The sequence below is a fragment of the Paenibacillus sp. CFBP13512 genome (assembly GCF_005233705.1).
Classification (GTDB): Bacteria; Bacillota; Bacilli; order Paenibacillales; family Paenibacillaceae; genus Saccharibacillus; species Saccharibacillus nuruki.
Map to the genome: position 1 here is coordinate 1 of NZ_QGAD01000010.1, position 57671 is coordinate 57671.

At 39.3% G+C, this 57671-nt stretch carries 52 protein-coding genes (1 of these 52 running past the window's edge); 39 read left to right on the forward strand and 13 right to left on the reverse strand.

Annotation, left to right across the window (positions count from 1 at the left end; all coding sequences use genetic code 11):
• The first annotated feature begins 147 nt into the window (after nt 1-147).
• From PaeCFBP13512_RS14940 to PaeCFBP13512_RS14965, 6 genes are all read left to right on the forward strand, one after another.
• A complete protein-coding gene (locus PaeCFBP13512_RS14940; RefSeq protein ID WP_137224127.1) occupies nt 148-1203 on the forward strand; it encodes an NAD(P)/FAD-dependent oxidoreductase in 1056 nt (351 codons plus the stop codon).
• 230 nt (nt 1204-1433) lie between these two features.
• The gene (locus tag PaeCFBP13512_RS14945; RefSeq protein WP_137224129.1) at nt 1434-2753 is read left to right on the forward strand and encodes a response regulator transcription factor; all 1320 of its coding nucleotides are present in this window, start codon (nt 1434-1436) and stop codon (nt 2751-2753) included.
• 109 nt (nt 2754-2862) lie between these two features.
• Nucleotides 2863-4071: a threonine synthase gene (locus PaeCFBP13512_RS14950; protein WP_137224336.1), complete on the forward strand. Its 1209-nt coding sequence runs from the start codon at nt 2863-2865 to the stop codon at nt 4069-4071.
• Between the two features lie 134 nt (nt 4072-4205).
• Nucleotides 4206-4844: a DUF1906 domain-containing protein gene (locus PaeCFBP13512_RS14955; RefSeq protein WP_069328210.1), complete on the forward strand. Its 639-nt coding sequence runs from the start codon at nt 4206-4208 to the stop codon at nt 4842-4844.
• A gap of 221 nt (nt 4845-5065) precedes the next feature.
• Nucleotides 5066-6388: an amidohydrolase gene (locus PaeCFBP13512_RS14960; RefSeq protein ID WP_137224131.1), complete on the forward strand. Its 1323-nt coding sequence runs from the start codon at nt 5066-5068 to the stop codon at nt 6386-6388.
• A 154-nt stretch (nt 6389-6542) separates the two neighbouring features.
• The gene (locus PaeCFBP13512_RS14965) at nt 6543-7151 is read left to right on the forward strand and encodes an undecaprenyl-diphosphatase (RefSeq protein ID WP_069328212.1); all 609 of its coding nucleotides are present in this window, start codon (nt 6543-6545) and stop codon (nt 7149-7151) included.
• Nucleotides 7152-7261: 110 nt separating this feature from the next.
• Here PaeCFBP13512_RS14965 and PaeCFBP13512_RS14970 read toward each other — a convergent pair whose 3' ends face one another.
• A complete protein-coding gene (locus PaeCFBP13512_RS14970; RefSeq protein WP_069328213.1) occupies nt 7262-7606 on the reverse strand; it encodes a DUF3243 domain-containing protein in 345 nt (114 codons plus the stop codon).
• A gap of 376 nt (nt 7607-7982) precedes the next feature.
• Between PaeCFBP13512_RS14970 and PaeCFBP13512_RS14975 the strand changes: the two genes are divergently transcribed.
• Both PaeCFBP13512_RS14975 and PaeCFBP13512_RS14980 read left to right on the forward strand, forming a co-directional pair.
• The gene (locus tag PaeCFBP13512_RS14975; protein WP_137224133.1) at nt 7983-8561 is read left to right on the forward strand and encodes a hypothetical protein; all 579 of its coding nucleotides are present in this window, start codon (nt 7983-7985) and stop codon (nt 8559-8561) included.
• Between the two features lie 216 nt (nt 8562-8777).
• Nucleotides 8778-9332: a hypothetical protein gene (locus tag PaeCFBP13512_RS14980; RefSeq protein WP_137224135.1), complete on the forward strand. Its 555-nt coding sequence runs from the start codon at nt 8778-8780 to the stop codon at nt 9330-9332.
• Nucleotides 9333-9446: 114 nt separating this feature from the next.
• Here PaeCFBP13512_RS14980 and mprF read toward each other — a convergent pair whose 3' ends face one another.
• On the reverse strand, nt 9447-12092 hold the full coding sequence (mprF, locus tag PaeCFBP13512_RS14985) for a bifunctional lysylphosphatidylglycerol flippase/synthetase MprF (RefSeq protein ID WP_069328216.1): 2646 nt from the start codon (nt 12090-12092) through the stop codon (nt 9447-9449).
• 341 nt (nt 12093-12433) lie between these two features.
• A complete protein-coding gene (locus tag PaeCFBP13512_RS14990; protein WP_161594280.1) occupies nt 12434-14077 on the reverse strand; it encodes a multicopper oxidase family protein in 1644 nt (547 codons plus the stop codon).
• A 379-nt stretch (nt 14078-14456) separates the two neighbouring features.
• Between PaeCFBP13512_RS14990 and PaeCFBP13512_RS14995 the strand changes: the two genes are divergently transcribed.
• Nucleotides 14457-15386, forward strand: a complete 930-nt coding sequence (locus PaeCFBP13512_RS14995) for a cellulose binding domain-containing protein (RefSeq protein ID WP_137224139.1) — start codon at nt 14457-14459, stop codon at nt 15384-15386.
• A 168-nt stretch (nt 15387-15554) separates the two neighbouring features.
• Complete coding sequence (locus PaeCFBP13512_RS15000; protein ID WP_137224141.1) at nt 15555-16421, forward strand: VOC family protein; 867 nt, start codon at nt 15555-15557, stop codon at nt 16419-16421.
• A gap of 102 nt (nt 16422-16523) precedes the next feature.
• Here PaeCFBP13512_RS15000 and PaeCFBP13512_RS15005 read toward each other — a convergent pair whose 3' ends face one another.
• The gene (locus PaeCFBP13512_RS15005; protein WP_137224143.1) at nt 16524-16949 is read right to left on the reverse strand and encodes a DUF4190 domain-containing protein; all 426 of its coding nucleotides are present in this window, start codon (nt 16947-16949) and stop codon (nt 16524-16526) included.
• 144 nt (nt 16950-17093) lie between these two features.
• Nucleotides 17094-17555, reverse strand: a complete 462-nt coding sequence (locus tag PaeCFBP13512_RS15010) for an IDEAL domain-containing protein (RefSeq protein WP_069328220.1) — start codon at nt 17553-17555, stop codon at nt 17094-17096.
• A 186-nt stretch (nt 17556-17741) separates the two neighbouring features.
• Here PaeCFBP13512_RS15010 and PaeCFBP13512_RS15015 point away from each other — a divergent pair, with 186 nt between their 5' ends.
• The 4 genes from PaeCFBP13512_RS15015 (at nt 17742) to PaeCFBP13512_RS15030 (ending at nt 21217) form a co-directional block, all read left to right on the forward strand.
• A complete protein-coding gene (locus PaeCFBP13512_RS15015; protein ID WP_069328221.1) occupies nt 17742-18242 on the forward strand; it encodes a mismatch-specific DNA-glycosylase in 501 nt (166 codons plus the stop codon).
• Nucleotides 18243-18361: 119 nt separating this feature from the next.
• Nucleotides 18362-18949: a TetR/AcrR family transcriptional regulator gene (locus PaeCFBP13512_RS15020; protein ID WP_069328222.1), complete on the forward strand. Its 588-nt coding sequence runs from the start codon at nt 18362-18364 to the stop codon at nt 18947-18949.
• 47 nt (nt 18950-18996) lie between these two features.
• Nucleotides 18997-20448, forward strand: coding sequence for a DHA2 family efflux MFS transporter permease subunit (locus tag PaeCFBP13512_RS15025; protein WP_137224339.1), 1452 nt, complete (start codon nt 18997-18999; stop codon nt 20446-20448).
• A gap of 151 nt (nt 20449-20599) precedes the next feature.
• The gene (locus PaeCFBP13512_RS15030) at nt 20600-21217 is read left to right on the forward strand and encodes a flavin reductase family protein (protein WP_137224147.1); all 618 of its coding nucleotides are present in this window, start codon (nt 20600-20602) and stop codon (nt 21215-21217) included.
• 62 nt (nt 21218-21279) lie between these two features.
• On the opposite strand, the gene PaeCFBP13512_RS15035 is transcribed toward PaeCFBP13512_RS15030, so the two are convergent.
• Nucleotides 21280-23058 (reverse strand): ABC transporter substrate-binding protein, encoded by a 1779-nt coding sequence (locus tag PaeCFBP13512_RS15035; protein WP_137224149.1) that lies wholly within the window; start codon nt 23056-23058, stop codon nt 21280-21282.
• A gap of 125 nt (nt 23059-23183) precedes the next feature.
• Between PaeCFBP13512_RS15035 and PaeCFBP13512_RS15040 the strand changes: the two genes are divergently transcribed.
• The 5 genes from PaeCFBP13512_RS15040 (at nt 23184) to PaeCFBP13512_RS15060 (ending at nt 27531) form a co-directional block, all read left to right on the forward strand.
• Complete coding sequence (locus PaeCFBP13512_RS15040; RefSeq protein WP_137224151.1) at nt 23184-24506, forward strand: MDR family MFS transporter; 1323 nt, start codon at nt 23184-23186, stop codon at nt 24504-24506.
• A gap of 69 nt (nt 24507-24575) precedes the next feature.
• Nucleotides 24576-25394 (forward strand): uroporphyrinogen-III synthase, encoded by an 819-nt coding sequence (locus PaeCFBP13512_RS15045; RefSeq protein ID WP_137224153.1) that lies wholly within the window; start codon nt 24576-24578, stop codon nt 25392-25394.
• Between the two features lie 126 nt (nt 25395-25520).
• Entirely contained in the window at nt 25521-26330 is an 810-nt protein-coding gene (gene thiD / locus PaeCFBP13512_RS15050; protein WP_069328227.1) for a bifunctional hydroxymethylpyrimidine kinase/phosphomethylpyrimidine kinase, read from the forward strand.
• A gap of 26 nt (nt 26331-26356) precedes the next feature.
• Entirely contained in the window at nt 26357-26968 is a 612-nt protein-coding gene (locus tag PaeCFBP13512_RS15055) for a hypothetical protein (protein ID WP_069328228.1), read from the forward strand.
• Nucleotides 26969-27252: 284 nt separating this feature from the next.
• Complete coding sequence (locus PaeCFBP13512_RS15060; protein ID WP_069328229.1) at nt 27253-27531, forward strand: HPr family phosphocarrier protein; 279 nt, start codon at nt 27253-27255, stop codon at nt 27529-27531.
• 138 nt (nt 27532-27669) lie between these two features.
• On the opposite strand, the gene PaeCFBP13512_RS15065 is transcribed toward PaeCFBP13512_RS15060, so the two are convergent.
• Nucleotides 27670-28542, reverse strand: a complete 873-nt coding sequence (locus PaeCFBP13512_RS15065) for an AraC family transcriptional regulator (protein ID WP_137224155.1) — start codon at nt 28540-28542, stop codon at nt 27670-27672.
• Nucleotides 28543-28754: 212 nt separating this feature from the next.
• On the opposite strand from PaeCFBP13512_RS15065, the gene PaeCFBP13512_RS15070 reads away from it, so the two are divergent.
• The 3 genes from PaeCFBP13512_RS15070 (at nt 28755) to PaeCFBP13512_RS15080 (ending at nt 31816) form a co-directional block, all read left to right on the forward strand.
• The gene (locus PaeCFBP13512_RS15070) at nt 28755-30008 is read left to right on the forward strand and encodes an ABC transporter substrate-binding protein (protein ID WP_241669397.1); all 1254 of its coding nucleotides are present in this window, start codon (nt 28755-28757) and stop codon (nt 30006-30008) included.
• 85 nt (nt 30009-30093) lie between these two features.
• Nucleotides 30094-30966: a carbohydrate ABC transporter permease gene (locus tag PaeCFBP13512_RS15075; RefSeq protein WP_069328231.1), complete on the forward strand. Its 873-nt coding sequence runs from the start codon at nt 30094-30096 to the stop codon at nt 30964-30966.
• 40 nt (nt 30967-31006) lie between these two features.
• Entirely contained in the window at nt 31007-31816 is an 810-nt protein-coding gene (locus tag PaeCFBP13512_RS15080) for a carbohydrate ABC transporter permease (protein WP_069328232.1), read from the forward strand.
• A 140-nt stretch (nt 31817-31956) separates the two neighbouring features.
• Here PaeCFBP13512_RS15080 and PaeCFBP13512_RS15085 read toward each other — a convergent pair whose 3' ends face one another.
• Nucleotides 31957-32637: a response regulator transcription factor gene (locus PaeCFBP13512_RS15085; protein ID WP_069328233.1), complete on the reverse strand. Its 681-nt coding sequence runs from the start codon at nt 32635-32637 to the stop codon at nt 31957-31959.
• A 22-nt stretch (nt 32638-32659) separates the two neighbouring features.
• A complete protein-coding gene (locus PaeCFBP13512_RS15090; protein WP_137224157.1) occupies nt 32660-33838 on the reverse strand; it encodes a sensor histidine kinase in 1179 nt (392 codons plus the stop codon).
• A 413-nt stretch (nt 33839-34251) separates the two neighbouring features.
• Here PaeCFBP13512_RS15090 and PaeCFBP13512_RS15095 point away from each other — a divergent pair, with 413 nt between their 5' ends.
• From PaeCFBP13512_RS15095 to PaeCFBP13512_RS15165, 15 genes are all read left to right on the forward strand, one after another.
• A complete protein-coding gene (locus PaeCFBP13512_RS15095) occupies nt 34252-34566 on the forward strand; it encodes a glutaredoxin family protein (RefSeq protein WP_069328235.1) in 315 nt (104 codons plus the stop codon).
• A gap of 100 nt (nt 34567-34666) precedes the next feature.
• A complete protein-coding gene (locus PaeCFBP13512_RS15100) occupies nt 34667-35998 on the forward strand; it encodes an LLM class flavin-dependent oxidoreductase (RefSeq protein ID WP_069328236.1) in 1332 nt (443 codons plus the stop codon).
• Nucleotides 35999-36218: 220 nt separating this feature from the next.
• Nucleotides 36219-37142, forward strand: a complete 924-nt coding sequence (locus PaeCFBP13512_RS15105; RefSeq protein WP_069328237.1) for a LysR family transcriptional regulator — start codon at nt 36219-36221, stop codon at nt 37140-37142.
• A 629-nt stretch (nt 37143-37771) separates the two neighbouring features.
• Nucleotides 37772-38662 carry a transporter substrate-binding domain-containing protein gene (locus tag PaeCFBP13512_RS15110; RefSeq protein ID WP_441343333.1) on the forward strand — a complete coding sequence of 297 codons (891 nt, stop codon included), beginning with the start codon at nt 37772-37774 and terminating at the stop codon, nt 38660-38662.
• Between the two features lie 35 nt (nt 38663-38697).
• A complete protein-coding gene (locus PaeCFBP13512_RS15115) occupies nt 38698-39468 on the forward strand; it encodes an amino acid ABC transporter permease (RefSeq protein WP_137224159.1) in 771 nt (256 codons plus the stop codon).
• Nucleotides 39465-40175 (forward strand): amino acid ABC transporter permease, encoded by a 711-nt coding sequence (locus tag PaeCFBP13512_RS15120; protein ID WP_069328240.1) that lies wholly within the window; start codon nt 39465-39467, stop codon nt 40173-40175. Before PaeCFBP13512_RS15115 ends, PaeCFBP13512_RS15120 begins: the two co-directional genes overlap by 4 nt.
• A gap of 1 nt (nt 40176) precedes the next feature.
• Nucleotides 40177-40929, forward strand: coding sequence for an amino acid ABC transporter ATP-binding protein (locus PaeCFBP13512_RS15125; RefSeq protein ID WP_137224161.1), 753 nt, complete (start codon nt 40177-40179; stop codon nt 40927-40929).
• 82 nt (nt 40930-41011) lie between these two features.
• Entirely contained in the window at nt 41012-42046 is a 1035-nt protein-coding gene (locus tag PaeCFBP13512_RS15130; protein ID WP_137224164.1) for an LLM class flavin-dependent oxidoreductase, read from the forward strand.
• 6 nt (nt 42047-42052) lie between these two features.
• Nucleotides 42053-43216, forward strand: a complete 1164-nt coding sequence (locus tag PaeCFBP13512_RS15135; RefSeq protein WP_137224166.1) for an amidohydrolase — start codon at nt 42053-42055, stop codon at nt 43214-43216.
• Nucleotides 43217-43407: 191 nt separating this feature from the next.
• Nucleotides 43408-44358, forward strand: coding sequence for an ArsR/SmtB family transcription factor (locus PaeCFBP13512_RS15140; protein ID WP_137224168.1), 951 nt, complete (start codon nt 43408-43410; stop codon nt 44356-44358).
• A gap of 244 nt (nt 44359-44602) precedes the next feature.
• Complete coding sequence (locus PaeCFBP13512_RS15145; RefSeq protein ID WP_137224170.1) at nt 44603-46312, forward strand: ABC transporter substrate-binding protein; 1710 nt, start codon at nt 44603-44605, stop codon at nt 46310-46312.
• A 22-nt stretch (nt 46313-46334) separates the two neighbouring features.
• Entirely contained in the window at nt 46335-47288 is a 954-nt protein-coding gene (locus PaeCFBP13512_RS15150; protein ID WP_137224172.1) for an ABC transporter permease, read from the forward strand.
• Between the two features lie 18 nt (nt 47289-47306).
• Nucleotides 47307-48233, forward strand: coding sequence for an oligopeptide ABC transporter permease (gene opp4C / locus PaeCFBP13512_RS15155; protein WP_137224174.1), 927 nt, complete (start codon nt 47307-47309; stop codon nt 48231-48233).
• Nucleotides 48234-48243: 10 nt separating this feature from the next.
• Nucleotides 48244-49236, forward strand: coding sequence for an ABC transporter ATP-binding protein (locus PaeCFBP13512_RS15160; protein ID WP_137224176.1), 993 nt, complete (start codon nt 48244-48246; stop codon nt 49234-49236).
• Complete coding sequence (locus PaeCFBP13512_RS15165) at nt 49229-50194, forward strand: ABC transporter ATP-binding protein (RefSeq protein ID WP_137224178.1); 966 nt, start codon at nt 49229-49231, stop codon at nt 50192-50194. The genes PaeCFBP13512_RS15160 and PaeCFBP13512_RS15165 overlap by 8 nt, the downstream gene beginning before the upstream one ends.
• A 66-nt stretch (nt 50195-50260) precedes the next feature.
• Here the strand turns inward: PaeCFBP13512_RS15165 and trhO are convergent, their stop codons facing one another.
• Nucleotides 50261-51154 carry an oxygen-dependent tRNA uridine(34) hydroxylase TrhO gene (gene trhO / locus PaeCFBP13512_RS15170; RefSeq protein WP_175425189.1) on the reverse strand — a complete coding sequence of 298 codons (894 nt, stop codon included), beginning with the start codon at nt 51152-51154 and terminating at the stop codon, nt 50261-50263.
• Nucleotides 51155-51246: 92 nt separating this feature from the next.
• On the opposite strand from trhO, the gene PaeCFBP13512_RS15175 reads away from it, so the two are divergent.
• A complete protein-coding gene (locus tag PaeCFBP13512_RS15175; protein WP_137224180.1) occupies nt 51247-51438 on the forward strand; it encodes a hypothetical protein in 192 nt (63 codons plus the stop codon).
• Between the two features lie 228 nt (nt 51439-51666).
• On the opposite strand, the gene rsgA is transcribed toward PaeCFBP13512_RS15175, so the two are convergent.
• Nucleotides 51667-52734, reverse strand: a complete 1068-nt coding sequence (rsgA, locus tag PaeCFBP13512_RS15180; protein WP_137224182.1) for a ribosome small subunit-dependent GTPase A — start codon at nt 52732-52734, stop codon at nt 51667-51669.
• 422 nt (nt 52735-53156) lie between these two features.
• On the opposite strand from rsgA, the gene PaeCFBP13512_RS15185 reads away from it, so the two are divergent.
• Nucleotides 53157-55526 carry an AraC family transcriptional regulator gene (locus tag PaeCFBP13512_RS15185; RefSeq protein WP_137224184.1) on the forward strand — a complete coding sequence of 790 codons (2370 nt, stop codon included), beginning with the start codon at nt 53157-53159 and terminating at the stop codon, nt 55524-55526.
• Nucleotides 55527-55643: 117 nt separating this feature from the next.
• Here the strand turns inward: PaeCFBP13512_RS15185 and PaeCFBP13512_RS15190 are convergent, their stop codons facing one another.
• Together PaeCFBP13512_RS15190 and PaeCFBP13512_RS15195 are read right to left on the reverse strand one after the other, a co-directional pair.
• Nucleotides 55644-57272 carry an ABC transporter substrate-binding protein gene (locus PaeCFBP13512_RS15190; RefSeq protein ID WP_241669398.1) on the reverse strand — a complete coding sequence of 543 codons (1629 nt, stop codon included), beginning with the start codon at nt 57270-57272 and terminating at the stop codon, nt 55644-55646.
• Nucleotides 57273-57317: 45 nt separating this feature from the next.
• Nucleotides 57318-57671, reverse strand: partial view of a carbohydrate ABC transporter permease gene (locus tag PaeCFBP13512_RS15195; RefSeq protein WP_069328253.1) — the 3' end only. 558 nt of this gene lie beyond the right edge of the window; the window shows 354 of its 912 coding nt (coding positions 559-912); its start codon lies beyond the right edge, outside the window; the stop codon is at nt 57318-57320.

The window sequence follows — 57671 nt, forward strand, 5'->3', positions numbered from 1 at the left end:
AAAAAAAGAGAATATAAAATATAAGTATAATAAAATGTAACTTATTTTGGAGAACATGTTGAAACGCTTGGTATTCTAATCTATAATGATAATCATTATCAATTAAAAAAGATAATGAATACATGATTGGATTGGGGAGTGACCATATTGAACCAAGAACTAGAATTGTATGATGTTACGATTATTGGCGGCGGACCCGCAGGATTATATAGTGCTTTTTATAGTGGTATGAGAGATATGAAGACCAAAATTATCGAATACAATCCGCAATTAGGCGGAAAAATTTTGATTTATCCTGAGAAAATGATTTGGGATGTAGGTGGATTGCCGCCACTAAGTGGAGCCCAATTAATCGAAAACTTGATCCAACAAGCAATGACGTTTGAACCTACTGTAGTGTTAAATCAGAAAATAGCAGATATTGAACGCTTAGAAGATGGCAATTGGTTACTGACTGCGGGAACAGGAGAACAACATTATAGTCAAACGATTATTTTGGCGATGGGACATGGTATTCCAACGATGCGTAAGTTAGAAATTGAAGGTGCAGATCGTTATGAAGTGACCAATCTTCATTATACCGTGCAAGAACTTAATATATTTGCGGGTAAACATGTAGTCATTTCAGGTGGTGGAGATTCTGCTGTTGATTGGGCAAATGCGTTACAACCCATTGCTGAAAGTCTAACGGTGGTACATCGTCGTCATGAATTTGGTGGACATGAGAAAAGTGTAGCGATGATGAAAGAAACGTGTAAAGAAGTATTAACACCATACGGCTTAACGGCTGTACAAAGTCACAATGGAACACAGATTGATGAGATTACAATCACACATATGGATACAGGAGAAGTTCGTCAATTGCCTGTGGATGCCGTAATCGTTAATCATGGAATGATCGGTGATCTGAGTCCGCTACTTCGTTGGGGGATCGAAGTGAATGAAAATGGCCGCCCCATTATTGATGAGAAACGCCAGACGACACAGCCGGGCATTTTCACAGCAGGCGACTTAATTGAATATACGAATAAACTATACTTAATCGCAGGCACATTTGTAGAAGGTGCTGCTGCTGTTAATAGTGCCAAAAAATACTTAGAACCTGAAGCCTACCAACAAGCTTATGTATCTTCACATAACAAAAAATTTGCAGAAAAAAATAAAATGCTCGAATCTAAAGTATCGGTTCATGCAAGTGTATAGTTGAAAAATGGTCTAGTTAAGCGAAGAAAAGGGAATAAAAACTCACTATTTGTCCAAAGACTGAAGCGAAAGCTTTAGTCTTTTTTGCAGTTAATTGTCCAAGCATATGATGATCCGAAGATAAATCTGATTCCTATAAATCTTATTTTAATTTTAAGTTGTTAAAGCGCTTAAACTTCTGGTATATTATGGATATGAATATAGATCTTATATCTGAGGAGGATACATACTTGTATAACATTCTGATGATAGATGATGACTGGTTAACGACTGAAAAGTTAAGTCAACTGTTATGGCATGCCGGGTTAAATATGTCTCATATTTTCTCAGCACATACATTTGCGCAAGGATTGGATTATATTCGTGAATATGAGATTGATCTGTTAATCACAGATATTGAAGTGGCAGGCTTAAATGGAATTGATTATATGCAACAGATTAAAATGATCAAACCGTCGATTGAGATAATAGTTGTCTCTGCAAATAATACATTTGAAAACGCACAGACAGCTATTCGCTTAGGCGTTAAAAATTATCTAATCAAACCGCTTCATCAAGAACAATTTTTGGATTCGGTACGCGAAGTATTACTGCATTTAAATATTACTAGACCTGCTATTGAAAAAGTGAGTGTACCGCAGTGTAATCATTTTCAAATGAAACGACATACGATGCAAAACCATTTAAAATTAAATCAATTACTTGCTCCACAGCCTCATCTACCGTCAGATGATTCGTTATATCAATCGTTAGGCTTATATGGTCCTTATTATGCAATGCTCAAAATTCGTTATCAGCCACTGACTTCAAGGCAGATAGATCTTACATTAGAAGATCAACATTTGCTCAATTATGCAGTAATGAATATAGCGGTAGAAATCGTGCATGATCAGTGGAATAGTATTACTTTTGAAACGGACGATTGTGAGATCAATATTATTATTCAATGGGATGAAGCTTCTTACAATCAAGGTTGGAATGATAAGATTCGTCAGTTGAATCAATTGGGACAGCTACTCCATACTCATATCGATCAGTATCTTCATATTCCGAATGTGATTGGGATCAGTCAGATTTTGAGAGGATATTCATTTATTAAGCAGCTCAACGTACAAGCGAACCGAGCAGTACTATGGCATACCAAGTATCCAGATCACTATGTCTTCTATTATGGAAATATACACTGGAAAAGCGATGAACTTGAAGAACACGAATCCAAAAATCCATACAATCTAATCGTATCTCAAGTGAAAGAATATATCGAAAAGTATTACGGGCAAAAAGGATTAACCATTCATGATGTAGCTAAAAAGAATCATGTGAGTCCTAACTATTTGAGCTATTTATTCAAAAAAGATACCGGGTTTAATCTATGGGAATATGTGATTAAGTTACGTATGGAAGAAAGTCGCAATTTACTGCTTCAAACCGATCTACGCCGTTATGAAGTCGCAGAAAAAGTAGGATATGAATCTCCAGAACATTTTAGTAAAATCTTCAAAAAGTATTACGGAATCAGTCCAAGTGAGTTCAAACAACTTCAAGCCTAACAAATAATCATAACCAAGTTAACAAGTAAGGATAATTGGCAAAGGCATGTAGACCTGTTATGATTTGTAGTATTGATTAGCAAAATATAACAGGAAGCAGGAATCCATGATGACCTACAGCTATGTTTCTCATTTGGAATGTCCGGTATGTGAAAAAACCTATGATGTCAGTACGATACAACAATTGTGCATATGTGGTTCACCGTTATTGGTGCGTTATGATCTTGATCTCGTTCGTAATGAAGTGAAGCGATCATCTATTCGAGAGCGTAATCATGATCTCTGGCGTTATCATGAATTGTTACCTGTACAGCACGAAGATCATGTGATCACATTAGGGGAAGGAATGACTCCTTTATTACCTATGCCTGAATTGGGTCAATCGTATGGATTGAATCATTTATATATGAAAGATGAAAGTCTGATTCCGACAGGAAGCTTCAAAGCTAGAGGAGCCGCTGTCGGTATCTCCAAAGCTAAGGAATTAGGCGTACAGCACTTTGCGATGCCAACCAATGGTAATGCAGGAGCTGCATGGGCGCTGTATGCTGCTCGGGCAGGCATCAAAGCGACGATAGTCATGCCTCAAGATGCACCATCTATTACTCGAACAGAAGTGGCTTTGTCAGGTGCAGAGTTGTATTTAGTGAATGGATTGATTAGTGATGCGGGTAAAATGGTCGCTGAAAAAGTAACGCATGATCATATTTACGATGCTTCTACACTCAAAGAACCTTATCGGATCGAAGGCAAAAAAACGATGGGATTTGAAATTGCAGAGCAATTGGGCTGGGCGATGCCCGATGTTATTTTGTATCCAACCGGTGGCGGTGTAGGATTGATCGGTATTTACAAAGCGTTGCAAGAGCTGAAAGAGATCGGTTGGTTAGCAGGTAAGTTGCCACGCTTAGTCGCTGTTCAAGCCGAAGGGTGTGCTCCTATTGTAAAAGCGTGGGAAGAGAAGAAAGAGCGCTCTGAATTCTGGGAGCAATCGACCACCGTTGCTTTTGGTATTAATGTTCCCAAAGCACTTGGAGATTTTCTAGTATTGCGCGCCTTATATGAGACAGACGGTATGGCGATAGCCATCTCTGATCAAGAGCTATTGGAAGAGCAAAAACATATTGCTGAACGTGAAGGTACATTTGTCTGTCCAGAAGGAGCAGCCACTTTTGCAGCAGCGAAGCGATTGGCTGCTGAAGGTTGGATAGGAAGCGATGAATCGGTGGTTGTTTTAAATACAGGTGCAGGTATTAAATATCCGGATACAGCACAGATTGAAGTTCCTTTATTAGAAATTGGCGAATCTATTATATAAGTCATGAAAGGTAATGGGCAACACTGAATACTATAATAAATGTACTTCTCTAACTGGAAAAATGTTACAATCTCTGTATATACAATTACTTTTGTTTTTGGTAGACCATCCAATCGAAAAGGGGATACATCACAATGAATCCAGGCGAAGGACATCCAACAGACAAAGGCATAGATACCGAATCGTTATGTGAAGAAAGAGCTTTAGAGTTAAAGCAAGCCGGTTATCATTTTGTTGGTAGATATTATAATCATAATAATCCTCACAAAAATCTAACACGGACAGAAGCTCAAGCGATAACGCAAGCAGGACTTTATATTGTAGCAGTCTGGGAAAATGGATATCCCACGTCTGTCTCTTATTTCTCACAAGAAGTAGGAGAAAGTGATGCTACATTAGCTTATAATTATGCCAAACATACTATTGGACAACCTAAAGATTCAACGATTTATTTTGCAGTCGATTTTGATTCGTCGCCCAACGATTTAAGTGAATTTATTCATCATTATTTTCAGAAAGTGATTGATACCTTTAAGACATTAGGTAATGAGTATAAAATTGGCGTGTATGGTTCAGGACTCACTTGTGAATACATCCTCAAAAATTTTCCCGAGATATCCTATACATGGTTAGCTGAATCATCAGGATGGAGCAATTCTAGAACATTTGAACAATGGAATATTAAGCAAGTAGGCAGTGGCACAGAAATCGGCTTTTCGGTCGATTTTAATGAAACACAGGGTGATGGTGGAGGATTTAGATTAGAAGCTTAAGCTCCACTTCTGGTATAAACATAATGAGTATAAGGATCATATGATCTCTAATGAAGTCGACTATATTCAATCCTCAATCCGCTAAATTAAATTATGAAATCTTGTTCTTATCTTAGTCATAGATAGAGCAAGATTTTTTGTTGTGCTTGACCTTAACGTTACGTCAATGTGTATGGTGAAAAAGTAAATCATTACTTCACTATACAGGAGGCAGTACACCTATGCGTATCCATATCCGTAACACAACTATTTTGACTATGAATCAGGAGGAAGCCCCTTTTATCGGTGATATTGTTATTCATAATGATCAGATTGAACATGTGATTCGTATAGATCAACAATCTATAGAGTCCATAATTCCACCACTTACAGGTGATGATGTTCAAGTTATTGATGGTACAGGGAAAGTCACGATGCCAGGCTTGATTAATGCTCATCAACATACACCGATGAATTTGTTAAAAGGATTTTCAGATGATCTTAAATTAATGGATTGGTTGGAAAAGAAAATGTTTCCGGCAGAAGCTCGAATGACACCAGAAGATATCTATTGGGGGAGTCAATTATCAATGGCGGAAATGATTCGTTCAGGGACAACGACTTTTGCCGATATGTATATGCATATGAATCAGATTGCTCAAGCTGTGGATGAAGTGGGCATGAGAGCATCATTAACCCGCGGATTGGTTTTTCATGATGATGATCAAGGTGTACGTATTCGCGAAGCGATAGAACTGGTCGAAAGCTGGCATGGACAAGCGGAGGGACGGATTACAACGATGTTTGGCCCTCATGCGCCTTACACCTGTCCACCTGAACCTTTGCAAGAAGTAATGCATTTGGCAAAGCAATATGACTTGCCGATTCATATTCATCTGGCAGAGACAAAAGAAGAGGTGATAACGATGCGTGAACGTTATCAGCAGACACCTACGCAATATCTGTATGAGTTAGGGTTATTTGAACAATTACATGTGATGTTGGCACACAGTGTTCATTTAACCAAACGAGATATTCAATATCTTAAAGGAATGCGTGGAGGTGTTATTCATAATCCAGTCAGCAATTTGAAATTAGGATGTGGGATCGCTCCGATTACTGAAATGAAGCAACAAGGCATAACCGTAGGATTAGGAACAGATGGAGCAGGAAGTGCCACTACGCTCGATATGTTTCAAGAGATCAAAGCAGCAACATGGCTCCAAAAGTTAGATTATGGTGACCCGACAGTACTACCTGCCTATCAGTCTTTACAGATGGCTACAATTGAAAGTGCCAAGTTACTAGCTATAGATCATGAGACAGGATCATTAGAAGTCGGGAAAAAAGCAGATATGATTCTTATTGATCTGAATCGACCCCATTTGCAACCCGTGCATAATATTGTTTCGCTACTGGCGTATAGCGTAAATGGAGCAGATGTAGATACTACGATTGTAAATGGTAAGATCCTTATGCAAAATCGTCAATTATTAACGTTAGATGAGCAAGAAGTGATGCGTCAGGGCAATAGACGAACCAAACGAATTGTAGAAGGTATCTAATTTCTAATTGATTTTGAAAGTAAGAACAATCTGATCTAAGCCACTTTATCTAGTCTATAGATAAAGTGGCTTTTTACATTAATTTTACACTAAGTTGATAAAAGAAGGTGATTGCTTTAAAATATTAGGCTGGGATGTAAAGGAGGAACAGCAATTGAATTTTTCACAAGTAGACTATGAAGCTTTTCGCTGGATTAATGATGGAGCAGAAGTATTTTCATTTATCAATCCATTGATGTTGTTTTTATCAAAGTATGCGGTAGTGTTTTTTGTGATTGGAGCATTGATTTATTGGTTTACACGTGCCCATGCTAATCGCCGAATGATCACTCAAGCATTATTATCTGCAATGATCGGATTTACGATGAGTTGGATATTAGGCAAATTATTTTATCGCGATCGACCCTTTGTCAGTCATGAAGTGTTTCAATTGGTGCATCATGAAGCAAATGCTTCTTTTCCTAGTAATCATGCTTTAGGTGCATTTGTGATTGCGATGACGATCTGGTTATTCCGTCGCCGTGATGGTTGGATCTGGTTGGTTCTGGCTTCAGGAATTGCGATTGCTAGAGTATGGACAGGTGTGCATTATCCTACAGATGTTCTTGCTGGAGCTTTACTAGGAGTGTTGATTGCGGTTGTAGTACATAGAGTATTTACACGAATATCACTCGCCAAAAGCTTAATGGAATTAGGAATTTATCATTATGAACAAGTTGAAAGCAAAGTGTGGCGCAAACCAGGCTATCGCAATCGTTTATAAAAGAATAAAGACAAAAAAATCTGCTTGAGATCACGGTGTCTAGTTTCAGACATTTCTGATCAGAAGCAGATTTTTTGATCTATAATTTAATCTATAAATGACAAATTGTTTTATTTATCGGCTTGAACCATACGCACCAACAAATGAGCTAGCTTGTGACGTTGGTCTTCGTCGCCTACTTTCCACAATTCATATAGCAATTTCTCTTCACGATTACGTGGTTCTTCATGAGCGGCTAGATAATCAGCTACTTTTTGTGCGATTTTGGCTAATTTTTCTTCGCCTAATCCGATAGATTCGCCCAATTGAATACGTTTGCCCAAATAAGATTTGAACGATTCAAAGTTGCTTAAAATATCATCTTTCTGATCATCACTCAAACGATTTAGTGTAGTTTCCACCTGTCCTGTTGCAATTTCGCCGTCTTTTTTCACGATATGTGATTCTTCTGACATTATGAATTCCTCCTCGTTGTTTGTGGTGTACTACGATATATATAACCTGATTCGATTTTTCTAATCTGCTTACGATAAACTTCTTTTGAATCATTACTCTCAGGTATTAGGACAAGGTATTAATTTTGTTAATCACTTTTAACTTTATTGCAACTTTTGAATAGAAATAGTGAAGTATACTGAATATAGAAACAAGCCAATCCGACAAGTACACACAAGATCGAACATGTGTATCCACGTATAATTGGAAAAAAGTTACATGATTCTGTGAGTACTAATTACGGGTAATAAAGGCTACACCCGGTTAACGAGTTACCAACACATAATTGTTGGCGGTCTATTGAGCTGACCGACCATTTTAAGGAGAGATGAAGCGATGTTTAAAACAATGATGGGTATTTTTGGTGCAGGAGCTGCTTCATTGATCCTCTTGACTTCTGGAAGCATGACTCAGACTTCAGGAACGGTCACAGCTGAAGCGGCCACAGTTACACAGAGTGTATATGCAGATACGTATACACCAAAAGCGAATGTACCTGCTGACGGTACATACACAGTCTTTATCAACAAGATTGAACGTGATACCAATGCAAGTCATTATGAGCTTACTGTAGATCCAATCAACTGGTATACAGGAGAAGCAGCTAATGTTGAATTTAATAAAGAAAATCCGAATAGTGGGATAGACGGAGCACCGGATGGTTATTATATTACAAATGAGGATACAAAAACATATCATTACGCTGTAGCAGCCAATCCTAAAGTATTGATGCAAATTTACGATCATACAGGTCAATGGCAAGATATTGATACCAATTGGGATGAGCCTGTAAGTATTCAGAAGCTGAATGCCATTTTCCAAAAACCTGATCTACTTGATCCTACTTCGTTTCCTTATCATATCACGGTAAAAGATGGACAAGTGACCAAAATCGTACAGCAGTTTATTCCTTAATACGCTGTGACATCAAGATTAATCTTCAAGGGACTGTTGTACTGGCGCAATTATAGACCAGTGAAGCAGTCCCTTTTCTATACCTAGCCAAATCACATAAATTTTGCGGAGCCGTATCAATCTGGTATGATCTTTATATACGCTTTAATGCTGAATAGGTGATCGTTTGCAACTTTTGCCACAGTTATGCGTTACACTACTTGAGGAGGTGCATTTATGATGCAACGAAATATTCAATTACTACTGAAACGGACTCCATTTGCATTAATCTTGTTAGTCGGCATTCTAATGTTGGCAGCATGTGGCAATAAGGAGCAACCAGCAACAGCTCCTGCTGAAAATGGTAGCACTGGAACAACAGACACGAACACAAGTACAGAGGTAACACCACCAGCTACAGGGACTACAGATGACTCTTCATCTGAAAGTGTAGAAGACAACAATGAGGCTACTGATGACAATACAGCTGGAACGACTGAGGAAAGCGTAGAAGCAGATGATAACAACGAATCTACAGATACGACAACCCATTCCACTGAAGCTGAAACGAAAAGTGCTACAGGTACATTTACAGGACTTGCAGACGAACATTCTGCTGAGATTATGGTAGATGGTCAACCTATGGTATTTCAATTGAGCGATGAAGCTCAAACTGTTGCAGGAAGCTTGAAAGAAGAAGCAAAAGTTAGCTTCCAGTATACAGAAAAAGCTATTCCTGGTGACGATACAATCAAATCTATGACAATCACTAAGCTACAAGAAGCTAAATAAGAGAGTCCTATCGATACCACAGTATACAAAAAGCTCCGAACCCGCCATATGGTGAGTTCGGAGCTTTTTTTGTACAATGCATTTCAAAAGTAATTCTATAAAAAATATCTACTATTATACAGGTTCTGCTTGTTCAGGACGGCGTGATACCAGTCGAACCAGATCAAGGGTAAGGATAGGGAGCGCCATACCTGCTGGATAAGCTAAGTATCTCGCTTGCCATTCCGGTGAGAATTTTTCTTTATAACGACGTAATCCTTCAAATCCATACCAATGTCCACCATATTGGAAGACCAGACGCGCTAGTTTTTCTTCACGGTGTGCATTTTGATTTTCACCTACACTCGAAAGTGGAGACATGCCTAGATTGAAATACGAATATCCTTGTTCTTTGGCCCATTCGATCAAGCGTACAAATAATACATCCATGGTACCGTTCGGTGTATCGTTCAAATGACGCATCAGATCAATAGAGATGACTTTATTCTGATCGTAAGCAGGAGCCAGTGTTGCAAAAGCTAGAATCTGACCTTCAGCATTACGCAATAGAGCCAAAGGAGAACGCTGGATATACGGTTCATTGAACCATCCTAAAGAATACGCTTTTTCTTTACGATCGCCTAACCATTCATTAGAAATCTGACGTAGTTCTGCTAACAGATCAGCATGATAGGGAGGAGACAGTACTTCGAATGTCTGTCCTTCACGATCTGATTTGTTTTTGGCGGTTCGTAAGTTTTGATTGCTTTTCCCTGTTAACGTAAAGGTCGCTAATGGAACAAGTGCTTCTTCACCAAGCTTGAAGAAGTTATACCCATTTTCATGATAGATCGAAAGATATTCAGGAGCTGCCTGATAAAAGACCACTGTTAATGCATAATGATCGGCATAACTCTGAAATTCTTGAATGGCTGCGCCGACCAGACTTTTATTACCAATCGGATCACCAAGCACAATTAATTTATCACGCACACGGGAGTACGGAATGAGAATTTGATCATTTTGTGCCCAGTAGAAGTTTTTATCACCAAGATAGAGTAGATGTGTCAGTAAATTCCCATCTTCTTTAGCAATAAAGTCAGTAAATTTCTCAATCTGAGCTTCGTCTGGACGAACGCCGGTGTACCGATGTGGACGAAGGGTAAAGATCGATGCGATCAGAATCAAAGCACCAATAAATCCGATCACCGCGGTTACCGCATATTCATGTGGATCTAAAAACCAGTGTTGAGCACGTAACGGTAAATGACGCAAAATAGCAGGATGAATATGAGTTCCAATCACGTAATACGATAATGCTGAGATGAAAGCAAGAAATGCCCATATCCAGATACTGCGTGCAGACATACTTGTACTTTCACGGTTAAAGCGGGCACGTGACACCCATAGCACTAAAGCTACAATTAGCAAAATAATCGCTTCTTCGTAATCGAATCCTTTGGCAAATGTGAAAATAGCTCCGGTTAACAATAACGCCCCTGTTAACAAGTAAGCACGCCGGATACGAAGTGAAATCCCTCTAGAAACAATAATAAGCATAATACCGATGATAACGGATAATTGTTCTGAGAAACGCATAAGCGGTAAAGATAACAAATGTTCCATAAAACGCAAACGGTCGATCAGACCCGGTGTTGCCGCAGATAATAGTAATATTACACCACTGGCAAAGACTAATTTGCCTAATGCCCATGCACCTAGATCGCTAAGCAATCCGAACTGAGAAGGCCATCCCCAGAATTTAACCCATGTGTTACGAGAAGCATCGAGACTGGTTGTCAGCATTTCACGCATTTGCTTACTGCTCGGGCTCATTTCAAAAGCAGCCAAGACCAGACCGATTAACCATGGAACAACAAAATAGAAAATACGGAACAATAACAAAATGGTAAGTGCGCGAGATGGATCAACACCTAATGTGTGTAAGCCAAGTAGTGCAATTAGATCGAATGCTCCGATACCACCTGGAGCCATACTGATAATCCCTGCAATCGCCGCTACAATATAGACACCGAATACAGGAGCAAATGGCAAATGATTCAGGTCGTAAAAAGCGAATAGCCAGAACAATGTACCTGCACAAGCCCATTCTAGAACCGAAGAACCGATCGAAGCGGCAATTACTTTCCACGGTAATTTACCCTCGCCTTTGTGAAACCATTTAGCAAATAATGAAGAACGTTGCATCAATAAAAAGAAAGGGAAATACAATGAAACTCCCCATACTCCAAATCGAAGCCATGGATGTTGCTGGAAAATAGGTTCAACCGGAAAAACGCCGATTAATGTCAAACAGCCCAGTAAAGATAATCCAACGAGAACGATAGGGGATAAGAATAAGACTGCTGCGCCCATCGTTTTCATAGGTACGCCACTTTTCTTATACAGCAATGTACGTAACCCTACGCCTGTAAGACCTGCGAATCCAATCATATTGTTAAATGTATTGGCAATCCATGCATAGCGGTATGTTGTTTTCCAATTGACATCGAGCTTAAATTGCTTGCGTAGTAAATAATCATAAGTACTCATTGCCGATACAGCGATAAAAGAAGCAATGATTAATTGAATAACGATATGAACAGGCATCATTCGTAATTCATGAATAATTTTGGCTAAGTTAATATTCTGAATCTCATGTCTTCCATATACAAAAATAATGGCCAAAATAGCTACAGGAATCAGTATCCTAATAATTTTAGCGCGGTATAACGCTGTGAATAGTTGTAAAATTTTAAGCTTTCGAAGCGATTCTCTCATTGTCTCGTCGACTCCACCTTTTAGACAGATTGAACTTATTATTTTTTAGTACAGCATATTTATTCATATAGTATTCTTTGCCAAATGATGTATAGCTTAATATCCCTACCTATCATACTACATCGGTATGTGTAAAACACATTTTGAGATCGTTCTAGCAATCATTTGTATATTTCAACATAAATGGAATAAAAAATCCCTTCTAGTTGAAGTGTAAGGTTCATACAATGATGAACATGTTCTCACTATCTACTACAAGGGCAGAATATAACTATAATAAACAATTCTTTTATGATTTTATTTACACTAATGTAACGAATATGAGAATCAGATCAAGCTTTTCACTCTGAAATATTACCAGCTTCAGGATCAGGATGATACTTGGTTTGATAATCTTCATAGATGACATCAGTCATCATGCCCATAGAAGCATGGTGCAATTCATGGCAATGTACCATCCACATCCCCGGATTATCCGCACGAAAAGCAATGACATAAGTGTCACCAGGTCGCACATTAATGGTATCCTTCCAGATCGGTGAACCAGATAAAGCTTGTCCGTTTTTGGATAAAACTTCAAAAGAGTGTCCATGTAGATGCATCGGATGATCTTCATTTTTGGACTCATTTATCAGTGTGATTTTAACAGCATCACCGGTTTGGACTTTGAGTTGACTCACTTGTGGGTAAGCTTCTTGATTAATCGTATAGGACATTTTACCATCAATCACACCCATATCCAAATCTAACGTATATTCACGATCAAACACAGACTTCAATCCAAATTCACTTGTTGTCGGTTGACCATAAGTCGTTAGATCAAGAGGCTGTTGATGGTCTGATGGTATAGAAGTCATTTGTGCTTGATATGAAGTTATCTTCTTAGTTATTTCTGTTAGCGTACGTTTAGATCCTTTGGGTTCAATCACAATAGGAATACGAACCGATTGGGCAAATGAAGAATCTCCGACCATACCGATCCATTGTATGCCTGTCGTATCCGCTGTAAATTCGATATCATACCGTTCTCCCGGAGCAATCACCAGTAAGCCGTTACTTAGCGTCTGAGGTCGATTGATATCATGTCCATCGGTCGATGTCACACGATAAGCATCCGAATGAATATATAAAGTCTGTGTCATATTACCAGCATGAACCAAGCGTAAACGTATGCGGTCTCCTTGATGAACAACGATAGGTTCTATCGAATCTCGGCTGCGTCCATTTACCGTATAGAGATTATAAGCACCCATATTACTGTTTATAGCTAATGTATTGCTTTCACTCTCAGGAACAGTGGTATGAGGGTCTGACCACTCATCTATTACCAGTGTGTGATCAGAAGAGACGGTATCCTGTTTCTTTTTCACAATAAAGGAGCCATATAATCCTTTACCAATCTGATTCAAGCTATCTTGATGGGAATGGTACCAGTACGTTCCTGCTTGATTGGCCTTGAATGTATAGGTGAAGCTTGCCCCCGGTTGGATCGCATCTTGAGTCATGCCAGGTACACCGTCCATTTCATTAGGCAAAACAACACCATGAAAATGAAGAGCAATGGGCACTTTTAATTGATTTTTCAAATGAATCGTTACGGTATCGCCTTCGGTAACTTCTACTTGCGGGCCAGGAACCGAATTATTGAATGTCCATACAGGCAAATATTTACCCTTTTCGATTTCCAAATAAGACGTTTGAGCGACTAGATTGATTTGATTATTTTGAATAATAGAAGGTGGTGTAGTTATCTTCGCTGGACGCTCTGTTGTACTGCCTTCTGGAGCAGATGCTGTTGTACCTATATGATCCATCGACATAGAATGCTCTTCATGTTGTGCGTTTGAAGTAGATGAATTCGGTGGAGTAGTCGTTGGTTGTGCTGTAGAACTACAACCTGCGATAAGAAGAATCATAAGAAGATAAGTCAAGCTTAAAGATGTTTTGATAGTTGTGGAAGACAAATAGAGCCATAATCGATTCAATGTATATTCTCCTCTACTAATGTAAGATTGTTCTATTCTATTATGCCTTTTTTTAACTTCCATATTTCAAAAAGGAATTGTCATTTTCTTGACGATTGATCTGTGGATAGCAAATAATGGTGGGTGACAAAAATGTTACTTTTTGTTGAATAATGTGTTTAAACGCATTACTTACTGTTTAATAATCATTCACGAGGCTCTGTTGTTAGAAGCTGTTAGAAGCTTCATATTGACAATGTATGCAGTTATTTTGCCGAAAAGGAGGATCGATCATCAGTACCACATAGAAGCGAAGAGCCGAATACTTAATGCAAGACCCCATGAATGGATTGAAGAGCACATATGATCTAACCATAACAATAACGGAGGTATACGATTCATGATCAACAAATCTAAAAAAGCTTCACTTCTATTAGCGGCTACGATTTTAGGTACAACAGCAGGTAGTTTTTTGGTAGCGCCAAGCGCTCATGCAGCGATCGAAAGCAATGTCGTTAAAAATGATATTAACTGGGATATGCCTTCTGCTCCAGCAGCACCTTCTGATGTAAATGCTCGTGCAGGTTCTGAACAAGTGGTATTAACGTGGGCACCTATAGATAATGCCAAAAGTTATGACGTTAGACGTTATAATGTAATCAATAACACATATGATAGTGTAAAAGCGAATGAAACGACTGTTTTGACAACAGGTGTAACGGATGCAGTGTATATGGATACTTCCGTAACAAACGGTCAAATTTATGGTTATGTAGTTAATGCTGTGTATGGTGATGGACAGGTGAGTCAAATGTCGATGCCTGTGATCGCTACACCAATGGAATTATCCGGAAATGTGAAAGACTCGATCGTGTTGCAATACAAATCAGGAACAACAGCAGGTACGAACAGTAGCGTGATTCAACCTACATTCAACATTATGAATACAAGCGGTACACCTGTAAACTTGAGCGATATTCGTGTTCGTTACTATTTCAATGGTGGAAAAGAATTAACAGCTAAAAACTTCTCCGCAGGTAATATCAGTTTTGGTTCTCGCAATATTGAACCTAACTTTGTTAGCTTAGAGAAAACATACAAACAAGCAGACAGTTACCTTGAATTGCTATTTAATGCTGAAGCGGGAATTATCAGAGCAGGTGACGAAACAGGCCCAATGACTTTTACTATTCAAAAAAATCAAAGTGGCACTTCTCAAGACAATGATTATTCCTACAATAACAGCTCCGAATTAACAGAATGGAATAAAGTAGCTGTATACTATCAAGGTGATCTTGTATGGGGAACAGAACCTGATCTAAATAACTAATATCGTGCTGGTGCAAAAAGTGATCTTTTAAAGATCACTTTTTTTGCTTTACCATATAATAAAATTTCAACTACATACGTGATTGATATTAACTTATACTTGCATAGTTACTTTCTAAATGGTAATATACTTATATAAAATAACTAAAGAAAAGAAAGGGACTTTCCTATGAATACTTCCGTGATTAGTCCAGCACTTCAAATCGGACTTGTTAAGCTTCGTATCAGTCAATTAGAACGTTCATTAACGTATTATACCGAGGTTATTGGACTTAAAATATTACGCCAAGATCATAAAACAGCAGATTTAACTGCCGATGGACATACAGTACTGCTTCAACTAGAAGAAATTGAAAATGCTAAAATTTTACCACGCCAATCGGTGGCGGGTCTGTACCATTTTGCTATTCTGGTTCCTGATCGTACAAGCTTGGGATTGGTTCTTCGTAATCTTGCAGTTCGTAATCAACAGATTGGGCAAGGAGATCACTTAGTAAGCGAAGCTTTATATTTGTATGATCCAGATAACAATGGGATTGAAATTTACGCCGATCGTCCTCGTTCTACATGGCAAAAAGATGAGCGCGGGCAATATATTATGGCAACAGATCCTGTCGATGTTGATGGATTATTAGCATTAGCTGAAGGTAAAGAATGGACAGGGCTTCCAGCAGGCACTATTATTGGGCATGTTCATTTCCATGTACCTACATTAGCAGCGGCTCGTCAATTTTATGTAGATATCTTAGGATTTGAAATTGTCCTTACCGATGATCGTAGTGTGCTGTTTATCTCAGCGGGTGGATACCATCATCATCTTGGTCTGAATGTATGGGCAGGTGTAGGTGCTCCTGTAGCTCCAGCGGATGCAGTAGGCATAAGCTATTATACTTTGAAAATGCCAGATCAAGCTTCAATTCAAGAAGTCGCTCATCGTGCCCGAGCAGCCGGTATTCCTGTTGAAGAAAAAGAAGGACAATTGTGGTTAACCGATCCTTCTCATATTCAAGTTCGTTTTTATAGTGATGCTTCTTAAATCAACTATGTATTCAATTACAAGATGTGAAATTAAGATTATCAATACAAAAAAACCGATGCGTTGATGCACCGGTTTTTTTGATGATGTCTTTTTGTCTTTTTAATAAAAAGAGTCAGTATTCATATCTGTTTCTACACCGTCTTCATAATAAGTGTCTTCACTATATGAGCCTTCGCTTGTTCCATAAGCAAGTGCAGCAATAAAAGCAAACACGATAAAAGCGATCATAATTAAATGAATTAATGTACCTAGTCCACCACAGATTAAGCCTGCAATTGCCATACCTTGACCTGCTTGTCTACGTGTTTTTAATTCCTTCAGTGCGAGAATACCAAATATAATTCCCAATATTCCGATCACAATACCTAATCCCGGTAGCATGAGCAGCGAAGCTAATGAAGAAATACCTAGAACAAGAGCAGCGATCGCTTTACCATTATTGGTCATCGGGTATTGGGGTGGATAAGGAGCAAATGGGGGAGGATTCTGATTGCCAGGTGGATAATTCGGTTGATGTGGGTCCATAAAAGTACCTCCTTAAAATATGTATAATTGATCCGCTTTTTTTACTTCTTATCATACCATTGAATCCACATATAAAAAACAGGAGACTTTTCTGGCGGGAAAAGTTTCCTGTGGGGTAAACCATACTATAGGGTTAGCAAACGTTTAGATCGAAGTATGACTTGAAAGCGGACGAGTTAGGTTCAAATACATCGCAGTCAGCTCATCAAACCATGTTTTGTCTTTGCTGATCAAAGCGATATCGATTAGATTTTTCAATTGTTCTGGTTCTAATGTAACAGCATCTTGAAAAGAAATTTCTGCTGAAGCGGTAACTACACCTAGAGAATCTTGTTGTAAATATACACGGATCGTACTGTCCATATATTCTTGTCTCAAAAAGTAAATAATTTCGCTCATCAGAATCGGACGAGAGTGAGTAGGGTAGGTACACTCCATAACTTTAACCCAATAATGCTTGTTAGTGAGTTGAACTAAACCGTTCTCGTCAATCAATCTATGGTCTGCTTCAATATGGTAACTAAGATCGAATGTTTGTATAGGGAAATTTTTGCTTAATTGTTTATGAAGGACAGCATAAATTTCTTGTTCGTTTAATTTAATCATGCTAATCATTCCTTTGCTATTATATATTTTTATAAAACGTTTTGGATTGTAAGGGTCAGGTCAACTTTTCAGGTGATGATTTGCAGATTATCAAGCTGTTAAAATATATATCGGTCAATAGACTCATATTTTGTATATATTTTGTCGAAAAAAAGGAAAAAATGTTATAGGAAATGAGGACTATATATGTCAGAAGTTGAAGATCATTTAAAAAAGGGGCTATCTATTCTATTTATCGGTTTTAATCCAAGTCTGAGATCTGGAGAAGTAGGGCATCATTATGCTAATCCACGCAACCGATTTTGGAAAATTCTTTATGAAGCTGGTCTTACAGATCGCTTGTATACACCTGGTGAAGATAGTGAGCTTTTGGAATTAGGTTATGGATTTACTAATATTGTTTCTCGTCCTACACGAGGGGCAGAAGATATTCTGCCAGAAGAATATGCGACCGGTCGACAAGAATTACGAGAGAAACTTACAAAATACCAACCAGAGATTGCTTGTTTTGTCGGTAAAGGAGTCTATCTTCAATATAGTCAACGTGCCAAAGCATCATGGGGGTTCCAAAAAGAACCTATAATAGAAGGAATACGAGAATTTGTAGCTCCTTCTTCTAGTAGTCTGGTGCGAATGCCTGTTGACGATATTATTGATATTTATCGACATCTTTCTGATGAACGATAAGGGTAAATTAGAATACAATCAAAATAAAAGATTGAACAAAATAAAATTTGACAATATGATCAAAAACCGTTTTAATTATGTAGACCGATCGTTATAATGAATTTGAAGGATGTGAATGTATGGGTGAAAAGTCTAACTCACGCGATCTGATTGTAGAGACAGCAGCGAGACTTTTCTTTTCACAAGGGTATCATGCCACAGGGCTGAGCCAGATTATCAAAGAAAGCGATACGCCTAAAGGTTCTTTGTATCATTATTTTCCAAATGGCAAAGAAGAATTAGCTTATGTCTGTATTGAAAAGACGAATGAACATGTATTGGAAAAGTTCAAAGCTGTTTTTGAACAACATCAGACAACAGGCGATGCGATTCAAGCCTTTATTCGCGATATGGCAGACGATACTGAAAAATCCGGATTTACTGGCTTTTTACCCTTTAGTTTTTGGGCAGCAGTAGAGACTTCGTGTATTAGTAACAAATTGCGCTCCGCTTGTCAGGACGTATTTACAGATTGGCAAGAAGTGATTGCTGATCGTTTACAGCAGGAGGGTGCTTTGGAAGTTCGTGCTAAGGAAGCAGCATTACTCATGATCTCGATGATGGAAGGGGCTTTGATTATTAGTCTGACCAATCAAAGTAAACAACCTATGTTGACAGCAGCAGACTATTTGTCAGCGATGATGAAGACAGCAGTATTAACAAAATAAACAATAGATAGAGACAGTTTTAGGAGGATGGGAACGTGGACGTAAGTATGAACGCAGATGCTATCAAAGATCAGCCTGAAGGAAGAAAGTACAAAGTATTACCGATTATGATTTCATTGCTATTGAGTGGATTTATCGGCTTATTTAGTGAAACAGCATTGAATGTAGCGATTAGCTCATTGATGGGACTACTTAGTGTAGATGAAGCTACGATTCAATGGTTAACAACAGGATATCTATTGGTATTAGGTATTCTCGTACCTGTATCCGGATTATTGCTACAATGGTTTAGCACAAGACAACTATTTATTACATCGTTAACTTTTTCGATTGTCGGAACGATTGTTGCGGCTTTGTCACCTAACTTTGAAATACTGTTAATTGCACGTGTATTACAAGCAGTAGGTACAGGATTATTGTTACCACTACTATTTAATACCATTTTAATTATTTTCCCGATTGAAAAGCGTGGAGCAGCCATGGGCTTGATTGGTCTAGTTATTATGTTTGCACCAGCGATTGGTCCTGCAATATCAGGTTTGATTTTAGCTAATTTAACATGGCACTGGATTTTCTGGATTTCATTGCCGTTTCTTGCAATTGCTTTGATCTTCGGAATATTGTTCTTAGAAAATGTATCTAAGATCACCAAACCTAAAATCGATATTCTTTCGATTGTGTTATCAACACTTGGATTCGGCGGAATCGTATTCGGATTCAGTAGTGCAGGTGAAGGTTCTGGAGGATGGGGAAGCCCTGTTGTAGTCGGAACATTATTATTAGGAGCTGTTTCATTGTTATTGTTTGGCTTCCGCCAGATGAAGATGAAGCAACCAATGATCAATCTTCGTGCTTTCAAATTCCCGATGTTTACAATCGGTCTGATTCTTGTATTTATCTGTATGATGATGATCTTATCTTCTATGTTGATCTTACCGTTATACTTGCAACAAGGTATGGCTTTGACGGCTCTAGGAGCAGGTCTTGTATTATTACCGGGTAGTCTACTGAATGGTTTCTTATCTCCAGTTATGGGTCGTTTATTTGATAAATTCGGTCCGAAATGGTTAGTGATCATCGGTTTGTCGGTTGCGACGATCGCTTTGTTCTCATTCACTAGAATTCATTCAACAACGCCTGTCGGTCTGATTATTGGATTGCATACCGCACTAATGGTGGGTATATCTATGATTATGATGCCAGCACAGACGAATGGTCTGAATCAGTTACCACGTGAATACTATCCAGATGGTACAGCGATTATGAATACATTACAACAGGTGGCTGGTGCGATTGGTACAGCATTGGCTGTAAGTATTCTAAGTGCAGGTCGTGCTAACTTCTTAAGTGGAGTCGATAACCCGAAAGATCCAGCGAATGTGCTGTCCGCATTTACAGTAGGGGTGCAACATGCCTTTATCTTCGCTGTTGTGATTGCCGTTATCGGTCTGATATGCGCATTATTTATCAAACGTGTCAATGTAAAACACGGTATGTAATGATGTGATTAAGCCATCTGAACTCCTCAATCTGGGGATTCAGATGGCTTTTTTAGTCCTATTATCGCAATAGCTTTGGTAGGAATATCATGATTTAGTTTAAAAGATAAAGTACACCTATACTATATAGAAGAAAAAAAGGAGAATCATTATGATTACGATCGATCCAGCATCTATAACCAATATAGATAATTATAAATTAATCACCGGTTCTGTTATTCCAAGACCGATTGCGTTTGTGACCAGTCAATCGAGTACAGGAGTGCTTAATCTAGCTCCTTTTAGCTATTTTAATATAGTCGCTTCTGATCCACCTATTCTTTCCATTTCTGTAGCACGTAAAGGCGGTGAAATGAAAGATACTGCTCGCAATGTAATCGAGAATAAAGAGCTGGTCGTTCATATTGTGCATGAAGAATTAACCGAGCAAATGAATCATACAGCAGCTTCATTGCCCAGTGAACAGAGTGAACTTGAATTAACAACGCTTCATACTGTCCCTAGCGATAAAATCAAAGTACCTGGTCTTGCAGAAGCTTTGATTCGATTTGAGTGTGTGTTAGAGCAACATGTACCGATTAGCAATGATAGTGGTGAGATCGTACAAGATTTATTGTTGGTACGCATTATTTGTTATCATTTTGATGAAAAAGTAGTCGATGCAGAGCACTTCTATATCTGGGCAGATGTATTGAAACCTGTCGCTCGCCTAGCAGGGAATAACTATGCAGGATTGGCAGAGCAATTTACAATAGAACGTCCAAGTTAAATCTATAATGAAGTGATATCGAATAAAATATCTAAAAAAAGACTGAGCCTTGATAATAAGGTTCAGTCTTTTGGCGATAAAGTAGGCTTAATCCATAATTTTGAAAGATTGATCCAACCAAATGCATCAGGATATAACCCTTGAAAAGAAGGATCAAATAGCAACTTTTGATTAGAATGATAAACAGGTATAAATAAAAATGAAGTGTGTAAAAATTGCTCAATCTTCTCAACATGCTGACTATAATCAGGTAACGGTGTAGCAACAAAAGGAACAAGTAATTGATCTAACTCTTTTAACTGAGCAGGATTCAATAATTGACGTACATACGTTGATCGGTTACTAAAAAAGTTAAGCAATCCCCAGACGATATTTTCCTCTAACATTTCCTGTCCCATAAATAAATCGGCTTCTTGCATCACTGCTTTGGAAGCAAATGAATCACGCGGGCATAACGTGAGGATCAGACCTATAGAACGTGCACGATCTTGTAACCATTTGCAGACTGCATGATTTTCTGCCCGATTCAGATAATTGAGTTTCAAAGGTTGTCCTTGATAGTCCGTTTGTTGCAGATATTGACGTGCTTGCTCTAATGAATACGTTGGAGCATGGGTTTGTTTGCTTTTCCACGGAAATAAGCTATACGCAGGCTTTAACCAATACTTAGAACATTGCTCTGTCAACAGTGGACGATCTAATAACATATGAATCACTTGTCTAAAAGTGGAGTCATGTTGAATCCCTTCTTTGCAAAAATTGAACATAATAAAATTACATCCAATCACTTTGTAATTCACCTGCGCAGGATCAGTATAATCTGTAGCCTTATTCTGACGAAATAGCTGATAACGTCGATCTGCTTGATAATCAGCCGTTACAAAATAAATATCCACACGATCCAACAGCGATCTTCCTTCAAAATAAGCATCAAAAGCATCAAGTACAATATGATTCTCACTAGAAGCGGTTAAGCGAAAAGCCCCTGTTCCGACCAATTGTCGACCTCGATCAGCCATATCATGATCATGCGGAAGAATGGACATACATAATGAACTAATATAATTCAGGAAAAAGGGATCAGACCGGTGTAGATAAAAGCTGATTGTATAATCATTGTGAATTACAACAGAGTGAACATGGGTGAATTGCCAAAAAGCAGGCGAATCCAAATCACGTAGGCGTTCCCATGTATATTTTACATCCTCTGCGGTCAATATGCGTCCATGATGAAATCGAACTCCTTTACGCAAATAAAATGTCCAACATTGATCGGTATCATCGCTTTCCCAATAATGAGCCAGTTGAGGTATAAAAGTCTGTGATTCAGCTTGATATGTAATTAATAAGCTACAAATTTGACCGATCAAATGAGATTCAAACGCTGTAAACACAAATGCTGGATCCAATGACTCCAGAATACGACTCTGGTTAATCCGCAGTACATCCAGTGTCTGAGAACCATGATGCTCAATATGAAGTCCAAACTGCTGTTCAAGCCGATATTGAAGACGCTGAACATAAGTATGGGGTAACTGTGGATGTTGTAACCATTGTGCGGCTTCTTGCAATTTACCTTGGGTGAGTAGTTGCTCAAAATAGACACTTAATACATGTTCAAGTGAGTGGAGTATCGTTAGCGTAGAATGATGTCCACGTCCACGACCGCTCTGCCAGTGAATATATCCTTCTTCTTGAAGTTTGCGTATGATCCACTTTACATTGCGGGTTGTACAGTGCAGAAGAGATGCTAAATGATCAATTGTTAAAGTATGTGTACTATGTAGGTCTGGATCATCTAATGACAATAGAATCGTTATGTAATGCTCTTGATGCTTCATATCTTTATCTCCTAAGCTGTATTGACTTGTAATATATAAAAGGGGAAACGATTGATTTAATCTTACTCTTTTTCTTCCTCTTTCTCCAGCTGATAATAAGATGACTGGAAGAGGAGGAATAAAGAATGGAATTTTTGCAATTGCACCGGACGATTCAACTGCGTATTTTGACTACATTTATTACCCGATTAACAGGAACGATGATTTTTCCATTTATGGCGATTTATTTTGCTGGCTATTTAGGTGCAGGCATTGCGGGTATTTTATTATTTTCTAGTCTGATCGTTCAACTGATTGCTAGCTTATATGGTGGGTATTTAGCTGATCGCTGGGGACGTAAAAAGGTAATGGTATGGGGAGAAGGTATTCAATGTATAGCTTTTCTAGGCATGATGCTAGCTAACTCGCCTTACTGGCAGTCGGCATGGTTTACATTTGCGATGATGATTATACATAGTCTCTGTAATGGTCTGATCATCCCTGCTTCAGATGCTATGTTAATCGATGTAAGCACACCACAGACACGTACACTAATGTATAGCATCAATTACTGGTCGATCAATCTGGCGATTACATTCGGGGCATTAATTGGTGGAGCGATGTTCAGTTCGCATCGGATGGCGTTATTTGGACTATTGGCGATCACAGGTTTGATCATCTGGTTAATTACGATCTTTTTGATTACAGAAACCTATGTACCACAGACTCATGTACAACAGAAGAATCATATACAACAGACCAAGCAATGGAATATTATTTCTAATGGAAAATTGATTATTCGCAATTATCATCAAGTCTGGAAAGACCGGCTGTTTATTCTATTTGTATTAGGTAATATGTTATTGTTATCGACTGAATTTCATTTGACTCAATATATAGGAGTTCGTCTGCAAAATGAATTTGTTCCACAAACGATAATGATCTGGGGCAATGGACAGCTAGAACTAAATGGTATCAAGATTCTAAGTATGATCCAGATCGAAAATACAGTCGGTATTGTACTCCTTTCATTATTTCTTGCTGGAGTGATCCGTCGTTCTAAACGTCAAATTTCTTGGATGAATGTAGCGGTTCTTATCTATATTACCGGATTTGCAGTGATGGCATTTAGCAATACACTATGGATACTGGCTGGAGCGATGCTGTTAGCGACTGTAGGAGAATTGATTCATGTACCTATTCGTCAATCTCTGCTAGCTCAAATTATTAATGATCAATCTCGTAGTTCTTATATGGCTGTTCATGGAATGGGGACCCAAGGAGCTAGAGCCATAGCGGCTCTTGGGATTACTTTGGGCGTATGGATACCTTCCTATGGTATGTCGGTCCTTATTGCTATGGTTGGATTAATAGGATTCCTGCTTATTTCTTATGTCATCAGTCGGGTACAAGCTTCGGCAAAAGCAACTTCGACACAAGGGGTTACCAAAAACCAAGTAACATTGTAAGATATAGAAAGTTGAGAACTAGCGTGCATATTAATGTATAAGCAACAGCATGTCTTAGGGGGGATTAACATGAGTAAAGGATCAAAACCGTTAAGCGGAAAAACAATCGTTATTGCAGGTTCAAGAAAACTCGATGAAATGTCAGCATTAATTGAGAAACAAGGTGGAGCAGCGATTGTTCGCTCACTACAAGGTGTAACCACATTCAAGGAGCAAGAAATGGAGCAAGAATTGCTTCTGTTTATTGCCAATCGACCAGAATGGGTTATTTTCACAACTGGAATAGGAGCCAAAGCATTATTCGATGCCGCAGATCGTCTAGGAATCAAAGATCAATTTGTAGAAACGGTGCAACAATCTAAAATCGCTATCCGTGGCTACAAAACATATAATTTTCTCAAAACGCAAGAATTAGCTCCAGACATTCGGGATTCTGATGGAACGATGAAAGGTCTAGAAGATCAATTAGAATCGACCACATTTACAAAAGAACAAATATGGATACAATTGCATGGCGAGCCTGCTCCAGATCTTGTTCAGTTTTTGGAAGCAAAAGGAGCCTCATCTGTACATACCTTATTGCCTTATCTTAATATTGCACCGGAAGCGGACACGTTAAAGCAATTGCGTCAGGAGATCCAGCAAGGAGAGATTGATGCGATTTGCTTTACAACAGCGGTTCAAGTTCGCTATTTATTCAAAGATGCTCGTGAACATGGATATGAAGAGGAATTACGATCTGCTCTCAATCAAGGCGTGCTGGCTGTTTCTGTAGGCAAAGTGACTTCAGAAGCACTGACTCAAGCAGGGATCACCCGAATCGTAGCTCCTGAAAATGAACGAATGGGCGCTATGATTGTAGAAATGGCGAAGTATTTTGAACAATAAAAAGTCTATTCATGAATAATTTGTGTACTCTAATGAAATTTTTCAGTTTATTTCATTGAAAAAGGTTCATTCTCATGTAAGCTTATGATAAAATAAACTATTATGTAGTGAAGGAGAAATACAAAGATGACTATACCTAAAACGTTAACTATAGCCGGATCAGATACAAGCGGTGGAGCTGGTATTCAAGCCGATTTAAAAACTTTTCAGGAATTGGGCGTATATGGCATGACCGTGCTTACCACGATTGTTGCTATGGACCCTAAAACATGGGATCATCAAGTATTCCCTATTGATCTGAAAGTAGTTGAAGCGCAGTTGCGTACTGTACTGGATGGTATCGGTTTTGATGCTTTGAAAACAGGTATGTTGGGTTCGGTAGAAATTATTGAACTGGTAGCACACCATCTGAATCGTTATCCAATGGATCGTGTTGTTATTGATCCTGTAATGGTATGTAAAGGCACTGATGAGGTTCTTCAACCGGAAAATACAGAAGCGATGTTAGAATTCTTGATTCCAGGCGCAGATCTAGTGACTCCGAACTTGTTTGAAGCTTCTCAATTAGCTAAAACAGGTCCTATCACTACAGAAGATCAAATGAAGCAAGCAGCGGCAATTATTTATGAGCGTGGAGCGAAGCATGTATTGATCAAAACACGCGGTAAGATTAAAGAAGGCAAAGCATTGGATTTGTTATATGATGGTCAAACATTTGACTGGTTCGAAGTGGATGCTATTGCTACGGAATTTACACATGGTGCAGGTTGCACAACTTCCGCAGCAGTAACAGCTGGACTTGCTAAAGGATTGTCTGTCAGAGATGCTTATGCTGACGCTAAAAACTTCATTACTCAAGCAATTGCTAACGGATTCCGTCTGAATGACTTTGTAGGTCCAACCCTACATGTGGCACACCGTTTGCAATTGAAATAACAGCATCTGGAGCGGAGGATTGCTCAATGAATCGCTTATCCAAATCGTTACTCGGTGGAGCGCTAGTTTTACTTTTGATGATCATTAGCGCTTGTTCTGGAAATAGTACACAACAACCGTCATCCATGGATAATGGAACCACAGAACAATCAACACCTGCTACTCCTTCGACTGAAGGCAGTACAGACCAACCGGCAACAGGTACTGAACCAGCAACAAATACAGACGGAACGTCTTCAAGCACAGAAGGTTCTACTGAAACAGCAGACAATGGTGGCAAAGAAACGGTCCCTGCTGCCAAACCAGAACTGACTCCTGCTAACGAAGGTCAAGTCGATATTACGATTGTACAACAAGGCCCTGGACAATTTTTTGTACGTCTTAATGAATTTCCAGAAGGATATCTTGTTAGCAATTTAGACTGGACTGGACCAGGATATAGTGAAGCAGCTACATTTGATGAAGCTGTGAAGAACGGTCAAGAAGGCAATAATGGATTCTACGCAAGTAGCGATCACCGCAATTTTGGCTTCATTTATGATGGACATATTGCTGGTGAAGAAGGCAAGTTCACATTAACATTCCGCAATCAAGCCGGAGACGAATTAACGTGGTATAAAGATCTAACATTGCAATAATATCGCTTGGCAATATAAGCGATACTTCATCTATTTCAATGAAAAGTGATTTTTGTAAAGCAAAATATCTTTCTATCGCTTGGCAATATAAGCGATAAAATGTGTTACATGCTGTACTAAATACTCAAGCCTCTGCCGATATATGCGGTAGGGGTATTTTGAGGGATATTTATGAAAAAAGATGCACAAATAAGCAGTATGTATGCAAATGATGTAAATTACATGATTATCACAAAAATAAACGAGAGCACTGCAAAGATCAGTGCAAGAGAGGAAATATTATAATGAGAATCAATACATTCAAAACAGAACAAAACTTAGACCGAGGACATTTAACAGCAATCGCTAACGAAGCTTCACGTTTTGCTTCTGATATTCGTATCGCATTTGGTAACCCTGACAACCGTAGAGAAGTAGACGTAAAAAGCTTGTTGGGTATGATGTTGATGATTATCCCTGCTGGAACAGAAATCGAATTAACAACTCGTGGTAAAGACGAATTGGAAGCTTTGGAAAATGTACAAGCATTATTTGAACAAGTTTTGTTCGCTCCATCTGTATAATATCTCTTTCATGTAACTCAACAATTATAATGCATTATAAAAAAACCTTCTGTCTTTTGTAGACAGAAGGTTTTTTGCTGATGATATCGGGTAATAGATAGCAAACTCCTACCAGAAGGTATTCAGTTGCCATTTTACTTAAAAGCGATCGGTTCGATACTTTTTGGGCGTGATTCCTGCATGCTTTTTGAAAGCTTTGGAGAATGAAAATAAATCAGGATAACCGACAGAGTAAGCAATTTCAGCTAGAGAATAGTTGGTTTCAGTAAGTAATTGCCGTGCTTTACTCATTTTTAGACTACGAATATATTCAGCAGGCGGAGTCTGATGAACTAGATGAAATTGTTTGCTAAAGTGAGTCCGATGTACGCCCACATGACTTGCTACATCCGCAACCGTAATTCCGCGATCATAATGACTATGAATATAAGCGATAGCTTCTTCCATCCATGAAGTGGTAGAAGATAGAGTATCTGCTACATAATGATTAATATGAGAAGGATGATCCGAGGATAATTCGGCAAAAATACTATATAACAATTCCAATCGTCGTAATTCGCTACTAAATTGATTCGAATCTTCATTGGTAGATAGAATACGTTCGAACTTTTCTTCCAGTTGATCAAATAACTCTGCACTCACTTCACTATACCCTTGATGCATACCACTTTGTTCTATAAGTAACCTGGCTTGAGGACCTGTAAAACAAATATAATACGTTTCCAAGTCTTCATCCATATTATTAATATATTCAAAAGGTTCATTGGGAGAAATACACCATACATTGTAAGAGCCAAGAATATAGCTTTGCCCTTTATGAATAATAACTCCACCATGTCGATTAGCGATCCAAAAGCAATTGTCGATGCCTGTAAACAACCGCCTACTTTGAGCCTTTAAAAAATAACGACCTGCTTGAGCAATTCTTAATCCTCCGGATTGTGAGAATAAGGAAGGAGAAATAAGAAACCGTTCAACCACTTCACGATTTGTTTCAATAGAACGAAGCATATTGAACGTTCATCCTTTCCAAATATAATCTAACTTCTTTATTATATACTACATAATGACAAAATAATACAAGACAAAATGACATTGTTCGTTTACAATCAAATTGCTATGATCTAAATCATGGTATTCCTACTAAAATGATGGGTTTTCATAAGATTGATCATTTTCATTGATGTACCAATAGATTCTAAACAGCAGATGGAGGACGTATAATGAAAAACATGAAAATGAAATCTTCTCTTGTCTTGGCACTTACTTTACTACTTACAGTGTTTCTATCTGCCTGCGGAAATAGCTCTGACAGCTCAGCAGATGGTAAAGTAACGATTAGCTTTTTACATTGGCGTGGGGAAGATACACAAGCTTTCCAGAAAATTATTGATCAATTTGAAACTAAAAATCCAAATATCAAAGTAGATATGCAGACTTTAACTTCAGATCAATATCAATCCACAGCTCAAGCTAAATTAACAGATGGTTCAGTCGGCGATGTATTTGCCTCTTTCCCGGGTGCACAATATGCAGCTCTGTCCAAAGCAGGTCTATATACAGATTTAACCAACGAATCGTTTTTGAAAAATTATAACGCTGACCTTATTGATGTTGGCGCTAAAGATGGAAAACAATGGGCGGTTCCTTACCAACTGGTCTACAACCAACCTATTTATAATACTGAAATTTTCAAAAAATATAATTTGACGCCTCCAACCGATTGGGATGGATTCCTTAAATTATGTGCAACACTCAAACAAAATGGAATTATTCCGATTGCTTTTGCTGGAGCAGATATTGGACCAGGGCAATTTATGAATACAATGGTTATGAATAATGAACCTAGCGAAGATATTTTCACCAAAGTGGAAGCTGGACAAGCTAAGTTAACAGATGAATTCTGGGTCAAAACGCTAACTCAATTTAAAGAGTTAAATGATAATGGTTACTTCCAAGAGAACTCACTCGGTACAAAAGATGCAGCAGCAGGAGCTTTATTTATTCAAGGTAAAGCAGCTATGTTAGCTAGTGGTTCTTATCAATTAGCTCAAAATGCGAAACAAAATCCAGAGCTCAAACAAGCATTATTAGCACCTATTACTGTATCGGCAGATCAAGCCAAATATGAAGGTGTACACACCAGTACATTCATGTTAGGTGTTAATAGCCGTTCTAAACATTCAACAGAAGCGAAGAAATTCCTTGAATTTTTGAGCCAACCGGATGTAGCAAGTCAGTATGCGAATGAAACCGGACAAAATGTAACCTTAAAAGATATCAAATATGATAGTCCAGAATTGAACATTGCAGGCGATTGGGCAGATAAGAAAACATTATTCCAACCTCGTTTTACGATTTTAAATTCAGAAAATCAAAAAGCAGTGACGAATTCAATTCAAGCTGTACTGGGCGGAGCGACACCTGAACAAGCAGCACAGGATGCACAAGCGATTATTGATCAACAAATTAAATAAATGATGAACATATAATGAACGTATAAGGGAGAAATAAAACGCGCTTGTTCATATTAAAGCGCTGAAGGGCAAGGTAATAGGACTTATGATGAATCGCAAAACACTTTGGTTCTTTATGCTACCCGGACTGTTATTGTATACAGGGCTATTTATTTACCCGGCTCTATCTGGCTTATTTTATTCATTTACTAATTGGGATGGAGTCTCGACTTCGTATGATTTTGTAGGTATATCGAATTACAAAGATAGCTTCGATAGCATTGTATTCCGTAAAGCATTTTTTAATAATGTAAAGTTTATGTTGACGGTTGTTATTATTCAGACGATCGTATCGTTAATTCTTGCACTTATTTTGGCTAAAAATACGCGTACCCGTGTATTTCTACGTGCATTGTACTTTTTTCCAGCGATCTTATCTTCGGTATCTGTAGGTTTAATCTGGTCGTTTATTTATGATCCTTCTTTAGGATTATTGAATACGGCATTAACAAGTGGTGGACTGGAGCAATTTACAGCTAGCTGGACAGGAGACGCCAATATTGCGCTCTATGCGATTGCTTTTGTACAAATCTGGGCACATGCTGGACAGATGATGATCGTCTTTATTGCCGGTCTGCATGCGATTCCGGAAGAGTTGATGGAAGCAGCACGTATTGATGGAGCCACACGTTTTCAGATTTTCCGCAAAGTCACATGGCCATTACTAGCACCATCTGCAACCATTGTTGTATCTTACACAACGATTCAATCATTCAAAGCGTTTGATTTGATCTTTGTCATGACAGATGGTGGACCGAACTATGCGACAGAAATTCTGACGACGTATATTTATCATCTTGCCTTCTCTAACTATTCATTCGGTCTCGCTTCCGCAGGCTCAATGATATTCCTTGTTCTTCTAGGTTTATTGACGATGGCACAATTCAAAGCTCTTCGTAGAGGCGGTGCTAACGGATGATAGAACACCGAATAGACAAGCAGCAGGATGGTGATCTGTGATGAAATGGATCGGACGTATAATTATGGTGCTGTATGCTCTTCTTGTAGCGGCACCCCTATATTTTGTAATGACTTCTTCGTTCAAAACCAGTCAGGCGTTTTTTGCTAATCCGTTAAGCTGGCCGAATCCGTGGACGATTCAAAACTTTGTATCCATTTTTGATGCTCAACCGATGTGGCAATATTTCTGGAATAGTGCCCGTGTCACACTGAGTACAGTTGCGCTAGATCTATTTCTAGGTAGTCTGATCGCTTATGCGATTATTCGTTTGGGTGGACGTATGGGAAGATATACTTTTGTTTATTTTGTGGCTGGATTGATTATCCCTTCACAAGTAAGTATGTTGCCTTTGTATTCATTAGTACGACAACTGGGCTGGTCTGATAATCTGGGAGCATTGATTCTAGTGACCGCAGCAGGGTTATTACCTTTGACTGTATTTACATTAACCGGATTTATGGAAATGTTGAGTAAAGAAATGATGGAAGCTGGCAGTATAGACGGTGCAAGCGAATGGAAAATTTATTGGCGCTTAATCTTGCCTTTATCGGGTCCTTCACTTGCAGCAACAGCAGCGTTCTTGTTCGTTATGGTCTGGAATGATCTGTTGATACCAATGTTATTGATTAACAGTACCGACAAATTAACATTACCACTAGCTCTAATGCAGTTCCGTGGTGAATATGTTACAGATTACACATTGCTGTTAACCGGAGTGGTCATCACCGCAGTTCCTATGGTGATATTGTTTATTTTCTTACAACGATTCTTCGTTACAGGAATGACAGCAGGTTCTGTTAAAGGGTAATTTAGCATGTAGTACGCATAGGAAGTATAACTAAAAAGCCAGTTTGCCAAGAGTTCAATACTCAAGGTGAACTGGCTTTTTGGGATATATTCTACTAAACGAATACTTGGACTACTATACGGGAAGCAACCGTACATATACTATTTTACTAATTGTTGACGAATAGCAGTGACTACGGCTTGTGTACGGTCTTTGACACCTAGCTTTTGGATAATATTATGGACATGCGTTTTGATTGTACTTTCAGATACATATAAGTCTTCGGCAATTTCAAAATTACGTCGACCATATGCCATCGCTTGCAACACTTCTAACTCACGATCAGTTAATGGTTCCAGTACAGGCGCAGGGATATAGGAAGAATTAGGTGGATAAGCCGATTCATTTTCACCAAGCAATTGAATTAGAGCTCCACCCGCAGTTGTACTGTTATAGATTGCGCCACCTGCTAGAATGGAGCGAATACCTACAATCATTTCATTCATATCAATATCTTTGAGCAAATAGCCTGAAGCTCCTGCACGTATACCGTCGATTACATAATCTTGAACATCAAATGTTGTTAGTAAAATAATTTTAATCTCCGGGTGCACTGAAAGAATATGACGGGTTGCGTCTATACCTGATAACTCGGGCATTTGTATATCCATAAGAATCAGATGTGGACGATAACGCAAAGCCAAATCGATCGCTTCTTGGCCGGTAGCTGCTTCGGTGACAACTTGCATATCTGTTTGTAGATCAAGTACATAACGAATCCCCTGACGGATAAGAGCTTGATCATCTGCTAGCATAATACGTATAGGCTCTGTTGAACTCATATAGAGATTCTCCTTGATTCATTTAATTTTTGGGTAGAGATGTATTGGATAGTGGCAATGTCACTTTGATCCAAAGACCACCTTGCGGGCGAGCAGCAAATGTACAATTTCCATGAATCGTTTCACAACGACGAATCATATTTTGAATACCGAATCCATACTGTAAAGGATGTTCTCTTCGATATTTACCATCGTCTGCGATGGATAGCTGAACATGTTGAGCAGTTTCAGTAATGGTAACATCTACAGTACTTGCTTCTGCATGACGAATAATATTGGTTAACGATTCTTGCAATACACGATAAAGTACACTATCAATCACTTCGCCCCAGATGCTAAAAGTACCCTGACTATCAAAATGTAGTTCTAATCCAGCACGATGAGTAATCTGAGATGCTAATTCTTGCAGACCTTCTACACCACCTTCATGAACAGACCAATCTTTGACCACACTGCGTACTTCAGCCAGACCTTGTCTGGAGACATCTAGCAATTGATCGACTGTTGATTCAGCACGATCAGGATCTTGTTTGATCATCCATTTCAGCGCTTGCATTTGTACAATAAGAGACGTGAAATGATGCCCTAATCCATCATGAATTTCTCCGGCAATCCGTGTACGTTCAGTCAATGCTGCATACCGTATCGATTGTACGGTGCTGTCTTGTAACTCTTTATAGGTTCGTTGTAATTCCAGATGAACTTGTTCTAATTCTGTTAGTTGTTCACTGTTGATTTTTAATACTCTAATATAACGGCTAAGACTATGAATCCCAAAATAAATACTTGCTAATACGATAATTAGACTGTACGGATAACCATTATCCAAGCCAGAATTCAACATCACCAAGCCGACAATAATCAGAACCACTGTAGCGACTTTTTGTTCACGACTGGAGATAAAGCTTAGAATAACAAACCATGCCCAGAGCACGGAGTTATAATCTTGAGGTTCTTTGGATATATAAGCAGAAAGCCAGATCATTGAAAATAAAAATACGGTAAAGATGACAATATGCATAATCGTAAGTCTAAAATTAGACCAGAGCATAGCTACATAAAAACACATCGTTATAAAAAAGATCAACCAGACTAGAAAAGAATGATCCATATAATAAATAGTAAGATTATAAATAATAATCATAGAGAGTAACAATCGAAATAAAAATAAATATTTGGAGAAATCTTGTGATTTTTGCAACAGGATACTTCCTTTCAAATCTAATACGTATCTTTATTTTATCATTTCTATTGAAACGAGTTAGATTTAAATATAACACGATCTTGCTAACTGTTATTATGCCTATGCAGTATATTCAACTATATCGTAACACAACCCTTTTTTCTTCATCATCAGGATGGGTTTTGAAAAGTGAAAAATCAATCGCTAGGTGGAGGTGAAACCGTCGATATTCAACAATAGAGTAGAGTGATAGAAATTTTGGATATATGTATAGAATGTATTGATATAGTAACCAATTGACGCTATAGACAAGAGGGTGCTAGACTTTATATCATCTTAACCAACTTAATGGGTCGGAATTATAAGGTATGAAATGTGATTCAACTTCATGCTTATTTGATGTACAACCTATATTAGAGGAGGATACAGATATGTCATTAACGATTGAAACAACCGCGAATCCAGGTCAACATATTATTTTGTGGAGTAAAACAGGGTGTCATTTCTGTGGTGAGATCAAAAATTATTTGGAACTAAATCATCATCATTATATCAATCTCGATGTAGCAGACAACGATGGTCTACGGGATGTATTAGAAGCTAAATATGGTATTCGTCATGTGCCTGTGGTCGAGGTTGGTCGCAATGGAACCTATACAGCTTTTTTAGAAACAGATCTAGAAGGGCTGGCTCGCTTGTTAGCAGAAGAAGCAGAAGCAGCCCATTCTTCCGTAGAGATTGCTTAACGATCAGATTTTAATAGATATACGAAATAGATTCAAGCTAAGTATAGATAATCCATCTGGTTATGATTTTAAAATAATAGAGTAAAAGGGGCGAACAAGAATGAGTGAAAATAAGCGACAACTGAAATTTGGAGCGATTGTACACGGGATTGGTGGCAGTATGTCTACATGGCGTCATCCAGAGGTACAGAGCGATGCGAGTGTAAGCTTTGACTTTTACAAACGGCAGACGCTCAAAGCAGAAGAAGGAAAGTTCGATCTGGTCTTTATTGCAGATGGATTGTTTATCAATGAAAAGTCATTGCCTCATTTCTTGAATCGCTTTGAACCGGTAACGATATTATCTGCTTTGGCGGCAGTTACTTCCCATATTGGATTAGTAGGAACGATCTCGACCAGTTATAGCGAGCCTTTTACGGTAGCCCGTCAATTGTCTTCAATTGATCATATTAGTGGGGGACGTGCTGGCTGGAATGTAGTGACATCGCCACTGGAAGGATCAGCACGCAATTATAGTCGTGGCGATCATCCTTCTCATCCAGAACGATACAAGATTGCGGCAGAATATCTGGAAGTGACCAAAGGACTATGGGATTCATGGGAAGAAGATGCTTTTGTACGGGATAAAGAGTCTGGTGTATTTTTCGATCCTGAGAAGCTACATACTCTTAATCATCAAGGTGAATATTTTTCAGTACAAGGGCCGCTTAATATCGGACGATCTCGTCAAGGACAACCTGTTATTTTCCAAGCAGGTTCTTCGGAAGATGGCAAAAACTTAGCTGCACAATCAGCAGATGCGATCTTTACCGGTCAGGAGACACTAGCGGATGCACAAGCATTCTATGAAGATGTGAAAAAGCGTGCTATTCAATATGGGCGAAATGAAGAAGAGTTACTGATTTTGCCAGGTATCTCACCGATTATTGGCAGAACGGAAGCAGAAGCAGAGCAGAAATATCGGGAGATCGCCGATCTGGTAACGATTGATAAAGCTCTTGATTTTCTAGGACGCTTTTTTGACCATCATGACTTTTCTCAATATCCGTTAGATGAACCTTTTCCAGAGTTAAATGATATTGGTAGTAATAGCTTCCGCAGTGGAACAGACAAGATTAAAAAAGATGCACGTGAGCGTGGGCTGACTTTACGTGAAGTAGCATTACAAGCAGCGACACCGCGTGGGAACTTTATCGGTACACCGGAACAAGTGGCTAATCAGATCGAAGAATGGTTTGAACGCAAAGGATCAGATGGATTTATTATTCACTCCGATTTGCCAAGTGGTCTACATGATTTTGTAGATTTGGTTGTGCCGATTCTGCAAGCCAAAGGTATTTATCGTCAAGATTATGAATATGAGACCTTGCGTGAAAATCTAGGCGTGCCTATTCCACAGAATCGATATCAGACGAAAACGGTTAATGTCTAAATCGTATTTTGATTAATAGATGAACTGAAATAAAAAGGTCAACGATTTTCCCAAAATGATTATAAGTCCAAGAAGTGCCCGTTACTCCTGATCACAGTGGTCATAAGGGGTTGCGGGTTATTTCAAATCGCTTGCTATCCCGTTGACAAGTGTCAAAACAGGGAATATGATACATAAAACCAAGTTAGTTAATGGGAAAAGTAAGAAAGGGGATGGAATGATGAATATTGAAAATATAGAGGCATTTGTCTATATCAACCATTATGGAAGTTTTAACAAAGCAGCAGAAGTATTATTCCTTTCTCAACCGTCTGTATCCGCACGTATCCAGACATTAGAAAGAGAACTTGGCTGCAAATTATTCGAACGTCTGGGTAGACAGATTCTGCTGACAGAAGAAGGCAGAAGATTTCTACCTTATGCCCAACAAGTATTGCAAGTGATCCAAAAAGGTAAACAACGTATCCAGACAGCCAAAGCAACACCACAGGAGCTGACGATTGGTTGTACAGTAGCAGTCTCTAATTACGTCATCCCTGAACTGCTTCCCAAACTCAAACAAAAATATCCACAAACCAATTTCAAGTTGATCACCTCGACAACCGATCAACTACTGCATAAATTAATGAACAAAGAAATCGATATCGGATTTGTACGCAAAGTCATGCATCCTGCGATTCGCACCGTTTCTTTTTATGAAGATCCGATTTCATTATACGTCTATAAAGATCATCCTTTTGTGCAAAAAGGACGTGCTACTATAGCATCATTACAAGAACAACCTTTGATTTTCTTCGAATGCGGATCATTAGACTGGCTTCGAATTCACCGTGTATTTGAAACGCTCGAATTCCCACCGGATATCGCTTTTCACGTCGATCATTCAGAAACCGCCAAGAAATTAGTACTCCAAAAAGCAGGCATAGCCTTCTTACCCGGACTGAGTGTCCATGAAGAAGTGATGCGTGGCGATCTAGTACCAATCTATATTCCAGAAGTCACAGGTATCTCTCTACAAACCAGCTTAATCACACTAAAAGAACAACCATCTACATTCGCCACAACACTAGCCGAATTACTACACGAAAACGACTACTTCCGTAGCCAACAACCTGACCATTCTCTGCTTCACTCAACTATCTAACAAATAAAGTAGAAGAAGAGATAAAAGCCAAAAGCCATCTTTCTGAAAATCAATAACAAATACAGTACACCAAAAGTAATCACAAACCACACCAATCCAAGCCCATATTTCATAGCAAATCAGTAACCTATAGAAGAAATCAATACAAAGATACCACCAAAAAATCAAACATCTAAACCAGTACTCAACCGAATCATTTTCTAATAGTAAACCCAATCTTTCAAACTAACATCATCTCTAATTCTTACTGCTACCCTCCCCACAAGGGAAAAAATGCACCACCTATGTGTGGTTATTGATCACCATCATCCCACCAAGCACAAGCGAAGAGGGAAGATTCATTCTGAAAGAGCGAAGCGCTCGCCTTTAAAAGAATATCCCCACCGCAAAGCGGTAAATTCAAGGGATATTCTTTTACCAGCGACGACAAGAAGAATCTACCCTCATAGCGTCTGTAACTCTATTGAACCACTTTACCTCTACAATTTTTCCCCCTCCACCTATTGATTTGTTCAATACACCGATAGAACTTTCCTATTGTTCAAGTCATTGACGCTACGGGAGGACGATGATAGATTTATCACATGCTAAATCCGATTAAGTTGATATGAATTAGGGGGAAGAGAAATATGAGAAGAAAAACAGGAGTAACTGTACTAACATTATGGGTAGCTATATTGATGCTGGTGCTATCAGGATGCGCATCCGTTAGTGAATCCAGTGGAGGTTCCGCAGGAGGAACATCTTCTGCATCAGATAGTAATAACGCAACAGCTTCTACAGGCGGTGTGAAGAAGATCATCGTCGGTACAGGTACAGGATTCCCCAATGTCTGCTTTATTGATGAGAATGGAAAGCTGACTGGTTATGACGTTGAATTGGTACGTGAGATCGACAAGCGCTTGCCCGATGTAGAATTTGAATTTAAAACGATGGAATTCTCAAATCTGTTATTAAGCTTAGAAACGAACAAAATTGATTTTGTCACTCACCAGATGGAGACCAATCCTGAACGTGAACAAAAATATCTATTTAACAAAGTACCATATAGCATTTTCCTTAACCGTGTAACTGTGGCTAAAGACAATAATACGATTAAAGGATTGGATGATCTGGTGGGTAAAAAAGTGCTCACAGGGGCTACAAGTAATGCAGCTTACCTACTTAATGAATACAACAAGACACATAACAACGGTATAGATGTTGTTTATACGAGTGGTGCGGCAAACGATACGGTACAGCAAATTGTATCGGGACGTGTCGATGCAACGATTACGACTGATTTTGCGAATCGTTTTAATACCGATGCTGATGGAAATGTGGCACTCAAAACAGTAGGCGAACCTTTAAATCAATCCAATGTATTTTTTGTTTTCCGCAAAGATGAACAACCTCTTTCTGACGAGATTGATAAAGCGATCACTGAAATTAAAGCAGATGGAACATTAAAAAAATTAAGCGAGCAATGGTTAGGCGATGACTTCACCCAAACACTTGAAGAAGCTAAAGTTGCAAAATAAACGATGAATAGCTAGTAGAAAGGAGCAAATCATACATGAGCAGAAGATTCGATATGACGTATGTATTTGATTTTATTCCCAAGTTATTGGCTTACCTCAACATTACACTGCTCATTGTAGGCAGCTCGATTCTACTAGGTCTTATTATTGGAATGTTGGTTGCTTTACCCCGGTTATACAATGTACCGGTGCTCAAGCGTGTGTCTCAAGTCTATGTTTCTTTTTTTCGCGGCACACCGATTCTGATCCAATTATTTCTGATTTATTATGGACTACCCACGATTCTGCAATGGATCAATATTGATATTTCGAGAGTAGCTGTATTGTATTTTGTGATTTTAGCATATGCACTGAACAGCGGAGCTTTTGTCTCTGAAATGATCAGAGCTTCTGTCAGTGCAGTCGATCGAGGACAGATTGAAGCCGCCCAATCGATAGGCATGAGCGGATATCAGACATTTACACGTATTATTTTGCCTCAAGCATTAGCAATTAGTATTCCGTTATTCGGTAATCTAGTGATTGGTAATCTAAAAGACACTTCACTTGCTTTTACGTTAGGCGTTATGGAGATGACAGGCAGATCGCAGACACTAGGAACAGCCACACAACATTTTGTAGAGACGTATATCGCATTATCTTTAATCTACTTTGTGATCAGTATGATCTTGGAACAAGGATTCCTCTGGTTAGAACGTCGTCTACATCGTCATGAAGCAGGCGCAAAACAGACTTCTGCTGTAATCCGGCGCAAATGGCTGACTCGTCCTGTATCTGTACTTAGCAAAGGAGGTCGAAGTGGATGACACTTGATCCGTCATTTATGTGGACAGCATTTCTAAGTCTATTCAAAGCATTACCAACCACACTGATGATTACGTTTGTTTCTGTCATCTGTGGTCTATTCATAGGAACGGTGGTGGCATTATGTCGTATTTATCGAATACCTGGATTGTCTCAACTTTCTACCGCTTACGTGACTTTTATACGCGGTACACCGATGTTGATGCATTTGTTGATCATTTATTTTGGCTTACCGATTCTGATCGATAGTCTAGCGGCTAAGTGGGAATGGTCATTTACTTCGGCATCGATTCCATTGATTGGATTTGTGTTTATCGCTTTTTCAATAACCGCAGGAGCGTATATGTCTGAAGTGGTGAGAGCAGGCATTGTTGCTGTGGATCGAGGACAGATCGAAGCGGCTCATTCGATTGGAATGACGACACCGCAAGCTTTGCGCCGAATCGTGTTACCACAAGCATTAGCCGTCAGCCTACCGAATTTGTCTAATTCAGTGATTGGGATGTTACATGGTTCCACACTGGCGTATACAATCTCTGTGGTCGAAATTAATGCACAAGCGTTGGTGGTTGCAGCGAATAACTGGAAATACTTTGAAGCGTATATTGCAGCAGCTGTTTTATTTTGGGGATTAACTTTATTGATCGAACGAGGCAGTGGTTGGTTAGAAAAACGTCTCAACGCTTATCATCGTGGAGGTGTCATGTAATATGATTCAACTGGAGCAGATATCCAAATCATTTGGTAAACAGGAAGTGTTACAAAGTATTGATTTACAAGTTAAAAAAGGAGAAGTCGTTGTTATTTTGGGGCCGAGTGGTTCCGGTAAAACGACATTATTACGTTGCATCAATTATTTGGAAAAGCCAGATGCAGGGCAGATTACAATCGGCGACCTCAAAGTGCATACCAAGCATCCAACCAAAAAAGAAATCCATGCGTTGCGTCAGCAAACAGCAATGGTTTTTCAACAATATAATCTATTTAAGCACAAAACAGCACTTGAAAACGTTATGGAAGGATTAACGATTGTTCGTAAAATGCCAAAAGACAAAGCACGTGCAATCAGCGTACAAGTACTGGAAAAAGTAGGGCTTGGCAACAAATTAGATCATTATCCTGTACAGCTATCCGGGGGTCAGCAACAACGTGTAGGCATTGCACGTGCTTTAGCTTTGAATCCGGAAGTGATCTTGTTCGATGAGCCCACTTCAGCGCTTGATCCTGAACTGGTCGGTGAAGTACTGAGTGTTATTCGCAAAATAGCGAAAGAAGGCATCACCATGATCGTTGTGACCCATGAAATGGATTTTGCAAGAGATGTTGCTAACCATGTGGTGTTTATGGATGGTGGGTTAGTGGTTGAAGAAGGAACGCCGGAAGAGATTTTCCAGCGTCCCAAAGAAGAGCGTACCCGTCAATTCCTAAGTCGTATAACACCACAAGCCACGTATTCAATTTAGAAAAGAGCAGAATAGATTAGTTAATCAAGACCGTTGCAATCACAAAATAGTACACATAGATCGATTCAGGGAGGAACAGAATATGAGTATTCCGATAGGTATTTTGGATCAAAGTCCACGATTTGCAGGAGAGACGGCTGAAGATGCTTTTCGACATACAATAGAGTTGGCTCAGATTGCAGAAGAACTAGGGTATCAGCGGTTCTGGGTATCTGAACATCACGATTCTGCCAATGTGTCTGGTTCTTCACCTGAAGTTTTGATCTCCTATTTGCTTGCCAAAACCAAAAAGATTACGATTGGTTCAGGTGGAGTAATGTTACAGCATTACAGCCCGTATAAAGTGGCGGAAAATTTCAATGTGTTATCAACCCTTGCACCGGGTAGAGTGGAATTGGGGATAGGACGTGCACCCGGCGGGTTACCGAGATCAACACGTGCTTTACAAGGGGAGAATGGCTCAAGTGCTTTGAGCTTAACTGATAAAATTACAGAAACTCGCAATTACATCTACAATCGAATCGCTGATGATCATGCGCTAGCTGGCATACAGGTTAGCCCGAATCCTGCACAACCTGCCGATCTATTCGTGCTTGGAGCGAGTACCAATAGCGCAGAAGTAGCCGCCAAATTAGGACTACCTTATGTATTTTCTCAATTTATTAATGGGGATGAAGAAGTGGCTTTGACCGCTGTGAAGGTGTATCGTGAGCAATTTGTTCCTTCTATCGAATATCCGAAACCACATGTGATTCTAGCGTTATCTGTAATCGTGGCAGAGACGGAAGAAGAAGCATCCCAATTAGCTGGCGAAAATCTATCCGTTAAAATTCATTTGGAAAGTGGTAAAGTACTTACAGTAGGTACAGTCGAACAAGCTGAAGAATTCGGTCGACAATCTGCGGAAAAATATCGGATCGAAGTGAAAGAAGCTAAAGTGGTGAAAGGTTCACCAACGTCTGTATATCAACAATTAGCAACGATTCGACATCAATATGGTATACAAGAATTAGTAGTGCATACAGTGATTCAGAATTTTAATAAGCGTGTACGTTCATTTGAATTATTGCAACAAGCCTTTGTACATGCAGAGGTAGAAGCTTCATTGGAGGTGTAAATACGTATGCCGTTGACTGAAGGGCTTCAACAGCAACTGATCGATATTCGAAGACATATTCATCGTCATCCTGAATTATCAGGGGAAGAAGTACAGACGACAGCTGATATTCGTGAATGGTTAGAAGCGGCTGATATTCGGATTCTTAATTTTCCTGATTTGGCTACAGGTGTTATTGCAGAGATTGGTACAGGAGAATCATTAGTTGCTTTGCGTGCTGATATTGATGCATTACCTGTTCAAGAGGAGACAGGGCTTCCTTTTGCTTCAGAAATAGCTGGTAAAATGCATGCATGTGGTCATGATTTTCATACAGCTTCGTTATTAGGGGCAGCTTATCTGCTCAAAGAACAAGAGCATCATCTTCAGGGAAGAGTGCGACTGATCTTTCAACCTGCTGAAGAAAAAGCCAAAGGAGCACAGCAAGTGATTGCAAGTGGCGCCCTTGAAGGCGTACAAGCGATCTTTGGATTGCATAATAAGCCGGATTTACCTGTAGGTACAGTAGGTATTCGAGAAGGGGCATTGATGGCAGCAGCAGATGGATTTATTGTAGAAGTGACAGGGGTAGGTACACATGCAGCTGTACCAGAGGCCGGGATTGATCCTATTGTTGTCTCTGCACATATTGTGACTGCTCTGCAATCGATCGTCAGCCGTAATGTAGGTTCTCAGCAAGGAGCTGTAATCAGTGTGACTCAGTTGAATAGCGGACATGTGTGGAATGTGATTCCTGATCTAGCGGTCTTGCAAGGAACGATTCGTACCTTTGATGAACAAGTCCGTGAGCATGTATTGTCCCGATTTGAACAAGTAGTAGAAGGGGTGGGGACTGCTTTTGGTACCTCTGCCACAGTCAAATGGTTAGCGGGGCCACCGCCTGTTTTGAATGATGGACAATGGACAGGTGTAGCCAAGTTAGCCGCCGAGCAAAGTCAGCTACAAGTCGTCGAACCTGCGGTATCACCTGCAAGTGAAGACTTTTCATTTTATCAAAAAGAAGTACCCGGGGTATTTATCTTTGTCGGTACGTCAGGTCCGCAGGAATGGCATCATCCGTCGTTTGATGTAGATGAACGTGCATTAAGTGGAACAGCTACATTTTTGGCGAATACAGCGCATAATGCATTGGCTCAAGTCGAACAACAAAGTAGTCTATCCACATCTTAAACTTCATTTCAATCCGGTATAAACTTTAAGCTGTTTCTTCTGGTAAAAATAGTCATGAACATAGGCTATGATTATCAAAGCAACAGCTTTTTGTTGTGCCTTCCAACGTCATATGCAAATAAATAAGGAGAGTCGATTGCCAAAGTTGTCTTCTATACGATAAAATACGCCCAAGAAAGGTTGTGCTTCTATTGAGTGATCAGATAGCTGTTCCCAAGCCAATACCCTATACGATTGAACTTCAATTTAATCCGTTATATGAATGTCTTAATAGCTTGCATACGTATATATGTCGTCCGTCTTATAAAAAGATTGACCTTGACCCTTCTTGGGCCAAATCGATAGAAGAGCAATTACCTGCTGAATTTGCAGAGCGATTAGCGCAAACAGGGATAGATGCTGAATGGAGATTAATCGTTTTGCTCGTCTATTGTTGCCCTGAAGAGACTCCTGAACAATTTGTACAATGGATCGAACAGATGAGCATCGAACAGTTAGAACAACTGATTGCTCAACACACGTCTTTGCCGACTGTTAGTACCGCTCGTTTACGAAGTCGGATATTAATTTTGTTCCAACAATGGAATCAATATTACTTTTCACAGATTGATCCGCAGATTGTACAGGGACTACAGGAAGAGTCTCAAGATAGACAGGATATGCTTAAGCAAAGTAATGATCTTTCTATTTTTGTAGACGAAGTGACCCATGGGATTGTTTTTGAGCCTCAAGCGGAATGTAAACGTCTTATTCTTGTACCCCATTATCACTTTAAACCACTTAATATTATTTATGCGTACAATTCATTTATGATCTGTCATTATCCTGCTAGCTTGCACTTGGGCGATTCTTCTGAATTACCGCCTTATGAATATCGTGTGCTCCGAGCACTGGCTGAACAGAGTCGTTTGAAAATATTAAAATATCTGTATGCAGGGCCACGTAGTTTTATCGAAATTGTACGTTATTTGGGTCTATCCAAAGGAATTACTCATGATCACGTTACCAAGTTACGTAGTGCAGGCTTGCTTCATGCTCATATTCAAGGAGAAACGTTAACCGTATACAGTTTGCGAACACAGGCGATTCAAGATCTGCCCTATATGTTAATGAATTTTATAGAGCACAATGATAGCCAATAAATCCAAATTATAAAAATAGTTAAAAAATACCGATCGTTTCGAAAAAGAAACGGTCTTTTTGCTATGGCATACGATCATAAATTTTATCCTGTACATATAGGATCAGCTAAATTCTAAATATTAACTTTTTTCGGAAATGATTTTAAGTTCTCTCTTTACAGAACCGCTTTAGATTCCTATAATAGCTTTACCGACTAATAGCATAGTTAACAGGTCGGAATAATAAATATTAGGGGAATGTATGATGAAAAAAAGTGTAGTTTTACTATCTGGTGTGCTGATGGCTTCGTTGTTATTTACAGCATGCTCTAATGGAGGAGCTGATAATAGCAGTTCTTCCGCCGAAAAAGGAACCGCTCAAGCCCAGCAGTCACCTGCTTTAACCAGTTTGTTCAAAGCACCTGATCTTACCCAATTACCTGCTACTGCACAACAACGTACAGATACGATCATTATGGCGTTAACCGATCCAGCAGGAGCGTTTACTCCTTATTTCCATCAAAGTGGATACGATGGTAATGTATCTTCGCTCTTGTATACCCCATTGGTCACCACAGATGACAAAGGATTGCCAGCCCCGAATCTTGCTGAAAGTTGGGATTTGTCTAAAGATCAACGTACATATACATTTCATTTACATAAAGATTTGAAGTTCAGCGATGGCTCACCTTTAACCGCAGATGATGTAGCATTCACATGGACAATTCTGCATGACAAATCGTATGACAATGATTCACTTATTCCTACTCTAGGAATCGTAGGCGGAGCAGAGTACAAAGTAGGTAAAGCATCTACCGTATCAGGGATTAAAGTGATTGATCCACAGACCATTTCTGTAACGATTGCTAAGCCTAATGCAACCGCATTGTTAACACTAGGTAGCGATGTATTGTCCAAAGCCTATTATGGTAAAGACTACAAGTTCGGTGAATTGGAATATATCAAAAAGTTACACCAGACTCCGCTTGGAAATGGGCCTTATGTATTGACCAAATTTATTCCCGGACAAGAAGTACGTTTCACTGCCAATGAGAATTATTTCAAAGGTGCTCCCAAAACAAAAAACTTTATCTACAAAACATCTGAAGGGGATACATGGCAGTATGTGGAGACAGGAGAGATCGATTTTGCTTCCTTTAGTGCTACACAGGAAAATATTGATAAGTTGAAAAGCTTAGGCTTTGTCGATATCTTGCCGTACACACCGAGTACGTATAGTTTTTTACAAGCTAATCTAGAACATGAAGCATTGAAAGACAAAAAAGTACGTCAAGCGATTGCATACGGTCTGGATCGTCAAAGTATCTATGTGGATGCTAATCAAGGTGCAGGTGAAATTGCCAATATCCCTGCGGCTCCGATCTCATGGGCATACACCACAGAAGGTATTAATCCGTATGCCTATAGCGCTGAAAAAGCAAATCAATTACTCGATGAAGCAGGTTGGGTAGCTGGAGCAGATGGTATTCGTGAAAAAGACGGTCAAAAACTGACACTTCATTATCTGGGTTCCAAAAGCCCACAAACCGATATTTTTATCGCTGTAGCTACCGAAAACTTTAAAGCGATTGGTGTTGATTTCCAACCAGAAGTATTTGCAGACTTTAACTCGCTTGCTTCTAAAGTAGAAGGTGGAGATTACGATCTAGCTTCATTCTCTACCCCGATGTTGACTGATCCTTCGGATGGGTTAGTGCAATTTCTAGATGGAGAAATTAAAGGGTATGATAATCCTGAATTTGTAAAATTGTATAACGAAGCATTAGCGACAAATGATATTGAAGAACGCAAAAAAATCTACGGTGATATTTTCAGATTGTTAAATGACGATCTACCTGTTATTTTTACCAATTACAAAAAAGTAGTCTATGCCTACAACGGACGTATTCAAGACTTAACCGTCAGTCCATTTAACGGTATTGCATCGAGTGTTCCACAATGGACTTTGAAGTAAACCGTAACTAGGAGTTGAGCATATGAGTAGCTATTTAATGAAGCGTCTCGGGTATACCCTGTTTATTTTACTAGCAGCATCGCTATTAATCTTTTGCCTGTATGCACTGACTCCGGGTGATTTTATAACAGGTAATATCAAGTTAAGTCCTGAACGCAAAGCAGAACTACGTGAATTGTACGGGTTAAATAAACCGCTATTAGAACGTTATGTGATCTGGATGAATAATGCGTTTCATGGAAACTTTGGATATTCGCTAGATAAGCAGCAACCCGTGTTAACGTTGTTCAATCAATATGTATGGAATTCATTTTTGCTAGCGATTGTTTCTACATTTCTAACATGGCTTATTGCTGTAATTATCGGTGTGATTGCTGCTTATAAGCAATATTCATGGTTTGATACATTCGTCATGGTGGGTATTTTTGCAGCGATGTCGATTCCTTCCTTTTTTATTGGACTATTTCTGATCAAAATACTGGCGGTAGACTTTAAATGGTTGCCGCCTGGAGGAATGTTAACGACAGGTAGCAATGCAACAGGAGTTGCTTATCTTAAAGAAGTTATCCATCATATGACGTTACCTGTGATTGTAATGACATTATTAGGAGTAGGATCATTAACCCGTTACTTCCGCAGTAATATGATCGATGTGATTCAGCAAGATTATATTCGTACCGCCCGTGCCAAAGGCTTAAGCGAACGCAAAGTGTTATTTACGCATGCTTTACGTAATGCGCTACTACCTGCGATTACACTGGTAGGATTTGAATTACCTGCCCTATTTGGTGGTTCATTAATTATTGAACGGATTTTTAACTGGCCGGGTATCGGTCAGCTATATATGCAATCATTTACAGTACGAGATTATCCATTATTGATGGGCTTTACGATGTTTATTGCTGTACTAACCGTCATCGGTACGTTATTATCTGATATTTTGTACCATGTCGCTGATCCGCGTGTGAAAATCTAGCGGAATAAGGAGGATCATATGCCATCTATACAGGCTGAAGTGACGAATGTAGCTACAAATAGACCTCAAGCGGTCAAATCGTCTTTATGGAGACAATCGATTCGTAAATTATTAAAAAACAAATTGGCTGTAGGTGGAGTTGCAGTTGTTGTATTTATGTTTTTACTTTGTTTTGTCGGTCCTCTATTTTCACCGTATACGGACAATAAAGTGAATATGACGATGATGAACAAAGCGCCTAATATTCATCACTGGCTAGGCACAGACAAATTAGGTCGGGATGTACTTACCCGTGTGATGCAAGCCGGTCGAATTTCACTAACGGTAGGGATTGCATCAATGGTTCTGTCTGTATTTATCGGAACCCTATTAGGGGCGATAGCAGGGTATTACCGTGGCATTGTCGATCAAGTGATTATGCGTATTGCTGATCTATTGCTCACGATTCCAAGTTTACCGTTATTGTTTATTTTCGGAGCCTTATTATCAGAATGGAAAGTGCCTACAGATTACCGCATGTATATTGTCATGCTGATCTTGAGTCTGGTGGGCTGGCCTTCACTGGCACGAATGGTTAGAGGACAATTATTATCACTACGTGAGCGGGAATTTATGCAAGCGACGATTGTACTGGGCTTGCGTGATCGTCGTAAGCTGATCAATCATTTATTACCTAATCTGGTACCGTTGTTAATTGTGATTGCTACGCTAAATATCGGAGGCGCAATTTTAAGTGAATCCGTATTGAGCTTCTTCGGGCTTGGCGTTATGCCGCCGACACCAACATGGGGCAATATGATTGATGCGGCAAATAATATGATTGATTTTCAAGAACGTCCGTGGTTATGGGTTCCGCCGGGATTTTCTATTTTTGCAACAGTCATTGCTATTAATATTTTTGGAGATGGATTGCGAGATGTACTTGATCCGAAACAAAAAAGGTAGGTGAATCAACATGAGTACTCATTCTTTATTGCATATTCAGCATTTAAGCACCTATTTTGATACTGATGAAGGGACTGTCAAAGCTGTCGATGATATCAGTCTGCATGTTCGCCCGGGTGAGATTGTCTGTATTGTCGGTGAATCCGGTTGTGGTAAAAGTATTACTGCTTTATCAGTGATGGGATTGATCGAAGCACCTACCGGACGGATTGCAGACGGTATAATAGACTTTGACGGGCAAAATTTATTGAGCTTGAGTAAAAATCATCTACGAAGTATTCGTGGTAATGATATCGCTATGATTTTCCAAGAGCCGATGTCTTCACTTAATCCAGTGATTACGATCGGTGAACAAATGAGTGAGCCATTAATAATTCACAAAAAAATGAATAAAAAACAAGCTCAGAAGCGAGTATTAGAGCTTATTACTCAAGTAGGGATTTCACGTCCTGAACAGATTGCTAAGTCGTATCCGCACGAATTAAGCGGAGGGATGTTACAACGGATTATGATCGCCATAGCCATCTCTTGTGATCCCAAATTGTTGATTGCAGACGAACCGACAACCGCGCTGGATGTCACGATTCAAGCACAGATTTTGGACATGTTGCGTGAGTTCCGCAGTCAATCGGATATGTCGATACTATTGATTACGCATGATCTAGGTGTAGTCGCTGAAATGGCAGATTATGTTGTGGTTATGTATTCAGGCAAAATTGTAGAAGAAGGCGAAGTGGTCGAGCTATTTGCTAATCCTCGTCATCCGTATACGCAAGGATTGTTACGTTCTAAGCCTATTATCAACCAGCGGCAAAAAGAATTGTATTCGATTCCAGGATATGTACCCAATCCGCTTGAATTGCAGGAGTCCTGTTATTTTCACGAACGGTGTGAGCATTGTATGGATATCTGTCGTACACAAGAGCCACCATTACACGATGTAGAAAATGGTCAAAAAACCGCTTGCTGGTTATACGAAAAGGAGGCAGCGGTTCATGTCTGAAGCCTTACTAGATATCCAAAATCTTAAAAAGTATTTTCCTATCAAAGCAGGTCTACTTAGCCGTACCGTTGGACAAGTCAAAGCAGTTGATGATATCAGTATTACGATTCAACCGGGCGAAACCTTTGGTCTGGTTGGAGAATCGGGTAGTGGCAAAAGTACAGTAGGACGTACAGCGATTCGTTTAACCGACAAAACCGCAGGTGAAGTACGATTTAAAGGAACCGATATCTACAGTTTACCACCCGAGCAATTACGTCAGTTACGTCCGAAAATGCAATTGATTTTCCAAGATCCGTACAGTTCGCTGAATCCTCGTGTACGTATTGGAGAAGCCATCGGTGAAGCTGTGCTCGATCATGGACTTGCGCCTGCTTCAGAGATTCGTGATATCGTCAAAGAAGTGTTAGCTTCATGTGGACTGTCTTCATATCATATTGATCGGTTTCCACATGAATTTTCAGGAGGACAACGTCAGCGGATCGGAATAGCACGTGCACTGGTGCTTAATCCTGAATTGATTATTGCAGATGAACCGGTGTCTGCTCTAGATGTATCCATCCAAGCACAGATTATTAATCTGTTCAGTCATTTGCAGGAAAGTAAAGGGCTAACCTATCTATTTATTTCTCATGATCTTAGTGTAGTTGAGCATCTGTGTTCACGAATCGGAGTGATGTATTTAGGTTCAATGGTGGAGACAGCTTCAAGAGATGAATTGTTTCGTCACCCGTTACATCCGTATACCAAAGCATTATTATCTGCTGTACCGATCCCGATTCCCAAGTTAAAACGTGAACGGATTGTGTTGAAAGGCGATATTCCAAGCCCTGCCAATCCACCTTCAGGCTGTAAATTCCATACACGGTGTCCTTTTGCAGAACAAAGATGTGTTGAAGAAGTCCCTGTTTTTCGGAATATGGGTGGAGAGCATTGGGTAGCTTGTCATCTGGTGTAATACAATAAGATATAGCAAAAAGCCACTGATCGTATAAAGATCAATGGCTTTTTGTGATGCAATCAATTAGTTAGAAGCAGGAACTGCGACTTGCTCACGGCAAGCATCGGAACAGAAGTGTTCGTGTTCTTCTTTACAAGATTCACATACAACATGCTGTAAATTACAAGTAGGGCAGTTAATATAATCATCTGTTGGTGCTGCACAGTGATAACATTTACCGATAATAACATCTTCGTCTGTATGATTAATCGGAATCGAAATGCGCTCATCGAACACATAACATTTTCCATCGAATAATCGTCCTTGTACTTCAGGGTCTTTACTGTAGGTTACAATTCCGCCTTCTAATTGAGCTACATCATTGAAGCCTTCTTTCATTAGAAAGCCAGTCAATTTCTCACAACGTACGCCACCTGTGCAATACGTCAAAATCTTTTTGTCTTTGAACTCGCTCATGTTTTCTCTAATCCACTCAGGGAATTCACGAGAAGATTCCACATTTGGACGAATCGCTCCACGGAAGTGACCAATATCGTATTCATAATCGTTACGACCGTCTAGAACAATAACATCTTCTTGTTGAAGCTGTTCATAGAATTCTTTAGGTGAAAGGTGTGTACCTGTAAATTCACTCGCATCCCATTCTTCTTCAAAACGGAACGTTACTAACTCATCTTTGGGACGGACAAACATTTTTTTGAAAGCATGTTCTTCAGCTTCATCAATTTTGAATACCGTATCAGCAAAACGTGGATCTTCAAGCAAGTCTTTCATGTATTGCTCTGTTTGTTCAAAATCACCTGACAATGTACCGTTAATACCTTCTGGTGCGATTAGAATTCTTCCTTTGATTCCTAGGTTTTTGCAATATTTCAAATGTTCTGCGGCAAGTGCTTCATGATCATCAATTTTGACAAATTTATAAAATAATAAAATCCGGTATGGACTCGTAGACATATTCATCACCCTATATATAAAAATTTTAATTTGGCACTAACGTACAATATAATCGCAATCATAAATTTTACGCTTCTCTTAGGGGTTAGTCAATGAAAATGTATAAAAAGGGGATTTTAATTCTGTTGGGGGTGGGGAGCGTTGCGCTAATAGAATCGTTCTTGTCGTCGCTGTTGCAATGGAATCCCTTGAATATACCGCTTTGCGGTGGGGATTTCATTGCAAAGGCGAGCGCTTCGCTCTTTCAGAACGATTCTATTGGCTTCGCTCTGACGGTGGAGTGAGATGAATTAAAATTGGGGAGGGGGGGAGGTAGTAAACGAAAAGATGAGGGTGTTTGCGTGTTTTAGGAGGGGGAGATAATAAAAATATACTGAAAAAAGCTGTCTGTTGGCACAGACAGCTTGGGTGGAATATTGTATAGATGTGATGGATGGTGCGTGATTTTAGCATATGAAAATTGTTTGGTTATATTGATTGGATCATCGAGATCGATGAGGTGACAAACGATATTAACGTTTGGTTCGTTTTTTGGGATTGTCACGATGGGCTTTGATGATTGTTTTCCATTTTTGTTTTTCTTGGAGTAATTGAGTAACGTTATTTTTACGTTCGTTGTAAGCTAGTTCTTTTTTGAGTTTGAGCCAGTTGTTGTAATGTTTTTGTGGAAGGGTGCCGTCTGTTAATGCTTGTTGGACAGCGCAGTCCGGTTGTTCATAGGTATGAGCGCAGTCGTAGAAGCGACATTGTTCGGCTAAGGATTCGATGTCTTGGAACGTTTCTTCTAGTCCAGTCGAAGCTTGTCCGATACCAAGGCTACGCATTCCCGGTGTATCGATAACGATGATGCCGTTATGAAGCAAATGTAATTCACGATGGGTAGTGGTGTGTTTACCTTTGGCATCGTCTTCACGAATTTCATTTGTTTTCATTTTGTATTCGCCAGCCAGTGCATTCACCAGTGAAGATTTGCCGACTCCCGAAGAACCGAGTAATACCAGTGTATCACCAGCAGAAAAGTGTGCTTGCAGTTCATTCAGTCCTTCGCCATGAATGCTATCCACTGGATACACAGGAACACCAAAGCTAGCAACTTCTAATTGGTCGAGATAATCATGCAATTGATCGGTTAGATCGCTTTTGGTGACGACAATAATAGGTTGTGCTCCGCTATTCCATGCAATCGTTAAGTACCGTTCGATCCGATTAAGGTTAAAATCATCATTCGCTGAACATACCAATAAGCAGTAATCAAAATTAGCTGCAACCACTTGTTCACCTACATCAGGGTCATCACGCAAAATAATAGTTTTTCGCGTTAATACTCCATGTATAAGCGAAGTGTCACCAGGATGGCTTTCAAGAGCGACAAAATCGCCGATTGAAGGGCGATCTACACGAGTAGCATCACGAAACGAAGACGTTTTGAGCTTAGCAAGTTGTTCTCCGTCTTCTGATACCACCCGGTATACATGTTTGAACACAGCACTAATACGTGCAGGAATCAAACGTTCAGACGTTTCCTGTTGGGCAAATGATGTAGCGAAATCATCGTTATATCCATAATCATTAATATTCAATTGAATTAGCTCCTTTGTAGTATCGGGAGCTTGTTTACGTTATCCGCGCATTTCTCCCGATTGGAAATAGGTCATATACGGCGTGTGATGGGGTGTACGTTCAATAGTCATCATTATGAATCATCCTTTCTATTCGGGATTTCACCAACAGTATAACAGAAAATGGATAAAAAGGAACAGAGAAAATTTAAGATACGTATAAACATAACTATTATTGTAAATGTGATGTAATCTTAAGAGCATTATTTAGCATTTATTTATGATCAAAAAGAACTAAATTTGTAGTCAAATCACAAAAATACCTTTTCAGCCCAGCAAAATAAGTTACAATTGAAAGGTGAACATTTGTTGAATACATGTAAAAGTGATATAGATGATCCAATAATCATGACGTAATTGCGTTTGATATGAGGAGGGAACAGATGAATCCAAAGCGTACAAGTTCAAGGTTGTTACGTAGTTACATGTTGTCTTATTTGCTTATTTTTCTGATTCCTCTGATTTTGATTACGGTGCTAGTCTATCAAAGTGCAGTCAAAAGTCTGCGTACAGAAATAGAACAATCCAATGTTAATCAATTAAGTCAGGTGCGTATGACGATTGATGGACGGATGAAAGAGTTAAGTGATATTGCTGCTCGAATTAGCTATGACAACAACCTAACGGCTTACATGGTTAAGCATCCTTATTACAGCCGTGAATCGATTAATACGCTGGCTCAATATCGGGCAAATAGTTCGATTGTGGATGAGCTGTTTCTTTATTTTCATGATGATACTGTCATCTATTCTTCACAAGGATTGAGTAATGTAAATGTGGTGTTTGGTCGAACGTATCAATTTAACAATTGGACAGAAGCGCAGATCAATCACGATCTGAACAAAATCAATTATCCCATGACCCGTTTAACCGAGCAATTGGGTACTCATTCTCGCCAGCGATCGATGCTGTTACATATTGTTCCGATCAAGCCGACGGATGCGTATCCGTATGCTTCTGTAGTCTATTTAATTGAAGAATCCAAGTTAACAGGTATGATGGATTCGATTTTGAATGATTTTAAAGGGAATAGTTATATTTTCGATCATAAAGGGCAGGTACTTACGGTCAACAATCATGATCAACCTGTGCAGAATGAAGAATTGAATACGCTTTCAGGATTAGGCGAAGGGATTCACAGTATGATGCTTAACGGCAAACCGCAATCTGTAGTAGCCGTTACATCTGCGCAAAATGGTTGGACATATGTGACTACAATGCCAAGTGATCAATTTTTTAGTCGGATTTTTCATATTCAAACTTTAATTGTGCTGGTGTTTGCTTTGATTGCTATAGCAGGGATTCCGATTGCTGTACTGCTTGCACGTAGACAGTATCATCCATTACGTGATCTGGTCGAATTTGCCAAAGAGAAAACCAATCATGCCACTATTCCTTCGATATCTAATTCTACTTCGAATGAATGGACATGGATCAAAAATACGCTTCATGATTATCGTCATCAGATGGATATGCAAGAACCATATGTCCGTCATCAATGTTTGTTACTCTTAATGAAGCATGGCAAGCCAGAAGACCCAGAAACGATCCGTTTAATTGATAGTCTGGGATTAGAAGCAGATCATCAGCAATACTTTGTAATGATTGTCGCCAGTGATATGTTGTCAGAAAGAAGGTACACTCCTACGCTTCAGGACACAGATCTTGATGTGATAGAAACACAGCGATTAGACAAATTACTAGATCCTTATTTATTTTTACCGGATATTTTAGCTGAAATTGACCTTCCTCATCTAGAGGCGCATATTTACGGAATCGAGTATTCTTCTGGAAATCGGTTAGCTTTGGCTGTCTGCTGGAATCATATCGGCGAGGTTGAACGTCAGCAACAGATGAAGCAGATTGTAGAAGCGATTAGAGAAATTGTATTTGAACATTATTATACGTTGCCTACAGTAGGAGTAGGAACCAGTTATGAGCGCTTAGATGAGTTGAATCAATCGTTTATCGAAGCGGCTACAGCGATGGAATATCGTTTGACAGATACACAGCACAGTGTCACCTATTTTGATCAATTGAATAGTGAAGCGGATCGTCCTTCAGGTGAGCATTATTGGATCACTAATGAGTCGTTGTTGAAATTATCTCAAAGCTTGAAGCAAGGTAATATTATGGTGGCTTCGCATATGGTGCAGACGATTGTAGCGAATGTGCGCTCTCAAGCTTTACCTCTTTCCTTGATGCGTTGCGTTTTATTTGATTTATTAAATACAGTACTCAAAGCGGCTTCAGAAGTAGGATTAATCCGAAGTATACGCGATATGCCAAAGCTGGCTTCGTTTGAAAGAACAGAAGAGTTAGAAGAACAGTTACATCTTCTGATTGCACGAATTTGTACATGTGCAGAGCACAAAGAAGAAACCAAACAATTATCGCTGATGGATCAAGTGATTGCTTATGTCAAAGAGCAATATTGCGATTATGCTCTTAGTCTAGAAGGAGTGGCTCAACAGTTTTCTATTTCCAGCTCCTATCTCAGTCGTACGTTCAAAGAAAAGACGAGCTATACCTTTTCTCAATATGTCTGGCAGTTGCGTATGGATGAAGTGATCCGGCAGATGAACGATACCAATGATCCGCTCAAAGATATTATTTTACGTGTCGGTTATCTGGATACAGCTAATTTTATTCGTAAATTTAAAAAAGAAACAGGCTGTACACCCGGACAATACCGTAAGCAAAGTGTACAGAATGAAAACCAGAATCTACCGATCAATAATAGTACCGGTTAAAGTATAAGCATAGTGCGTATTGTTTTGAAAAAAAGACCTCAATCGCTATGTTATGCGAAAGAGGTCTTTTGGTGTGTTTATTATTGTACATTAAAGTATGAGAGAGGAACGGCTAAGTTAGCTTGATTTCCAGCGATCATAAGCTCCCTGATAAATCTCTACAACTCGATCTCCACCCATTTGCTTGATGGTGGCTAGATACGTATCCCAACTTGTTAATGGCTCTTGACCAGTAACAAATTTGGCTTCCATTTGCTCAATATACGTATCCATATCTGCACGTAGACTAGAAATTTCAGCTTGTTCTTCTTGTGTTAGATACAGAATAGGAAATGGTGGCTGTGGATCATACGCCAGAATTTTCTCATCATTTTGTTTGTCTACCCATGTATCAAAATCTTCTTTTAACCCTTTTTGCAAATCAGGGCTTAGTAGAGTAGGAGCAGGTGTACCATAGTTTGGTGTTAATGTGCCACGGTAATCTTCACGGCTGTTGTACTGACTTGGTAGCTCTTTCCATTTCTTCGTATGATCTTTTTCATTAACAGTCTCGTACATAAGACCTTCGGGTCCTTTATCAAACAGCATAGCGCCTTCATAGCTGTACATATAATCTACCCAACGCATTGACGCTTCAGGGGAAGGATTGCTTTCTGTAATCGCAAAGGAACCTGTCGATAATCCGGGATGAATAGCGACGGCTGGTTTGTCTACGGCATCACTTTTCACAGGAACGAACATCGGGTCTTTGGTCGTTGGCTTACCGCCATGGGTGAAATACGCATGCCAATCTTGGAACAGACCCAGTTGATTGTTAGCCCCTTTGGCTTTTTTCTGATCCGGTGTTTGTGAGAATGCTTCGTGATCTAGCAGATTTTCACTCCAGAGACGATTCATATACGTTAAGAACTCACGATAGCCGTCTTCGGTACGAGCAAAATGGACTTTGCCATCGGCATCATTGTAGATATCTTCACCATAGATGCCCCATGCGCCTAATAACCATGAACGAATATCGTCTAATTTAACAGAAGATAACGGAATTTCGTCTTTTTTGCCATTTCCATTCGGATCTTCATCACGGAAACGAACCAGTAAGTCATACAGTCCTTCTGTAGTAGTTGGTAAATCTTTTACTTTCAATGCTTCTAAGAAGTCACCGTTATACCACATCGGGCTACGATACCAGATACTTTGTTGATTGATAACTGGTAAAGAGTAGATATGACCATCCGGTGTAGTGATTGATTTACGAATAGAAGGGTCTTCATCCATAATCTTTTTGAGATTCGGTGCATAATTATCGATTAGACCTTCTAGAGGTACAAGAATCCCTTGATTTCCGTAATTGACTTCATCAGCTTGTGTTAGAGAAGAAGCATAGAAGATATCGGGATATTCTCCACTCGCAAAGACCAAATTCTTTTTCGTTTCAAAGCTATCCAGTGGTGGATTCTCAAAGGTAAATGAAACATTCGTTAACTTTTCCATTTCTTTAAAAGCAGGCATGTCTTTCCAGTTCTGTAGCCCAACATCAGGTCCCATCATCGACAATGTGATCGGCTCTTTAACAATCGGGAAGCCTTCTTTACTTACATTGGCAGCCGAGTTGGAGTTAGCGGCTTCTTCAGCTTTGCCGCCCGAACAGCCAGCAAGTAGGGTGGTTCCTAATACCAACGATAATGCAACGGTACCTGTTTTACGCATAAAGGTTGAACGGACTCGGAATGGAGATTGATTTGTCATAATAATCCTCCTTGTAAATGATAGTAGACTTTCGATCGTAAACGCTTACCCTTTCACTGATCCTATCATAACGCCCTGTACAAAATAACGTTGAACAAAAGGATAGACAGCAATAATAGGTAATGTAGCAACAATAATGACTGCATATTTCAGTAATGCTGCCATATCGGCTTTGGCATTCATCGCCATTGCGGCTTCACCACTGGTGGCTGCTCCTTGAGCTGAAGTAGACATTTCTTGCAAGACTAGAATCTGCCTTAATACCATTTGCAGCGGATATTTGGATTGATCATTTAAATAAACCAAAGCGTTAAAATAACTGTTCCAATGACCTACACCGTAGAACAAAGCCATAACGGCAATAATCGGAGTGGATAAAGGGACAACAATTTTTAGAAA

Bases quoted from the DNA above. Each gene is read 5' to 3' on its own strand.
- PaeCFBP13512_RS14950 (WP_137224336.1), top strand. From the start codon at position 2,863: ATGACCTACAGCTATGTTTCTCATTTGGAATGTCCGGTATGTGAAAAA.
- PaeCFBP13512_RS14955 (WP_069328210.1), top strand. From the start codon at position 4,206: ATGAATCCAGGCGAAGGACATCCAACAGACAAAGGCATAGATACCGAA.
- PaeCFBP13512_RS14960 (WP_137224131.1), top strand. From the start codon at position 5,066: ATGCGTATCCATATCCGTAACACAACTATTTTGACTATGAATCAGGAG.
- PaeCFBP13512_RS14970 (WP_069328213.1), bottom strand. From the start codon at position 7,606: ATGTCAGAAGAATCACATATCGTGAAAAAAGACGGCGAAATTGCAACA.
- PaeCFBP13512_RS14975 (WP_137224133.1), top strand. From the start codon at position 7,983: ATGTTTAAAACAATGATGGGTATTTTTGGTGCAGGAGCTGCTTCATTG.
- PaeCFBP13512_RS14980 (WP_137224135.1), top strand. From the start codon at position 8,778: ATGATGCAACGAAATATTCAATTACTACTGAAACGGACTCCATTTGCA.
- mprF (WP_069328216.1), bottom strand. From the start codon at position 12,092: ATGAGAGAATCGCTTCGAAAGCTTAAAATTTTACAACTATTCACAGCG.
- PaeCFBP13512_RS14995 (WP_137224139.1), top strand. From the start codon at position 14,457: ATGATCAACAAATCTAAAAAAGCTTCACTTCTATTAGCGGCTACGATT.
- PaeCFBP13512_RS15000 (WP_137224141.1), top strand. From the start codon at position 15,555: ATGAATACTTCCGTGATTAGTCCAGCACTTCAAATCGGACTTGTTAAG.
- PaeCFBP13512_RS15005 (WP_137224143.1), bottom strand. From the start codon at position 16,949: ATGGACCCACATCAACCGAATTATCCACCTGGCAATCAGAATCCTCCC.
- PaeCFBP13512_RS15010 (WP_069328220.1), bottom strand. From the start codon at position 17,555: ATGATTAAATTAAACGAACAAGAAATTTATGCTGTCCTTCATAAACAA.
- PaeCFBP13512_RS15015 (WP_069328221.1), top strand. From the start codon at position 17,742: ATGTCAGAAGTTGAAGATCATTTAAAAAAGGGGCTATCTATTCTATTT.
- PaeCFBP13512_RS15020 (WP_069328222.1), top strand. From the start codon at position 18,362: ATGGGTGAAAAGTCTAACTCACGCGATCTGATTGTAGAGACAGCAGCG.
- PaeCFBP13512_RS15025 (WP_137224339.1), top strand. From the start codon at position 18,997: ATGAACGCAGATGCTATCAAAGATCAGCCTGAAGGAAGAAAGTACAAA.
- PaeCFBP13512_RS15030 (WP_137224147.1), top strand. From the start codon at position 20,600: ATGATTACGATCGATCCAGCATCTATAACCAATATAGATAATTATAAA.
- PaeCFBP13512_RS15035 (WP_137224149.1), bottom strand. From the start codon at position 23,058: ATGAAGCATCAAGAGCATTACATAACGATTCTATTGTCATTAGATGAT.
- PaeCFBP13512_RS15040 (WP_137224151.1), top strand. From the start codon at position 23,184: ATGGAATTTTTGCAATTGCACCGGACGATTCAACTGCGTATTTTGACT.
- PaeCFBP13512_RS15045 (WP_137224153.1), top strand. From the start codon at position 24,576: ATGAGTAAAGGATCAAAACCGTTAAGCGGAAAAACAATCGTTATTGCA.
- thiD (WP_069328227.1), top strand. From the start codon at position 25,521: ATGACTATACCTAAAACGTTAACTATAGCCGGATCAGATACAAGCGGT.
- PaeCFBP13512_RS15055 (WP_069328228.1), top strand. From the start codon at position 26,357: ATGAATCGCTTATCCAAATCGTTACTCGGTGGAGCGCTAGTTTTACTT.
- PaeCFBP13512_RS15060 (WP_069328229.1), top strand. From the start codon at position 27,253: ATGAGAATCAATACATTCAAAACAGAACAAAACTTAGACCGAGGACAT.
- PaeCFBP13512_RS15065 (WP_137224155.1), bottom strand. From the start codon at position 28,542: ATGCTTCGTTCTATTGAAACAAATCGTGAAGTGGTTGAACGGTTTCTT.
- PaeCFBP13512_RS15070 (WP_241669397.1), top strand. From the start codon at position 28,755: ATGAAAAACATGAAAATGAAATCTTCTCTTGTCTTGGCACTTACTTTA.
- PaeCFBP13512_RS15075 (WP_069328231.1), top strand. From the start codon at position 30,094: ATGATGAATCGCAAAACACTTTGGTTCTTTATGCTACCCGGACTGTTA.
- PaeCFBP13512_RS15080 (WP_069328232.1), top strand. From the start codon at position 31,007: ATGAAATGGATCGGACGTATAATTATGGTGCTGTATGCTCTTCTTGTA.
- PaeCFBP13512_RS15085 (WP_069328233.1), bottom strand. From the start codon at position 32,637: ATGAGTTCAACAGAGCCTATACGTATTATGCTAGCAGATGATCAAGCT.
- PaeCFBP13512_RS15095 (WP_069328235.1), top strand. From the start codon at position 34,252: ATGTCATTAACGATTGAAACAACCGCGAATCCAGGTCAACATATTATT.
- PaeCFBP13512_RS15100 (WP_069328236.1), top strand. From the start codon at position 34,667: ATGAGTGAAAATAAGCGACAACTGAAATTTGGAGCGATTGTACACGGG.
- PaeCFBP13512_RS15105 (WP_069328237.1), top strand. From the start codon at position 36,219: ATGAATATTGAAAATATAGAGGCATTTGTCTATATCAACCATTATGGA.
- PaeCFBP13512_RS15110 (WP_441343333.1), top strand. From the start codon at position 37,772: ATGAGAAGAAAAACAGGAGTAACTGTACTAACATTATGGGTAGCTATA.
- PaeCFBP13512_RS15115 (WP_137224159.1), top strand. From the start codon at position 38,698: ATGAGCAGAAGATTCGATATGACGTATGTATTTGATTTTATTCCCAAG.
- PaeCFBP13512_RS15120 (WP_069328240.1), top strand. From the start codon at position 39,465: ATGACACTTGATCCGTCATTTATGTGGACAGCATTTCTAAGTCTATTC.
- PaeCFBP13512_RS15125 (WP_137224161.1), top strand. From the start codon at position 40,177: ATGATTCAACTGGAGCAGATATCCAAATCATTTGGTAAACAGGAAGTG.
- PaeCFBP13512_RS15130 (WP_137224164.1), top strand. From the start codon at position 41,012: ATGAGTATTCCGATAGGTATTTTGGATCAAAGTCCACGATTTGCAGGA.
- PaeCFBP13512_RS15135 (WP_137224166.1), top strand. From the start codon at position 42,053: ATGCCGTTGACTGAAGGGCTTCAACAGCAACTGATCGATATTCGAAGA.
- PaeCFBP13512_RS15145 (WP_137224170.1), top strand. From the start codon at position 44,603: ATGAAAAAAAGTGTAGTTTTACTATCTGGTGTGCTGATGGCTTCGTTG.
- PaeCFBP13512_RS15150 (WP_137224172.1), top strand. From the start codon at position 46,335: ATGAGTAGCTATTTAATGAAGCGTCTCGGGTATACCCTGTTTATTTTA.
- opp4C (WP_137224174.1), top strand. From the start codon at position 47,307: ATGCCATCTATACAGGCTGAAGTGACGAATGTAGCTACAAATAGACCT.
- PaeCFBP13512_RS15160 (WP_137224176.1), top strand. From the start codon at position 48,244: ATGAGTACTCATTCTTTATTGCATATTCAGCATTTAAGCACCTATTTT.
- PaeCFBP13512_RS15165 (WP_137224178.1), top strand. From the start codon at position 49,229: ATGTCTGAAGCCTTACTAGATATCCAAAATCTTAAAAAGTATTTTCCT.
- trhO (WP_175425189.1), bottom strand. From the start codon at position 51,154: ATGTCTACGAGTCCATACCGGATTTTATTATTTTATAAATTTGTCAAA.
- PaeCFBP13512_RS15175 (WP_137224180.1), top strand. From the start codon at position 51,247: ATGAAAATGTATAAAAAGGGGATTTTAATTCTGTTGGGGGTGGGGAGC.
- PaeCFBP13512_RS15185 (WP_137224184.1), top strand. From the start codon at position 53,157: ATGAATCCAAAGCGTACAAGTTCAAGGTTGTTACGTAGTTACATGTTG.
- PaeCFBP13512_RS15190 (WP_241669398.1), bottom strand. From the start codon at position 57,272: ATGACAAATCAATCTCCATTCCGAGTCCGTTCAACCTTTATGCGTAAA.